This is a genomic window from Paracoccus sp. MC1854, assembly GCF_014164635.1.
GTDB lineage: Bacteria > Pseudomonadota > Alphaproteobacteria > Rhodobacterales > Rhodobacteraceae > Paracoccus.
The window spans coordinates 1-56,377 of sequence record NZ_JACJFU010000008.1; the positions used below are offsets into that span (position 1 = coordinate 1).

General features: G+C 67.6%; 49 protein-coding genes, 1 tRNA gene and 2 pseudogenes (1 of these 52 cut by a window edge). 17 read left to right on the forward strand and 35 right to left on the reverse strand.

What is annotated here, in order from left to right; all coding sequences use genetic code 11:
• Positions 1–1,095: 1,095 nt before the first annotated feature.
• The 4 genes and pseudogenes from H5395_RS08555 to H5395_RS08570 form a co-directional block, all read right to left on the reverse strand.
• Positions 1,096–1,347: a universal stress protein gene (locus H5395_RS08555; RefSeq protein ID WP_255440572.1), complete on the reverse strand. Its 252-nt coding sequence runs from the start codon at positions 1,345–1,347 to the stop codon at positions 1,096–1,098.
• Between the two features lie 67 nt (positions 1,348–1,414).
• A complete protein-coding gene (locus H5395_RS08560; protein ID WP_182792162.1) occupies positions 1,415–2,650 on the reverse strand; it encodes a serine hydrolase in 1,236 nt (411 codons plus the stop codon).
• 293 nt (positions 2,651–2,943) lie between these two features.
• Positions 2,944–4,018, reverse strand: a pseudogene (locus H5395_RS08565) (ABC transporter substrate-binding protein).
• 129 nt (positions 4,019–4,147) lie between these two features.
• A complete protein-coding gene (locus tag H5395_RS08570) occupies positions 4,148–5,416 on the reverse strand; it encodes an aminopeptidase P family protein (RefSeq protein WP_182792163.1) in 1,269 nt (422 codons plus the stop codon).
• Between the two features lie 105 nt (positions 5,417–5,521).
• On the opposite strand from H5395_RS08570, the gene H5395_RS08575 reads away from it, so the two are divergent.
• Positions 5,522–6,442, forward strand: a complete 921-nt coding sequence (locus tag H5395_RS08575; RefSeq protein WP_182792164.1) for a LysR family transcriptional regulator — start codon at positions 5,522–5,524, stop codon at positions 6,440–6,442.
• A gap of 71 nt (positions 6,443–6,513) precedes the next feature.
• Here the strand turns inward: H5395_RS08575 and H5395_RS08580 are convergent, their stop codons facing one another.
• The 3 genes from H5395_RS08580 to H5395_RS08590 are packed head-to-tail and all read right to left on the reverse strand — an operon-like array spanning position 6,514 to position 9,581.
• Entirely contained in the window at positions 6,514–8,064 is a 1,551-nt protein-coding gene (locus H5395_RS08580; RefSeq protein WP_255440574.1) for an ABC transporter permease, read from the reverse strand.
• Complete coding sequence (locus tag H5395_RS08585; protein WP_182792165.1) at positions 8,045–8,704, reverse strand: ATP-binding cassette domain-containing protein; 660 nt, start codon at positions 8,702–8,704, stop codon at positions 8,045–8,047. Before H5395_RS08585 ends, H5395_RS08580 begins: the two co-directional genes overlap by 20 nt.
• A gap of 7 nt (positions 8,705–8,711) precedes the next feature.
• Positions 8,712–9,581, reverse strand: coding sequence for a putative selenate ABC transporter substrate-binding protein (locus H5395_RS08590; RefSeq protein WP_182792166.1), 870 nt, complete (start codon positions 9,579–9,581; stop codon positions 8,712–8,714).
• Positions 9,582–9,923: 342 nt separating this feature from the next.
• Here H5395_RS08590 and H5395_RS08595 point away from each other — a divergent pair, with 342 nt between their 5' ends.
• Entirely contained in the window at positions 9,924–10,391 is a 468-nt protein-coding gene (locus H5395_RS08595; protein ID WP_182792167.1) for a GIY-YIG nuclease family protein, read from the forward strand.
• A gap of 98 nt (positions 10,392–10,489) precedes the next feature.
• Here H5395_RS08595 and H5395_RS08600 read toward each other — a convergent pair whose 3' ends face one another.
• From H5395_RS08600 to H5395_RS08625, 6 genes are all read right to left on the reverse strand, one after another.
• The gene (locus H5395_RS08600) at positions 10,490–11,245 is read right to left on the reverse strand and encodes an ABC transporter ATP-binding protein (RefSeq protein WP_182792168.1); all 756 of its coding nucleotides are present in this window, start codon (positions 11,243–11,245) and stop codon (positions 10,490–10,492) included.
• Positions 11,242–12,126 (reverse strand): ABC transporter ATP-binding protein, encoded by an 885-nt coding sequence (locus tag H5395_RS08605; protein ID WP_182792169.1) that lies wholly within the window; start codon positions 12,124–12,126, stop codon positions 11,242–11,244. The genes H5395_RS08600 and H5395_RS08605 overlap by 4 nt, the downstream gene beginning before the upstream one ends.
• On the reverse strand, positions 12,123–13,031 hold the full coding sequence (gene nikC / locus H5395_RS08610; RefSeq protein WP_182792170.1) for a nickel transporter permease: 909 nt from the start codon (positions 13,029–13,031) through the stop codon (positions 12,123–12,125). The genes H5395_RS08605 and nikC overlap by 4 nt, the downstream gene beginning before the upstream one ends.
• The gene (locus H5395_RS08615) at positions 13,028–14,020 is read right to left on the reverse strand and encodes an ABC transporter permease (RefSeq protein WP_182792286.1); all 993 of its coding nucleotides are present in this window, start codon (positions 14,018–14,020) and stop codon (positions 13,028–13,030) included. Before H5395_RS08615 ends, nikC begins: the two co-directional genes overlap by 4 nt.
• 100 nt (positions 14,021–14,120) lie before the next feature.
• Positions 14,121–15,710, reverse strand: a complete 1,590-nt coding sequence (locus H5395_RS08620) for an ABC transporter substrate-binding protein (protein ID WP_234450799.1) — start codon at positions 15,708–15,710, stop codon at positions 14,121–14,123.
• A 228-nt stretch (positions 15,711–15,938) separates the two neighbouring features.
• Positions 15,939–16,940 (reverse strand): D-glycerate dehydrogenase, encoded by a 1,002-nt coding sequence (locus H5395_RS08625; RefSeq protein WP_182792171.1) that lies wholly within the window; start codon positions 16,938–16,940, stop codon positions 15,939–15,941.
• Between the two features lie 131 nt (positions 16,941–17,071).
• On the opposite strand from H5395_RS08625, the gene H5395_RS08630 reads away from it, so the two are divergent.
• Positions 17,072–17,725, forward strand: a complete 654-nt coding sequence (locus H5395_RS08630; protein WP_234450798.1) for an SH3 domain-containing protein — start codon at positions 17,072–17,074, stop codon at positions 17,723–17,725.
• A 48-nt stretch (positions 17,726–17,773) separates the two neighbouring features.
• On the opposite strand, the gene H5395_RS08635 is transcribed toward H5395_RS08630, so the two are convergent.
• From H5395_RS08635 to dut, 3 genes are all read right to left on the reverse strand, one after another.
• A complete protein-coding gene (locus tag H5395_RS08635; protein ID WP_182792172.1) occupies positions 17,774–18,211 on the reverse strand; it encodes a hypothetical protein in 438 nt (145 codons plus the stop codon).
• A gap of 191 nt (positions 18,212–18,402) precedes the next feature.
• Positions 18,403–19,554: a HesA/MoeB/ThiF family protein gene (locus H5395_RS08640; RefSeq protein WP_182792173.1), complete on the reverse strand. Its 1,152-nt coding sequence runs from the start codon at positions 19,552–19,554 to the stop codon at positions 18,403–18,405.
• Between the two features lie 4 nt (positions 19,555–19,558).
• Positions 19,559–20,032, reverse strand: a complete 474-nt coding sequence (gene dut / locus H5395_RS08645) for a dUTP diphosphatase (protein ID WP_182792174.1) — start codon at positions 20,030–20,032, stop codon at positions 19,559–19,561.
• Positions 20,033–20,182: 150 nt separating this feature from the next.
• On the opposite strand from dut, the gene gpmI reads away from it, so the two are divergent.
• From gpmI to H5395_RS08675, 7 genes and pseudogenes are all read left to right on the forward strand, one after another.
• Positions 20,183–21,709: a 2,3-bisphosphoglycerate-independent phosphoglycerate mutase gene (gene gpmI / locus H5395_RS08650; protein WP_182792175.1), complete on the forward strand. Its 1,527-nt coding sequence runs from the start codon at positions 20,183–20,185 to the stop codon at positions 21,707–21,709.
• A complete protein-coding gene (locus tag H5395_RS08655) occupies positions 21,706–23,037 on the forward strand; it encodes a murein hydrolase activator EnvC (RefSeq protein WP_234450797.1) in 1,332 nt (443 codons plus the stop codon). The genes gpmI and H5395_RS08655 overlap by 4 nt, the downstream gene beginning before the upstream one ends.
• Positions 23,034–24,533: a S41 family peptidase gene (locus H5395_RS08660; RefSeq protein ID WP_182792176.1), complete on the forward strand. Its 1,500-nt coding sequence runs from the start codon at positions 23,034–23,036 to the stop codon at positions 24,531–24,533. The genes H5395_RS08655 and H5395_RS08660 overlap by 4 nt, the downstream gene beginning before the upstream one ends.
• An 8-nt stretch (positions 24,534–24,541) precedes the next feature.
• Positions 24,542–25,066, forward strand: coding sequence for an RNA pyrophosphohydrolase (locus H5395_RS08665; protein ID WP_182792177.1), 525 nt, complete (start codon positions 24,542–24,544; stop codon positions 25,064–25,066).
• Between the two features lie 277 nt (positions 25,067–25,343).
• A pseudogene (locus H5395_RS18865) lies at positions 25,344–25,598 on the forward strand (YetF domain-containing protein); the annotation flags it as partial.
• A gap of 289 nt (positions 25,599–25,887) precedes the next feature.
• Complete coding sequence (locus tag H5395_RS08670) at positions 25,888–26,211, forward strand: hypothetical protein (RefSeq protein ID WP_182792178.1); 324 nt, start codon at positions 25,888–25,890, stop codon at positions 26,209–26,211.
• 114 nt (positions 26,212–26,325) lie between these two features.
• Positions 26,326–27,594, forward strand: coding sequence for a lytic murein transglycosylase (locus H5395_RS08675; protein ID WP_182792179.1), 1,269 nt, complete (start codon positions 26,326–26,328; stop codon positions 27,592–27,594).
• Between the two features lie 172 nt (positions 27,595–27,766).
• Here the strand turns inward: H5395_RS08675 and H5395_RS08680 are convergent.
• Both H5395_RS08680 and H5395_RS08685 read right to left on the reverse strand, forming a co-directional pair.
• Positions 27,767–27,840: transfer RNA gene (locus tag H5395_RS08680), tRNA-Cys, on the reverse strand.
• Positions 27,841–28,064: 224 nt separating this feature from the next.
• Positions 28,065–29,291 (reverse strand): argininosuccinate synthase, encoded by a 1,227-nt coding sequence (locus tag H5395_RS08685; protein ID WP_182792180.1) that lies wholly within the window; start codon positions 29,289–29,291, stop codon positions 28,065–28,067.
• 118 nt (positions 29,292–29,409) lie between these two features.
• Between H5395_RS08685 and ilvA the strand changes: the two genes are divergently transcribed.
• Both ilvA and H5395_RS08695 read left to right on the forward strand, forming a co-directional pair.
• Positions 29,410–30,657, forward strand: coding sequence for a threonine ammonia-lyase IlvA (gene ilvA, locus H5395_RS08690; protein WP_182792181.1), 1,248 nt, complete (start codon positions 29,410–29,412; stop codon positions 30,655–30,657).
• A gap of 120 nt (positions 30,658–30,777) precedes the next feature.
• A complete protein-coding gene (locus H5395_RS08695) occupies positions 30,778–32,067 on the forward strand; it encodes a PP2C family protein-serine/threonine phosphatase (RefSeq protein WP_182792182.1) in 1,290 nt (429 codons plus the stop codon).
• On the opposite strand, the gene H5395_RS08700 is transcribed toward H5395_RS08695, so the two are convergent.
• The 6 genes from H5395_RS08700 to H5395_RS08725 all read right to left on the reverse strand — a co-directional run bounded on the left by H5395_RS08700 (position 32,060) and on the right by H5395_RS08725 (position 39,975).
• Complete coding sequence (locus tag H5395_RS08700) at positions 32,060–32,719, reverse strand: L,D-transpeptidase (RefSeq protein WP_182792183.1); 660 nt, start codon at positions 32,717–32,719, stop codon at positions 32,060–32,062. The genes H5395_RS08695 and H5395_RS08700 overlap by 8 nt on opposite strands.
• Before the next feature lie 583 nt (positions 32,720–33,302).
• Positions 33,303–33,821: a histidine phosphatase family protein gene (locus H5395_RS08705; RefSeq protein ID WP_182792184.1), complete on the reverse strand. Its 519-nt coding sequence runs from the start codon at positions 33,819–33,821 to the stop codon at positions 33,303–33,305.
• A gap of 92 nt (positions 33,822–33,913) precedes the next feature.
• Positions 33,914–34,813: an acetylglutamate kinase gene (gene argB / locus H5395_RS08710; RefSeq protein ID WP_182792289.1), complete on the reverse strand. Its 900-nt coding sequence runs from the start codon at positions 34,811–34,813 to the stop codon at positions 33,914–33,916.
• A gap of 74 nt (positions 34,814–34,887) precedes the next feature.
• A complete protein-coding gene (locus tag H5395_RS08715; RefSeq protein WP_255440576.1) occupies positions 34,888–37,863 on the reverse strand; it encodes a calcium-binding protein in 2,976 nt (991 codons plus the stop codon).
• Positions 37,864–37,955: 92 nt separating this feature from the next.
• Positions 37,956–39,104, reverse strand: a complete 1,149-nt coding sequence (locus tag H5395_RS08720) for a GNAT family N-acetyltransferase (RefSeq protein WP_182792185.1) — start codon at positions 39,102–39,104, stop codon at positions 37,956–37,958.
• Positions 39,105–39,135: 31 nt separating this feature from the next.
• The gene (locus H5395_RS08725) at positions 39,136–39,975 is read right to left on the reverse strand and encodes a MoxR family ATPase (RefSeq protein ID WP_182792186.1); all 840 of its coding nucleotides are present in this window, start codon (positions 39,973–39,975) and stop codon (positions 39,136–39,138) included.
• Between the two features lie 166 nt (positions 39,976–40,141).
• Between H5395_RS08725 and dksA the strand changes: the two genes are divergently transcribed.
• Together dksA and H5395_RS08735 are read left to right on the forward strand one after the other, a co-directional pair.
• A complete protein-coding gene (gene dksA / locus H5395_RS08730) occupies positions 40,142–40,564 on the forward strand; it encodes an RNA polymerase-binding protein DksA (RefSeq protein ID WP_182792187.1) in 423 nt (140 codons plus the stop codon).
• A gap of 61 nt (positions 40,565–40,625) precedes the next feature.
• Entirely contained in the window at positions 40,626–41,759 is a 1,134-nt protein-coding gene (locus H5395_RS08735) for an FAD-dependent monooxygenase (protein WP_182792188.1), read from the forward strand.
• A gap of 173 nt (positions 41,760–41,932) precedes the next feature.
• Here the strand turns inward: H5395_RS08735 and glmM are convergent, their stop codons facing one another.
• The 6 genes from glmM to xth all read right to left on the reverse strand — a co-directional run bounded on the left by glmM (position 41,933) and on the right by xth (position 49,350).
• On the reverse strand, positions 41,933–43,282 hold the full coding sequence (gene glmM / locus H5395_RS08740) for a phosphoglucosamine mutase (protein ID WP_182792189.1): 1,350 nt from the start codon (positions 43,280–43,282) through the stop codon (positions 41,933–41,935).
• A complete protein-coding gene (gene folP, locus H5395_RS08745) occupies positions 43,279–44,268 on the reverse strand; it encodes a dihydropteroate synthase (protein WP_182792190.1) in 990 nt (329 codons plus the stop codon). Before folP ends, glmM begins: the two co-directional genes overlap by 4 nt.
• Before the next feature lie 56 nt (positions 44,269–44,324).
• Positions 44,325–45,110: a dihydroneopterin aldolase gene (locus H5395_RS08750; protein ID WP_182792191.1), complete on the reverse strand. Its 786-nt coding sequence runs from the start codon at positions 45,108–45,110 to the stop codon at positions 44,325–44,327.
• Between the two features lie 67 nt (positions 45,111–45,177).
• Entirely contained in the window at positions 45,178–45,717 is a 540-nt protein-coding gene (locus tag H5395_RS08755) for a cell wall hydrolase (RefSeq protein WP_182792192.1), read from the reverse strand.
• Positions 45,718–45,908: 191 nt separating this feature from the next.
• On the reverse strand, positions 45,909–48,506 hold the full coding sequence (locus H5395_RS08760; RefSeq protein WP_182792193.1) for a putative PEP-binding protein: 2,598 nt from the start codon (positions 48,504–48,506) through the stop codon (positions 45,909–45,911).
• A 55-nt stretch (positions 48,507–48,561) separates the two neighbouring features.
• Entirely contained in the window at positions 48,562–49,350 is a 789-nt protein-coding gene (gene xth / locus H5395_RS08765; protein ID WP_182792194.1) for an exodeoxyribonuclease III, read from the reverse strand.
• A 103-nt stretch (positions 49,351–49,453) separates the two neighbouring features.
• Here xth and H5395_RS08770 point away from each other — a divergent pair, with 103 nt between their 5' ends.
• Entirely contained in the window at positions 49,454–49,957 is a 504-nt protein-coding gene (locus tag H5395_RS08770; RefSeq protein ID WP_182792195.1) for a DUF421 domain-containing protein, read from the forward strand.
• 15 nt (positions 49,958–49,972) lie between these two features.
• On the opposite strand, the gene H5395_RS08775 is transcribed toward H5395_RS08770, so the two are convergent.
• A complete protein-coding gene (locus tag H5395_RS08775; RefSeq protein WP_182792196.1) occupies positions 49,973–51,244 on the reverse strand; it encodes a hemolysin family protein in 1,272 nt (423 codons plus the stop codon).
• A gap of 6 nt (positions 51,245–51,250) precedes the next feature.
• The gene (locus tag H5395_RS08780; protein ID WP_182792197.1) at positions 51,251–51,574 is read right to left on the reverse strand and encodes an iron-sulfur cluster assembly accessory protein; all 324 of its coding nucleotides are present in this window, start codon (positions 51,572–51,574) and stop codon (positions 51,251–51,253) included.
• Between the two features lie 81 nt (positions 51,575–51,655).
• On the opposite strand from H5395_RS08780, the gene H5395_RS08785 reads away from it, so the two are divergent.
• Positions 51,656–52,816: a deoxyguanosinetriphosphate triphosphohydrolase gene (locus tag H5395_RS08785; protein ID WP_182792291.1), complete on the forward strand. Its 1,161-nt coding sequence runs from the start codon at positions 51,656–51,658 to the stop codon at positions 52,814–52,816.
• A gap of 3 nt (positions 52,817–52,819) precedes the next feature.
• Here H5395_RS08785 and H5395_RS19455 read toward each other — a convergent pair whose 3' ends face one another.
• Positions 52,820–53,704, reverse strand: a complete 885-nt coding sequence (locus H5395_RS19455) for a DMT family transporter (RefSeq protein WP_182792198.1) — start codon at positions 53,702–53,704, stop codon at positions 52,820–52,822.
• A gap of 107 nt (positions 53,705–53,811) precedes the next feature.
• On the opposite strand from H5395_RS19455, the gene H5395_RS08795 reads away from it, so the two are divergent.
• Positions 53,812–54,231 carry an OsmC family peroxiredoxin gene (locus H5395_RS08795; protein WP_305798480.1) on the forward strand — a complete coding sequence of 140 codons (420 nt, stop codon included), beginning with the start codon at positions 53,812–53,814 and terminating at the stop codon, positions 54,229–54,231.
• A 3-nt stretch (positions 54,232–54,234) separates the two neighbouring features.
• Here the strand turns inward: H5395_RS08795 and H5395_RS08800 are convergent, their stop codons facing one another.
• Positions 54,235–54,951: a hypothetical protein gene (locus H5395_RS08800; RefSeq protein ID WP_182792200.1), complete on the reverse strand. Its 717-nt coding sequence runs from the start codon at positions 54,949–54,951 to the stop codon at positions 54,235–54,237.
• Positions 54,951–56,377, reverse strand: partial view of a peptide chain release factor 3 gene (locus H5395_RS08805; protein ID WP_182792201.1) — the 3' portion only. Its footprint extends 172 nt past the window's final position; the window shows 1,427 of its 1,599 coding nt (coding positions 173–1,599); its start codon lies off the right edge, out of view; it ends in the stop codon at positions 54,951–54,953. Before H5395_RS08805 ends, H5395_RS08800 begins: the two co-directional genes overlap by 1 nt.

The following is a 56,377-nucleotide window of genomic DNA, read 5'->3' on the forward strand; positions in this document are numbered from 1 at the left end:
AGGGCCGTCCGGGAATGGGTTGCCGCCCGCAATCAGCTGGCCATAATGTTCGCCGGGCGCTTCGACGCCTGACCGTATCTGAAAACCGCATGGGCCGGATCAGATACACGGAGTTCAGGACACTCCCGGCGGAAACGGCGCCCAGAAGCAGGCTGCGCGACAAGTCCTCCAGTGTTTCGATTGCAATGTCCCTCTTCAGTTCTCCAGAGAAGTAGATCAATCTACTAATATTCGGCCGTCGCTCGAGGATGCTCTGCTCCCCCCTCTCCGCTTCATTCGCTGCGGTGTGCAGCAGGACTGCCACCATCTGTAGACAGACGATCAGTCTGCCGGAAGGTGGAGACCATCAGCTTTCACCGTGGCTGCATAAATGTCGCTGGTGAACGAGTGCTGGAACCCGACCCCGAAATCGAAACCGGGGCTGGACATCGCTGGCGTTGCTCTACCCGGACGATTGCTGCTTAGGGATTTCAATTTCCTCGCACACGGCAACACAAGCCCCGTCCTTGTGAAATAAACGCCAGAGTGTAGCGTTCATGTCGGTTCCTGACGGATCAGGACCGAAATCGCTGGAGATTCGTCTTGTTTTCGCATCCGGCAATGGCTTCCATTGTCGCATTTCTACGCTCATCTCGGACCTGCACAGCCGAAAACACGACATGAGAGCCGACATCTGACGTCAGAACACGACCTGATGACGCTCATAACTGACATCCCTGTCGCTTCGGATCCGTCCGGGAGCTGGCACGGGCTGTATGGGCACTGGAGATGTCCAGCTACATCGGCTGCAAGGGACGGAACTGGGCGGTCTGCAGTCAAGCTCTGGTGCCTGATCCGAGCCGCGTCGCTCGCTAGAACGTCGCGAAGAAGGGCAGCTTCCGCATCTCGGCCTCGTCGTCTTCGTCGTCTTCGCTCTCGTCCTTGGACAAGCTCACTGCTGCGGCTCGGCCATCCGGTTCGCCGGCCTCGCACCGGGGAGACAGCACTCGGTGTTGGATAGAATTGACCTACCTCATCATCCACACGATCTTGCGAACGTCGCCACGGGCGATACGCGCGATACCCAAAAAACGTAGGTAGCGCCGCTTCTGCCAATCATCGAACCAGCAGAACCGGCATCTGGGCCATTTGCAGGATCGCCGTGGTGGTGGAGCCCACCACCAGACTGCGGATGCGCGAGTGCCCGTATGCGCCCATGATCAGGAAGTTCGAGCCCCTGTCCTGCAGATGGGTCAGGATCGCCCGCAGGGGGGTGTAGTCCCGCGGAGCGGAGCGGCGTGAGGCCCTGCGGGTGCAGATCGCGCAACTGCCGCCCCAGCCGCGCACGCTGGCCGCCTGAGGGCCCAACCGGCAGGCATGCGTCCGGATCAGAAGATCCTCCCCGACCTAAAGGCGGGCGAGGATGCAGCCGAAGCTAGTTCGTCGAAGCGCCTGCTACGTTGTAATAGGCGGATTCGAAGTCAGTGAAGGCTTGCAGCGTCTTTTCGTCGACGAAGGGCAGGAGCTGGCTCATCCAGACGCCGCCGATATCATTCTCCCGGTCGATCCAGAAGAAGGTGTTGCGAAGTCCCGCCCAAGCCAAGCTTCCGGCGGGCCGCCCCGTCGGCGCCACCTCTTCGTTGATCATGAAGCTGAGGCCCCATGTCTTTTCGAGCCCCGGGAAGAACTCGGCATCGGCAGAGCGCGATGGATCATAGGTGGTCAGCATGGAGACCCTGTTCTCGCCCATCTGGTTCTGCGCCATCTGTTCGACGGTGTCCGCCTTCAGGATCTGGGTGCCATCCAACGTGCCATCATTCAGGATCATCCTGATGAACTTCATGTAATCGGGCACAGTGCTATACATGCCACCGCCGCCATAGTCCCTGGCGGGATTCTGGTCAGTGACATAGTCCGTGCCGATCAGGCTTCCATCTTCCTGCCGCTCGTGGCTCGTCACCCTCCGGCTCTCCATCTCGGGCGTCAGCGTCCACCCGGTGTCGGCCATGCCCAGGGGACCGGTGATGTGCTCCTTGACGTATTCCTCAAGGGGCTGACCGCTGACCTCTCTGACCAGGAAGCCGATCCAGTCGATCGCTTCGCCATAGGCCCATCCTTCGCCCGGGTCGAAGACGAGCGGACGCAGCCAACTCTCCTCGTTCTCATAGTCCAGAGGCGGCAAGGCACTGGTCGCTTCGGCATAGCGGTGCAGTTTCTCGTTCCAGGTCGTGTAGCCATGTCCTGAAGTATGGGTCATCAGCTGGCGAAGGGTGACCTGCGACTTGGGTTCCCTGAGCACCGGCTTGCCATCAGCGTCGAAGCTGTCCAGGACCATCAGGCGTTCGGCAACCGGAAGCCATTTCGAGATGGGCGAATCGAGATCAAGCTTACCTTGCTCCACCAGTTGCATGGCCGCAGTCGCGGTAATGGCCTTCGTCATGGAGGCGATATTGAAGACCGAGTCTTCTGAGACGGCTTCTTGCCCGCCGATCTCCCTGACCCCAAAGGCGCCGGTATAGATCGCCTCGTCGGCCGTGGTGATCCCGCCTGACGCCATTGGGATGTCGCCCCTTTCGACAGGCGCGGACAATGCTGCATCAAGCCTTTCCTTCAGGGCTGCATCCCCTGCAGCCGCGATATCCTGAGCCATGGCCGACCCGATCATGACCATGCCCATGCACCCCGCAACCGAAATGCGTCTCAGGTTCTGATATGTCACTTGTATTGCTTTCCCAGAGTTGCATAACTGCATTTTTTTAATGGACTGGCAACTTGCACAGTAAATCCCCCTTTCGATTCGCGGCAAGCAATATCAATCTGCAGCCCGGGCGCTTGATCCATCAGCGCCAGGCAGCATAACCTCAATCCACAGAGCGAGAGCCCTCCAGACCAAAATCACGCAGCCTGTTCCAAAACATTCGACGACGGACAATCGCCGCCCGCCGCCATGCTGCAGATGAGCGGTCAACTGGCGCTCAGCCAGGCATTGAACCGCTCGGTCAGTTCGGCTTCATGGTCGACCCAGAAGTCATAGGACGACGCCAGCGCATTCTTCATGTTGTCGGGATTGGTCGGCATGTTCGGGGCCATTTCGGTCTTGCCGTCGTGATACAGGCCCACCAGCCCCGCCGAGGACCTGCGCGCCGGGCCATAGCTGATCCATTGCGCCTGGTCGGCGAGGCGCTGGGTGCCGGTGGCGAACCTGATGAATTCCAGCGCCGCTTCCTTGTTCGGCGCGCCTCGGGGGATGGCGAACAGGTTGTATTCATAAACCTGACCATCCCAGACGATCTCGAAAGGCTTGCCCTCGGTCACGGCGGCGTTGAAGATGCGCCCGTTGTAGGCCGCGGTCATCGCCACCTCGCCATCGGCGAGCAGTTGCGGCGGCTGGGCGCCCGTGTCCCACCAGACCACGTCGCCCTTGATCGTGTCCAGCTTGGAAGGCGCGGTTGATCCCCTCGTCGGTTGACAGCACCTCATAGACCTCGGCCGCCGGCACGCCGTCCCCCATCAGCGCCATTTCCAGCAGCGCCTTGGGCGCGCGCTTCAACCCGCGCTTGCCGGGGAACTTCGCGGTGTCGAAGAAATCCGCAATCGTCTGCGGAGGATTCTCGGGATACCGGGTCCGGTCATAGGCGAAGATCGTCGAGAACACGATCGAGCCGACCGCGCAGTCGTTCAGCCCCTGCGGCAGGAAATCCCCGGTCGCAGGAGTGCCGTCGGGCGCGGGCGGCAGGACGGCCGGGTCGATCTCTTCCAGCAGCCCCTCGTCGCACAGGCGGATCGCGTCGGCATATTCGATGTCGACGACATCGGTGGTGACGTTGTTGGCCTCGACCTGCGCCTTGATGGGGATCGCCGGGTTGTCGCTGTCCACCGAGACGACGACGATGCCGGTCTCTTTGGTGAAGGGCTTGTGATAGGCCTCGACCTGACTGCGGGCATAGGTGCCGCCCCAGGACAGCACGGTGATCTGTTCGGCATGGCCGGTTGCCGCAAGCAGCGCCAGCATTGCTGCAAGCCCGAGAGTGGTTTTCATCAGTCCGATCCCTGTTGGCTGTTGTCTTTCCTCGGCTTGGCGCCAGATTCTCTGGCGGGATGCCCTTTCTGCGGGGGCGTTCTCGGGCCATGCGGCGATGCGGGCAGGACCCGGCACGCCGCATGGGTGTCAGACCGTCTGCCCGGCGCCAGCGAGTGCCGTCTGGGCGGCGGGTGCTGGCTTGCTCGCCCCGACGATCAGATGTTCGGGGCCGTAAGGGAAGCCGGTGATGTTGCGGTTGCCGGTCTCGGTTATGACAAGGATGTCGTGTTCCCGGTAGCCGCCGGCACCCGGCAGCTGGTCGGGAATGGCGATCATCGGCTCCATGCTGACCACCATTCCGGCTTCCAGCACCGTGTCGCAATCCTCGCGCAGCTCCAGCCCGGCCTCACGGCCATAGTAATGGCAAAGGACGCCGAAGCTGTGGCCGTAGCCGAAGCTGCGGTATTGCAGCAGGTCCTCGGCGGCATAAAGCTCGTTCAACTCCCGGGCGATCTCGGCGCAGCTGTTGCCGGGGACCAGAAGCTCCTTGCCCCGGTCATGGACGCGGCAGTTGAAGGCCCACAGCCGCAGATGTTCGTCCGTCGCGGTTTCGGCGAAAAGCGTCCGTTCCAGCGCGACGTAATAGCCCGCCACCATCGGGAAGCAGTTGAGCGACAGGATGTCGCCGCGCTCGATCCGCCGCGAGGTGACGGGGTTGTGGGCGCCGTCGGTGTTGATGCCCGACTGGAACCAGGTCCAGGTATCCATCAGTTCCGCCTGGGGCCAGACGCGGGCGATTTCTCGCACCATCGTGGCGGTCGAATGCAGCGCGACCTCGTGTTCCGGGACGCCGACCTGCGCCGCCTCGAACACGGCCGCACCGCCGAGATCGGCGATCCGGGCCATCTTTTCGATATGGGCGATCTCTTCGGCCGACTTGATCATCCGCAACTGCATGGCGGGCTGGGCGATGTCGACGAACTCGATTCCGGGGAATTCCGACTTGAGCAGATGCAGCAGGTCGATGTTCACATGGTCGAATTCGATCCCCAGCCTGCGGACCCCGGCGGTCAACCGGCGGATGGCGCGGAAGTAGTTGTCCTTCTGCCAGTCCGTATAGGTGAGGTTCCGGCCGCCGAAGGTGCGGCGCCACGGCTGGCCGCCGTCGATTCCCGCGCTGATCGAGGTCATGATGTCATGGTCGACCAGCAGGCCATAGCGGCGGCCGAACTGACAATACAGGAAGTCCGAGTAATAGTTGATGTTGTGATAGCTGGTGAACAGCGCCGCGTCGATCTCGCGCGCCGCCATCGCCTTGCGGATGGCATCCAGGCGCCGCTGCATTTCCCCGGCGGTGAAGGTGGGCTGCGCCGGGGTGCCGTTGCCGGCATAGTTCTGAAGCCGTTCGCGTTCCATCCGCCATGATCCCTCGAAGGTCGCCCCGACAGTCGAACGGAAATCCCGCGCTTGTCAAAAGAGGGTTTCTCATCCGAAGGTGAGAAAATCTCATGCGGCCTGCGAATGGCGACCCCTGCACCGCTCAACGCCCTGCGTGTCTTCGAGGCTGTCGTCCGGCTCGGATCGTTCCGCGCCGCGGCTGACGAGTTGTTCGTCACGCAGAGCGCGATAAGCCACCAGATCAGGTCGCTTGAGGATTGGTTCGGCGGCCCGCTGTTCATCCGGGATGGCAACCGCCTGCGGCCGCTGCCCCATGCCAGGGAGCTCGCGCGCAGTCTTTCGCTGTCATTCGATACAATCTACACGGCCTGCCGTCAGGCAAGAGGCTCCGGAACCCATCGCGCCCTGGTTGTCGCAGCGATCCCGTCCGTGGCCGTGTGCTGGCTGATCCCTCGACTTGGCAGGTTCCGAGACGAGCATCCGGACATCGACATACGCATCGTATATGCACTGCATGGTCAGGGAATCGACTTCGGGGATGTCCACTTCGCCTTCGTCTTCGCCCGCACCGCCCCGACCCCCAGCAGCGCCGGGGTCCACCGCTTTCTGCCCGGAGCCTCCGTTCCCGTTTGCAGTCCCGGACTTGCCGCCAGCATCGCCGGAGGCGACCCGGCCCGCGCAATCCCCCGAATGGACCTGCTGCACGACACCGATCACGCAGGCTGGCAGACATGGTTCGCCCGTGCAGGGCTGCATGACCCGCCAGCCGAGGGCGGCCCGGTCTTCGAGGATTTCAACCTGCTGCGTGCCGCGGCGCTGTCGGGACAAGGCGTGGCCTTGTGCCCCGAAGCCATGATCCGCCCGGACCTGGAAGCGGGACATCTGGTGCGCCTGTCAGGGATAACAGTCCTTGAGGACTACGGCTATTACCTGCTTCAAGGACCCTTGGCTGCCGCCAGTCATTCGCATGCCGACGCATTCCGGACATGGGTGCTCGACGAGCGTGACCGGGATCAGGAAGAGCCGGACCCGACTGCAGCATAGCGGCGGCTCAGTCCGCAATGGCTTGGGGCACGAACGCCCGAAGCCCGCAGGATCCCGACACCCCGCCTCCTTCAGCCCGCCGAGGCCGCGGCCTTCCGCTCCTGCCGTGCCTTGACCGGGTCGATGCCGATGGCGGCCCTCGTGCGTCGCGACACATGGTCGATGGCCACAGTCGCCAGCATCGTCACGATCAGCAACACGACGGCGCGGTCGATGCGGATTTCCTGGATTGCGCGATCGACAAAGAAGCCCAGCGTCGGGATGCCCAGCAAGCCGAGGATCGCGGATTCCCGCACGATGATTTCCCATCTGTAAAGGCAGAGCGCCATGAACGAGCCGTAGATCCGCGGCAGCAGCTCATAGGCGTAAAGCACGATTCCGCGGGGGGCGTCGGGGCGCAGGCTTTCGTTGACATGGGCGGACTGGCGGCCCAGCAGGTGCGCGATGATCGCCCCGTTGTGCAGCCCCAGCGCGATCACCGCAGGCAGCATCGAGGGGCCGAAGACCTGAAGGGCGATATAGGCCAGCATGTATTCGGGCGTTGAACGCGCGATGACCAGAAAGGCATGGCCCAGCGCCGCGCCGAACCGCCCCGAGACCGGGCGGACGATCAGCGGAAAGCCCAGCAGCGCGACGAACCCCGCTGCCACCAGCGCCAGTTGCGCGACGATCATCGTGGCCGCCAGCCCCGGCAGCGCCTGCCCCGCAAGCAGCGTCCAGAGCCAGTCGCCAAGGCGCGCCCATGTCTCGGGATCGCTTGCATCGCCGTTCCGCAGGGGCGCGGGCACGATGTCCTCGGTCAGGAAACGGCCAAGCGCACCGGCGGCCATCGGCGGGCTTGGCATGGCGGCCATGACGCCCACCGCGGCCAGAAAATAGACGGGCACCAGCAGCGGCCGCATCCACAGCCGCATCGTCCCGATCAGCAGGTAATAGACGATGAGAACGGCTGCGACTGCGCCATACATCCCCTGCCGGAAGAACGTGTCGAGCGCGAACCCCAGCGTCGGCAGGCCGATGAAGCCCAGCACCGCGCTGGATCGCAGCCCGCATTCCAGCCGGTAAAGCAGGTAGGCCCGGAACTCGGGCAGGGCCAGCGGCAGGCGGGCATACAAATGGACCGAGATCAGATCGGCGCGCGGCGGCATGGCGGCGGCGGGCCGGGGATCGGCCTCGTCCAGGTATTCGGCAAAGACCTTGGCGAAGATGCCGGCATAAGGGATGGCGATCGCCAGCACCCCCGTCGTGGCGGAAAGGCCCGTGACCTGCATCAGCAGGATCGCCCAGAACAGCTCGTGGATCGCGCGGATCGCGATGCAGAAGTTGCGGACCAGCGCATTCCTGTAGAACGGCGCCAGGACGAAGCCCGCCGATGCGCCCGCCGCGACCCCGCAGATGGCGAAGGCGATGGTCAGGACCGCTGCCCGGCCCAGCGCCTCGACCGACGAGAAGTCGGGTGACAGAAGCCCCGCCCACATCCGTCGCAACTCGGCCCACGGGTCGTGCCCGCCCAGGCGGAAGTCTGCGAAAGGCAGCAGGAACAGCGCCAGCGCGACAAAGGCAAGCGCCGTGCCCACCCGCCCGAGGCGCAAGTGCCGGCCTTCAGGCCCGATAGAGGTCATGGATATCCCCGTCCGAAACCTCGCCCGCGTCCCGGTCGAAGAAGATGCGGCCGTTGCGGATGCCGACAAGCCGCGTGGCGATGCGCCGCGCCAGCGCCACGTCATGCAGCGCCAGCAGCATCGTTCCGAAGCGGCGGCCGAGCTCCTCGACCAGCGCCACGGCCTGCCGCTCGTCCACCGCCGACACAGGCTCGTCGCCGATCAGCACGCGGCCGCCACGGAAGATCGCGCGGGCCAGCGCCGTCCGCTGCTTCTGCCCGCCCGACAGGCTTTCGACCCTCTTGCAGCCAAGGCCCTCCAGCCCGACGGTCGCCAGCACGGGGGCGACGGCCCGGCGCTCGGCGTGGAAGGGCCAGACCAGGTTGGCAAGGTTGTAGGCCGCGCCATGCGCGTCCAGCCGGCCCATGTAGACGTTGTGAAAAACGGAAAGCTGCGGGACCAGCCCATGTTCCTGCGGGACCAGCGCGATGTCCGGGAAGGTCCCGGCCAGCCGGGCGTAGGCTGCGTTCAGCAGCGTGCTCTTGCCCGTGCCGCTGCGGCCGAGCAGCACCACGCGTTCCCGCGGACGCAGCGTGAAGTCCACGCCCGAAAGGACCGTGTGGCGCCCGTAGGACAGCGTCTCGCCCCGGAAGGCCAGCATGGGTCGGTCAGTCAAGGATGCCCAGCGCCCGTCCCGTTTCCTCGATCGGCGCATAGTCGTCGTTCGTGGCCTCGATGAAGCCCTCGCGCGGGAACGAAGCGAGAAGCGCGGGGTCGTCCATGCCGATCAGCGCCTGCTTCACCTTCTCGGTGAAGCCCTCGCCGAAGCGTTCGTCGACATCTCCCCGGATGGTCCAGTTGTAATCGGGATAGGGCGGCGTCTTCCAGACGACGCGGGTGGTCGCGACCTCGGGCGCACCTTCGGCCACCGCCGTGTCATAGACGGTATAGTTCAGCGCCCCGACCTGATAGGCGCCGGTCGAGACGAGCCGCAGCGTCTGCCCGTGATCGCCCGAAAAGCCGACCTGCGAGAAGAACTCGTCCGGCGCCTTGCCGGTCTCGTCGCGGATATGGAACTCGGGCATCAGCCGCCCCGAGGTCGAGGTCTGGGCGCCGAAGGTGAAGCTCATCCCCTCGGCTGCCAGCGGGAAGTCCCCGGAAGGCTCAAGGCCGGTGCTTTCATGGGCGATGAAATAGGACACGAAGGCCCCGTCCTCGGTTCCCTGCGCCAGCGCCTGCGAGCCGGGGACGGCCAGCCGCGCCTGCACGCCCGACAGCCCGCCGAACCAGGCAAGCTGGATCTGGTCGTTGCGGAAGGCCGTGACCGAGGCTGCGTAGCTTTTCACCGGCACATACTGCACCTGGACGCCGAGCTGCTCGGACAGGTAGTCGGCGACATTGCCGAAGCGTTCCATCAGGCGGGTCTCGTCGTCGTCGGGAATGGCCGAGAAATAGAGCGTGGGGGTCTGGGCGCTTGCCGCGATGCCGCCGAGCACAAGGCCGATGGCTGCGACCGCGCCGCCGATCAGGCGATGCATGTCGTTTCTCCGTGATGAGGGTGGGCCTGCGCCTGAACGGCGCGGACAGCCGGTCGGCCATCCGCAGGTTCGACCATCATACGCCACCGAAGGCGTGAGCGCCGACGGCGCATCGAGGGTCTATTCCAGAAGCTCGGAGGAAGGGTAATCGCGGGCGCCGGTGCTGGCAAGGCGATCGGCCGCCGGATGGCGCCGCGTCCGAACGGCTTTCCGAAGCCTTCACCGCCGAGCCGATCCGCCGGCAAAAGCGGGTGACGCATCGGGGATCGGCCAGGGATCTTGCGCGCGGGCCGCGGCGCGGATAGCCAGCAGGCAAGAATGAAAAAACAAAGCAAGAACGCCGTGGCCCGTTCAAGCAGGATCGGCTGGTTCCGCTTCAGGGCGGCGACGGGCACGGTCTACCTGATGCAGCCGGACAATGATCCCACGCTTTTCAAGCTGGGCTTCACCAGCCGGCGCACGCTTGAACGCCGGCGTGAATTGCAGCGGCCGGGCGACGGCAAGCTCAGGATCGTCTGTTCGGTGACCATGCCGCACGCCTATGTGCTGGAACAGCGGCTGCTGCGCCGGATGCGGCGCGGCTGGCGCTTCTTCCGCCGCCGCAGTTCGCCCCGCGGCACCGAATGGTTCCATCTTCGGCGCGGCGAGAAGATTTCCGACATCCAGGCGGTGATGGAACAAGAGGCGCGGCGCGTCCGGCTTGCGGCCGCTGTCCGCTTTTCCTGGCCACTGCGTGGAAAGATCATTCTTTTCGAGGCAAGCCGCATCCGGGTGGCCCGGATTCTCAGGCCGGCCTTCTGGCGTGCATGACCGCAGCGTGAGGATTTGAAGGCGGCGTCTTTGCCGCAATCGTGGCTCGAACACCGCCGGGATCATAGGGGAACGAGTATCTCCTGTCGCGGCCGGAGTCACCGCTGCCAGGTCGAGGCGGCGATCAGGTCACGGGAATAGGTCTCGCGCGGGTCGCCGGCGCGCAGGGTGGCGGCGTCCATGATCTCGACGATGCGGCCCGCCTGCATCACCGCCAGCCGGTCGCACATATGAGCCACCACGGCCAGATCGTGGCTGACCATCACGTAGGTCAGGCGATGCTCGGCCCGCAGGTCCTTCAGCAGGTTCAGGATCTCGGCCTGCACGCTGACGTCCAGCGCGCTGGTGGGTTCGTCCAGCAGCAGCAGGCGCGGCTCGGCGGCCAGGGCGCGGGCGATGGCGACGCGCTGGCGCTGCCCGCCCGACAACTGGTGCGGATAGCGGAAGCGGAAGCCGCGGCCCAAGCCCACGTCCTCAAGCAGACGAGTGATGCGCTGGTCCACGTCGCCGAGGCCCTGCAGCGCCAGCGTTTCCGACAGCACCCGGTCCACCGAATGGCGCGGGTGCAGGCTGGCATAGGGGTCCTGAAACACCATCTGCACGGTCTTCTTGAAGGCTTGGTCGCGGCGCATCCCCGACACCGGCTTGCCGTCCACCGCGATGCGGCCCGACCAGCCGGGGATCAGCCCGGCCACGGCCCGCAGGATCGTCGATTTCCCCGATCCGCTTTCGCCCACGAGGCCGAAGCTTTCCCCCGCCGCCACGGCGAAGCTCGCCCCCCGAACCGCCAGCGTGCGGTCATGGGCAGGTCCGAACCACACGTCGAGATCCTGCACCTCAAGCATCGGGGTCATCGCAGGCCCCCCGGCTGCGCGTCCAGCATGGATGCGTCCAGCGCCTCGGTCCGCCATTCCTCCTGCCGTTCCAGCACGGCCAGCCGGTCCACCGGCGCATCCAGCCGGGGCAGGCTGTTCAGCAGCCCGCGGGTATAGGGGTGACGGGCGGCGTGCAGATCGCGGGCGGGAAGTTCCTCGACCACGCGACCGGCATACATGATGAGAACGCGGTCGCAGAACTGCGCGACAAGATTCAGATCGTGGCTGATGAAGATCAGGCTCATGCCGCGGTCCCGCACCAGCGCGTCCATGATGTTCAGGACCTCGGCCCGGACGGACACGTCCAGCGCGCTGGTGGGCTCGTCTGCAATCAGGATCTCGGGGTCAGGGGCCAGCATCATGGCGATCATGATGCGCTGGCCCATGCCGCCCGAGACCTCGTGCGGGTAGAGGTCGAAGACCCGCTCGGGGTCGCGGATCCGGACGGCGGCCAGCATCTCCAGCGCCTTGGCGCGGGCTGCCGTGCGTCCGCCGCCGGCATGCAGGCGGTAAGCCTCCATGATCTGGGGGCCGACGCGCATGACGGGGTTCAGGCTGAACTTGGGGTCCTGCATGACCATGCTGATCCGCCCGCCGCGGATGGCGCGCATCCGCCGTTCGGAGAGGTTCAGGATCGGCTGGCCGTCAAGCTCCATCCGTTCGGCGGTGACGCGCCCCGGCGGGCGCACCAGCCCGAGGATCGCGCGGCCGGTCATCGACTTGCCCGAGCCGCTTTCGCCGACGACGCCCAGCCGCTCGCGACCGAGGTCGAAGCTGACGCCGCGCACCGCCTGGAACTCGCTCTGACGAGTGGGGAAACTCACGCGCAAGTCGCGGATGGACAGAAGCGGCGCACTCATTGCTTGGCGCTCTTGGGATCGAGCACGTCGCGCAGACCGTCGCCCAGCAGGTTGAAGGCGAGGCTGACGATGAAGATCGCCATGCCCGGCATCGCCGCGACCCACCAGTGGTCGAGGATATAGGTCCGCCCGTCCGAGATCATCGCGCCCCATTCCGGCAGCGGCGGCTGTGCGCCCAGGCCGAGGAAGCCGAGGCCCGCCGCCGACAGGATGATCCCCGCCATGTCCAGCGCCACCCGCACGATCAGCGAACTCACGCACATCGGCCAGATGTGCCCGATCAGCAGCCGCCCCGGTCCCGCGCCCTGCAGCCGCGCCGCCGCGATATAGTCGGCGTTGCGGACGGCCAGCGTCTCGGCCCGCGCGAGCCGCGCATAGGGCGGCCAGCCGGTGATCGCCAGCGCCAGCACCGCGTTGACGATGCCCGGCCCCAGCGCCGCGACCAGCGCGAGCGCGAGGATCAGCTTGGGGAAGGCTAGGAAGATGTCGGTGATCCGCATCAGCACCTGATCCACCCAGCCCCCGGCAAAGCCCGCGACCGTCCCGATCAGCAGCCCGAGGATGGGCGAGATCAGCGCCACCGTTCCCACGATGAACAGCGTCACCCGGCTGCCCCAGATGATCCGCGACAGGATGTCGCGGCCCAGCGCGTCAGTCCCAAGCCAGTGCGCAGCCGAGGGTGGCTGAAGCCGGTCGCCTAGGTTCTGCGCCACCGGATCGTAGGGCGAGAGCCATGGCGCGAAGATCGCCATCAGCACCAGCGCGATCAGGATGACCAGCCCCAGCATCGCCAGCCGGTTGGCGCGGAACGTGAGCCAGCCTTGGTAGAACGCTCCCAACCGGGCCTGTCTTCGGGTGGAGGGCGCGTCGGACAGCAGCCAGTCGCGGGTAGAAAGGTCGCTCATGCCGCCCTCGGGTCAAGGAAGCGATACAGCAGGTCGGACAGCACGTTCAGCCCGATGAAGCAGACACCGACGACGATGGTGCCGCCGAGGACCGCATTCATGTCGCCCGCGAGCAGGGTCTTGGTGATGTAGCTGCCGATGCCGGGCCAACTGAAGATGATCTCGGTCAGCACAGACCCTTCCAGCAGCGACCCGAAGGACAGCGCGATCACCGTGACCAGCGGCACGGCGATGTTGCGGAAGGCGTGGCCCCAGATCACGCGGCGCTCGGACAGGCCCTTCACCCGCGCGGTGGTGATGTATTCGGCCGACAACTGTTCCAGCATGAAGCTGCGCGTCATGCGGCTGATATAGGCGAGGCTGAAATAGCCCAGCAGGCTGGCTGGAAGGATGATGTGGCTGAAGGCGTCGCGGAAGGCGTCCCAGTCGCGGGCGATCAGCGTGTCGATCAGCAGAAGCCGCGTCACCTCGGGGACCATGCCGTCATAGATGATGCCCTGCCGTCCCGGCCCTCCGACCCAGCCGAGGATGCCGTAGAAGACCAGCAGTCCCATCAGTCCCAGCCAGAAGATCGGCATCGAATAGCCGACCAGCGCCAGCACGCGGGCGATCTGGTCCACCCAGCCGCCGCGCCGCGCCGCCGCGATAACGCCCAAGGGAACGCCCACCAGCACGCCGATCAGCGTGCCCAGCGCCGCGAGTTCCAGCGTGGCGGGGAACACTCGCCGCAGGTCCTGCGCGACAGGGTGGCCGGTGGAAATCGAGCGGCCGAAATCGCCCCGCAGCACGTCGCCGATATAGCCCACGAACTGCACGACCAGCGGCTGGTCCAGCCCCATGGCCTGACGGGCGGCTTCGTATTGCTCGGGCGTGGCGCGCTCGCCCACGACCTTCAGCACGGGGTCGATGGGCATGACCCGGCCGATGATGAAGGTCACCAGCAGCAGGCCCAACAGCGTCAGCGCAAGGGACAGAAGGATGCCGCCCAGCGTCCGCGCCCGGCGACCGAAGGCCGCAAGCCTGGGCTGGCCGGGCGCGGATGCGGGGGGCAGCGGCTGCCCCCCGTTTTGCGTGGCGTTGGTCAACGGCTCATTCGCCCTTGCCGACCTGGTGATACATGACCGAGGTCACGGCGCCGCCTGCCGACCAGTCCTTGACGCTGTCGCGCATGGCGGTCTGCTCGACGCGCTGGAACAGCGGCAGGATCGGCGCGGTGGTGCGGTATTCGGCCTGGATATCCAGATACATCTGCTTGCGCTTCTCGCTGTCGCCTTCCAGCGTGGCGGCCTTGACCATCTCCTGCATCTCGGCGGGCACGGCATAGCTGTTGCGCCACGCCAGCGTCGAGCCCTTGCCCTCGTTGTCGGGATTCCAGGCGAAGGTGCCGGCGTTGGTCTGCGGGTCGGAATAGTCAGGCCCCCATTCGCCGATGAAGATCGGCACCTCGCGGGCGCGATAGGCGTCCAGCACCTGCGCGCCGGTCATCTGCTCGATGTTCAGCACCAGCCCGGCCTGCGCCATCGAGGCCTGGATGGTCTGCGCCACGTCCAGATATTCGCGCAGATCGCGGACCTTGGTGGTGATGGTGGCGCCGGACAGCCCGGCCTCGTCCACGATCTTCTTCGCGGCCTCAATGTCATAGGCCCACGAATTCTCGTCCGTGGCGCCAAGGTAGCCCTCGGGGATGAAGTTCTGGTGGATCTTCCACTGCCCCTTGAGGAAGCTGTTCGCCATGCCCTCGAAGTCGATCAGGTGGCGCATCGCCTGCTGCAGCTCGGCGCGGGCGACGACCGGGTCGCGCTGGCTCATCCCCATGTAGAGGATGCGGCCGCGCGGCTCGTCCTTGATGGCGATGCCGTCCTTGCCGGTGACGCCCTGCACGTCGCTGGGCGTCAGGTTGCGGGCCACGTCGATGTCGCCCGCCTCAAGCTGCAGGCGCTGGGCGCTGGATTCCTGGACGTTGCGGACGATCACCCGCTTCATCTTCGGCGCGCCGCCGAAATAATCGTCGAAGGCGACCAGTTGCACGACCTCGTTCGGGCGCCAGGTCGCCAGCGAATAGGCCCCCGACCCCGCCGAGTTCGTGGACAGCCAGGTGTTGCCGAGGTCGTCGCCCTCGACATGCTGCATGACCGTTTCCTTGTCGATCACGCTGGCGACGCTGGCGGTCAGGCAGTTCAGCACGAAGGACACGGCATAGGGCTGGTCCATGGTGATGGAGACGGTGTTGCCCTCGGCCCTGATCATCTCCTCGACGTTGTCGGCGGTCAGGCCGAACTGGTTGAGGATGAAGGCGGGCGACTTGTCCAGCTTGACCGCCCGCTGCAGCGACCAGGCGGCGTCCTCGGCCCGGACGGGATTGCCGGACTGGAAGGTGACGCCTTCCTTCATCGTCAGGGTGATGGTCCTGCCGTCCTCGCTGACCTGCCAGCTTTCGGCGAGGCTGGGCTGGAAGCCCGCCTCAAGGTTCAGCGGGTCGAAGTCCACCAGCCGGCTGTAGAGGTTCTGGGTGACGTCGTTGCCCGAGAACTCGAAGCTCTGCGCGGGGTCGAGGCTGATGATGTCGTCGATGGTCGCGGCGACCACCAGCATGTCGGCAGGCGTTTCGGCCCATGCCGCGAGGGGCGCCACGGCAAGGGCGGATGCAAGCAGGATCGCGCGGGGGGAAAGGCGGGTCATTCAAGTCTCCCTGTTTGTCCCCGTCGTTCAGCGGGGTTGGCCACTTTTTTTCTGCGCTGTTCCTTGGCGCGGGGCAAGAAGATGCTGGAAGCCCCGGCGATCTGCCCGTTCCATCCGGCAGAGTAACGGAATCGCGGGGCTGCGGATTCCAGAAAGCCGCGCGGCGGGTCGCCCCCCGCGCGGCTTTCGGCGTCGCAATGCGCTGACCTCGCCGGGGCCGGCGGCATCCTACAGCATCGACGGCAGCACCAGATCCGGCGGCCGGTGGCCGTCGGCGAAGGTCTTGATGTTGATGATGACCTTCTCGCCCATCTCGTTGCGCCCCTCGACGGTGGCGGAACCCATGTGCGGCAGCATCACCACGTTCGGGGACTCGCGCAGGCGCGGGTTGATCTCGTGCCCGTGCTCGAAGACATCGAGGCCCGCGCCCGCAAGCTCTCCGGCGCGCAGCATCCGGGTCAGGGCGTTCTCGTCGATGACCTCGCCGCGCGAGGTGTTCACGATCACGGCCGTGGGCTTCATCAGCTTCAGCCGCCGGGCGTTCAGCAGGTGGAAGGTCGAGGGCGTATGCGGCGCGTTGATCGACAGGATGTCCACGCGGGCAAGCAACTGGTCGAGGCTTTCCCACCAGGTCGCGTGCAGATCGGCCTCGACCTCGGGGCGCAGGCGGCGGCGGTTGTGGTAATGGACCTGCATGCCGAAGACATTGGCCCGCCGCGCCACCGCCTGACCGATCCGGCCCATCCCCAGGATGCCCAGCCGCTTGCCGCCGATGCGGCCGCCCAGGTGCGAGGTGGGCGCCCAGCCTTCCCAGCGGCCGGCCTGCATCTCGGCCAGCCCTTCCGGGATGCGGCGGGTCACGGCCAGCATCAGGGCGATCGCCATGTCGGCGGTGTCCTCGGTCGCGACGCCGGGAGTGTTCGAGACCTGGATGCCGCGCTGCCGGGCGCTTTCCACGTCGATGTGATCGACGCCCGCGCCATAGTTGGCGATAAGTTTCAGCCGCTCGCCCGCCTGCCCCAGAAGTCGGGCGTCGATCTGGTCGGTGACGGTGGGGACCAGCACGTCGCTGTCCCTCATCGCCTGCACCAGCTCATCGCGGGTCATGCGGACATCGACCTCGCGCAGCGAGACGTCGAACAGTTCAGACAGCCGCGATTCGACGGGCTGCGGCAAGCGGCGGGTCACTGTGACCTTCAACCGATCACGCGGGGGTGCGGTGCCAGCCATATGACCTCTCTTCCAATGCCGCTTTACGTTTGGCAAACTTACCGAGAGGCGGGGCAGGCACAAGGCCCCAGGGCCCATGGCGGCCGACAGGCAGAAACGCCGCGACAAGCGCGGCCGGCAAGGACGACGACATGAGCAAGCGATCCGTGGCCCGAACGGTGGCGGAGGTGTGCGCGGCCGCCTTGCGCCGCCCCCTGCTTCTGGTTGCGGTCGTGGCATTCACGATGCCGGGGCAGGCGCCGGCGCAGACGGCCGACGGGACGGCCGAGGCCGAGGCGCCGGCGCTGCAGATCGATCCGGGCGAGGTTTCCGCGGATTCGCTGATCAGCCGCCATCAGGATCAGCCGCGCGACCCGAACCGGGGGCCGGTCACGAACCTGCCCGTGCCCCGCTATGTCAGCCTGAAGGGGGGCGAGGGGAACGCCCGGCGCGGACCGTCGCTGTCGCATCGCATCGACTGGGTGTTCCGCCATCCGGGAATGCCCCTGCGGGTGGTGGCCGAGTTCGGCCACTGGCGCCGGGTCGAGGACCAGGACGGCGCAGGGGGCTGGGTGCATTACTCGCTGCTGTCCGGGGTCAGGACCGCCATCGTTACCACCGACATGGCCGAACTGCGCAGCCGCGCCGACGCCAACGCCACCGTGCTGGCCCGCGCCGAGGCGGGCGCCATCGTTCGTCTGCACGAATGCAATCGCGACTGGTGCCGCGTCTCGGGCGGAGGCGAGAAGGGCTGGGTGCCCAAACCCGCGCTGTGGGGCGTGGACCCCGACGAGATCCGCGAGTGACGGCGCAGGCAGCCGCCCCGGCGGAACCGGGGCGGCTGCGCTGGTCCGTCAGGTGCAGCGGTAATAGGTCAGCGTGGTCTCGCCTTCGGTCATCCGCATCACGCCGGGGCGCAGCGACAGTTCCAACTGGCGGTTGGAAGCCCCGGTGCAGCCCAGCGCGACCGAGGTCGAGGACGCCCGCGCCTCGGACCGGGTGGCGATGCATTCGGCAGTGGGGAAGTTGAAACGGTAGCCCTCGATCGTCAGGCGGCCCTGGCTGGCGGGGTCGCCGCATTGCGAGGCGACGAGGTTCCAGCTTCCATTCAGCGAGTTGGACCCCTGGGTCGCCGAACTGACGGTGTCGATGGCCGGGCCGACCGCGGGAGCATCGACGATCACGACCGGCTCGGCGCCGGGAACGGATACGGTGGTGGTGGTCGGGGTGGGCTGGCAGGCCGACAGCGACATGGCCGCGGCAAGCGCCAAGGCGGGCTTGAGGTAGGTCATTTTCCGGTTACTCCCACTTGATCAACGATCGGCGTCGGGCCGCGTCATCGCCCAACGTTTCGTGACCGGGTTTTTGTTCCGCATGGCTGGATTAGAAGCGCCTTGTTCTCACGCTTGTTCCGCGTGCAGCCTGATCTGGCGCATGAGCGGAGCCAGAGCAGGGCCTCGGGACTGAACAACCTCACAAACTATCACAACTTCGTGATACCGCCGCAGATGCTGCAATCAGGCCGCCGGTGAACGGCGATGGTCCGCGTCTCGCCCCACAATCCGTCGAAGATCAGCATCCGTCCGCGCAGGCTGCTGCCTTGGCCGCTGTCGGCCATCCCGCTCAGGTGCTTGATCGCCTCAAGCGCCATGAGGCTGCCGATCACCCCCGGCAGGGCGCCGACGACCCCGGCCTCGGCGCAGGACAGGGCCAGGCCGGGCGCAGGCGGCTCGGGGAACAGGCAGAACAGGCAGGGCGCGCCTCGGGCGGGATCGTAAAGCGTGACCTGCCCTTCCCATTGGGCGATGGAGCCTGCGACCAGCGGCACCCCCGCCGCGACGCAGGCCGCGTTGATGGCCCGGCGCGAGGCGAAGCTGTCGGTGCCGTCCAGCACCAGGTCGTGGGCTGCGACCAGTTCAGCATCCTCTGCCGTCACCCGGCGGGCAAGGGGGGTGACGCCGACATGGGGGTTCAGCCGGACCAGCGCCTCGGCCGCCGCCTCGACCTTGGGGCGGCCTACGTCAGCGCTCGCGAAGATCACCTGCCGCTGCAGGTTCGACAGCCCCACGCTGTCATCATCCGCGACCGTGATCCGCCCCACCCCCGCAGCGGCGAGATACATCAGCACCGGCGAGCCGAGCGCGCCCGCACCGACCACCAGCACGCGCGACGCCCGCAGCCGCCGCTGCCCCGCCCCGCCGAGTTCCCGCAGGACGATATGGCGGGCGTAACGGTCAAGCTCGGCGTCACCCAGGGGCTGGGTCGGGTCGGCGGGGATCGCCCGGGCAGCAGCGTCGGACTCCGGGATATTTGACGCCAGGAGACCGCTGGCGAGCGGCTCGGCCGGCGCTTGTCCCCGGCGACCGGGCAGAGCGATCCCCGCGCCCGGACCGGCCCTGCCCCGCGCCCTGGCTCTGAGCCGGCCGATCAGCGCCGCATAACCCGCGCCCAGAGCGGCAAGCCCGGTGGCCGGAACCCAAAGGTCCGAGGGCAGAAGCGCCTGCCCCGCCGCATGGCGCTGCCAGAGGCCGGCGACTCCGGCCAGCCAGATCGCGCCCAGCACGGCGGCCAGCACCCCGGCCCCGAAGCGCCAGGCGATGGCGAGGCCGGCAAGGATCAGCAGCAGCGTCCACATCGTTTCAGACCCCCGTCGAGCCGAAGCCGCCCCTGCGGTCGCTGTCGCGGGTGAACTCGGCCACCTCGACCAGCATCGGCCGCACCACGGGCACGAACAGCATCTGCGCGATGCGCTCACCGGGCTGGATGAGGATGGGCTCGGTCCCCGGAGGGTTGCGGTTCCAGGCGCTGATGAAGATCTGCTCGGTGTAATCCGCGTCGATCAGCCCGACGGCATTGCCCATCACCAGCCCCCTGCGATGCCCCAGCCCCGACCGCGGCAGGATCAGCGCCGCCAGGTGCGGATCGGCCATGTGCAGCGCGATCCCCGAGGGCACCAGTTCCGCCGGGGCCTGCGGATGCAGTATCAGCGGCGCGTCAAGGCAGGCGTGAAGGTCCAGCGCCGCCGCCATCGGCGTCTGATAGCTGGGCATTCCCCAGTCGCGCAGGCGCGGGTCCAGCAGCTTCAATTCGACGGCGGGCGACAGGGGGTGCATGGGTGGGCCTTCATCCTTTGGCGCAGGCTTACGCTATCCCCCGCGCAAGGTCACGGCCCGGGCGCGCGGGCCTCACGGGCTCGCGCCTTGCCCATGGGCGGCCGGGGCCGTAGAAACCGGCCACTCCCGAGCAAGCCGCAAGAGGCCCCGATGTCCGCAGCCCGTCCCGTCGTCCTCTGCATCCTCGATGGCTGGGGGATCGCGGACCGCCCCGAGTTCAGCGCCCCCGACCAGGCGACGACGCCGAACATGGACCGGCTGCGGCGGGAATGCCCGAACTCGACCCTGATCACCTATGGCCCGGACGTGGGGCTGCCGCGTGGACAGATGGGGAACTCGGAGGTCGGGCACACCAATATCGGCGCAGGGCGCGTGGTAGCGATGGACCTGGGCCAGATCGACCTTGCCATCGAGGACGGCAGCTTCTTCGAGAACCCCGGCATCCGCGGCTTCGTGGACCGGATGAAGGCCGCGGGCGGGACCGCACATCTGATGGGCGTCATCTCGGACGGCGGCGTCCACGGCCATATCGCCCATGTGGTCGCGGCCTGCCGGGCGGTGGCGCATCAGGGCGTGCCGGTCGTGCTGCACGCGATCACCGACGGCCGCGACGTGCCGCCCCAGTCGGCGCTGGGCTTCATCACTGAGCTTGCGGGCAACCTGCCCGACCATGTCACCATCGGCACCGTCACCGGCCGCTATTACGCCATGGACCGCGACAACCGCTGGGACCGGGTGGCCCGCGCCTATGACGCCATCGTGCGCGGACAGGGCATGCACGCCGCAGATGCGCCCACCGCCGTGTCCGACGCCTATGCCCGCGGCGAGACCGACGAGTTCGTCGCGCCCACGGTCCTGCCCGGCTATACGGGCGCCCGGGACGGCGACGGCTTCTTCTGCCTCAACTTCCGTGCCGACCGCGCGCGCGAGATCATGGCCGCCATCGGCCAGCCCGATTTCGCCGAGTTCGACGTGATCGGCCGCCCGCTGTGGACGGGCGTGCTGGGGATGGTCGATTACTCGATCCGCCACGACGCCTACATGTCCGCCGCATACCCCAAGCGGCAGGTCGCCAACACGCTGGGCGCCTGGGTCGCGGCCCACGGATTGCGTCAGTTCCGGCTGGCCGAGACCGAGAAATACCCCCATGTCACCTTCTTCCTGAACGGCGGAAAGGAAGCGCCCGAACCGGGCGAGGACCGCCACATGCCCGCCAGCCCCAAGGTTGCCACCTACGACCTCGCCCCTGAAATGGCGGCGGGCGAAGTGTCCGAGCGGCTGGTGCAGGCCATCAGCGAAGGCTATGACCTGATCGTGGTCAACTTCGCCAACCCCGACATGGTGGGTCATACCGGCAGCCTGTCCGCCGCCATCCGCGCCTGCGAGGCGGTGGACCGGGGCATCGGCATGATGCTGGATGCGCTGGACCGCGCGGGCGGGGCGGCGGTCATCATCTCCGACCACGGCAACTGCGAGATGATGGTGGACCCCGCGACCGGAGGACCCCACACGGCCCATACGACGAACCCGGTGCCGGTGATCGTCTATCGCGGACCTGCGGGCGCCTCGCTGCGGACGGGCGGGCGGCTTGCCGATGTCGCGCCGACGGTGCTGGACCTGATGGGGCTCGACAAGCCGGCCGAGATGACCGGGCAGAGCCTGATCCTTCGGCCATGACCCGCGCCCCTGCCCTTCTGCGGACAACGGCGCTGGCCCTGGGCGCGCTGCTGGCAGCCGGCGCGGGACTAGCGCAGACGGTCGCATCGGAAGGCGGCCGCGGCGCCGTCACCATCGCGACCGGTGATCCTGCGACCATCGGTGCCGACGAAACCCCGGCCGAGGCGACCGCGCGCGAGGCCGCCGCCGCCGCCGGGTCCCTGCGCGATGCCATCGGGCGGCTGGACGAGGCGCTGACCGCCGACGACCAGGTGATGGCGCTGTCCGAGGTGATCCGCGCCTATGAGCAGGGCCAGGCCGCCCTGCGCGACAGCCTGCGCCGCGCCGCGCTGCGCGAAGCCGAGGTGCGGGCCGAGTTCGAGGCCCAGCGCGACCAGTTGTCCCGCGTCCTGGGCGTGATGACGGCGATGCAGCAATCGCCCGAAACCCTGATGCTGCTGCACCCGGCGGGCGCGGCCAGCACCGCGCAATCCGGCATGATCCTGTCCGCCGTCGCCCCCGCCCTGCAGGCCGAGGCCGACCGGCTCAAGGCCGGGCTGGACGAAATCGCTACTGTGCGCCGGATCGAGCAATCCGCCGCCGACATGCTGGCGCAGGGCCTTGGCCATGTGCAGGAGGCGCGGCGGTTGCTGGCCTCGGCGGTCACCGACCGCTCCTCCATGCCCACACGCTTTGGCGAGGACCCGGCCGAACTGACAGCGCTGCTGGCTTCGGCCGACACGTTGGAAGGGTTCGCGGATGGGATCGTGGCGATGGAAAAGGACATCGGCGCGCCGATGGCCGATTTCGAGGCCGCGCAGGGCAGCCTGCCCCTGCCGGCGGTGGGCGCGATCCTGCGCGGCCCTGACGAGCCCGATGCCGACGGCCTCCGCCGGCCCGGCCTGACCATCGGCACCGCTCCTGCGGCGCTGGTCGCCTCGCCCTGGCCCGCGACGATCCGCTATCGCGGCCCGCTGCTGAATTACGGCAACGTGATGATCGTGGAGCCCGCCGGCGGCTACCTTCTGATCGTCGCGGGCCTATCTGAAGTGTTCGGAGAAACCGGAGACGTCCTGCTGGCAGGCGAGCCGATGGGACTGATGGGCGACCAGGAAGGCTCGGCGGCGGAATTCGGCGCCGCCTTCGTGGAAGCCGCGACTGTCGGCAGCACCCCGCCTGCGATGCAGCCGCTGTATGTGGAACTGCGCCAGGGCAAGGAAACGCTGGACCCGACCGAGTGGTTCGTGATGAATCCGGTCATAACCCCCGCGACCGGCAGCGATGCCGCCAGCGACAACGGCGACACGGCGGGCGGTGATGCCCCCCAGCAGGTCAGGACGACGGAATGAAGAACTATCTGATGGCGGGCATCGGCGGCACGCTGGCGGGCATCCTCGTGACCACGCAACTGGCCGGCCCGCTGATCGCCCAGGAAACCGAACGCAACACCTCGGTCTACGAACAACTGGACCTGTTCGGCAATGTCTTCGAGCGGGTGCGGCAGGATTACGTCCAGGACGTCGATTCGAAGAAGCTGATCGAGGCCGCGATCAACGGGATGCTGACCTCGCTTGACCCGCATTCGTCCTTCCTGTCCGCCAACGACTACGAGGACATGCAGACCCAGACCCGCGGCAGTTTCGGGGGCCTCGGAATCGAGGTCGGGCAGGAGGACGGACTGGTCAAGGTGATCTCGCCCATGGACGACACCCCCGCCGCCAATGCAGGGATCAAGCCCGGCGACTTCATCACCCATGTGAACGGCGAATCGCTGATGGGCCTGACGCTGGACGAATCAGTCGAGAAGATGCGCGGTCCCATCGGTTCGGAAGTCACGGTCACCATCCTGCGCGAAGGTGAGACCGAGCCTTTCGACGTGACCATGACGCGCGAAACGATCCGCCTGACCGTTGTCCGCACCCGCAACGAGGGCGATGCCGTGGTGCTGCGCGTCGCCACCTTCAACGACGAGACCTATGACACGCTGCAGACCGAACTGGCGAAGGCCGTCGAGGAAGCGGGCGGCATCGACGAGGTCACGGGCTTCGTGCTGGACCTGCGCAACAACCCCGGCGGGCTTCTGGAACAGGCGGTGATGGTCAGCGACGCCTTTCTCGACAAGGGCGAGATCGTGTCCACCCGCGGCCGCAAGCCCGAGGAAAGCGGCCGCTGGAACGCCGAAGCTGGCGATCTGGCGCAGGGCAAGCCGATGGTGGTGCTGATCAACGGCGGCTCGGCCTCGGCGTCGGAAATCGTGACCGGCGCGCTGCAGGACCACCGCCGTGCCATCGTCGTGGGCACCAAGAGCTTCGGCAAGGGCTCGGTCCAGACCGTCATGCCGGTGACCTCGGACAGCGCCATCCGGCTGACGACGGCGCTGTATTACACGCCCTCGGGCCGTTCGATCCAGGCCTTGGGCATCAACCCCGACATCATCGTGGAACAGCCCCCCGCCCGCCCGGCGGAGGGTGAGGAGGACGCCCCGCGCAGCGCCTCGAACTTCGGCACCTCGGAACGCGACCTGCGGGGCGCGCTGAACAACGACTCGATCAGCGACGAGGAACGCCGACAGATCGAGGAAGAGGCTGCTCAGGTGGAGGCCACCGCCAAGCTGCGCGACGAGGATTACCAGCTTGCCTATGCGGTCGACATTCTCAAGGGACTGGCTGCGGTCGATTTCTCGGCCCGGCAGGTGGCGGATGCGGCCAAGCCCGCCGTGACCGGCGAGGACCCCACCAGCGAGGACGCGCGCGAGAGCGAAACGAACGCCGCCCCCACGGGCACCTCGGCCCCGGCGGCCCGCGCCCCGGTCGGCCGCCCCGCCGACCGTCCCAGCCAGGATTGAGCGTGCCGATGAACGAGACGACCAAGGCCCGGGCCATCAAGCCCGAGGACAGTGGCCCCGGTGGCCTGCCCTATCGCCCCTGCGCCGGGGTGGTGCTGATCAACGACGAGGGCAAGGTCTTCGCCGGCCACCGCATCGACAACCCTTCCGACGCCTGGCAGATGCCCCAAGGCGGCATCGACGAGGGCGAGGACCCCCGCGCCGCCGCCCTGCGCGAATTGCGTGAGGAAACCGGCATTCCGGCCGAGTTGTGCGAGATCCTGGCCGAGTCGCCCGACTGGGTGCGCTATGACCTGCCGCCGGAACTTGTCGGCAGGATCTGGAAGGGCCGCTATGGCGGACAGCGGCAGAAATGGTATCTGGTCCGCTTCAAGGGCCGTGACGACCAGATCGACATCGCCACCGACCATCCCGAGTTCGACGAATGGCGCTGGATGACCCCGCGCGAGGTGGCCGAGAAGATCGTCCCCTTCAAGCGCGAGGTTTACGACCGCGTCTTTGCAGATTTCGCCGACCGGTTGAGCAAGTCGTAAGCCGCAGATCGTCTTCGGCTGCCGCAGAGAGGACATGGAAGATCCCGTCATCCCCTTTGACCTGACCCGGATGTTCCTGGGCCAGGAACCATTTTTGTTCTACGCCGAGATCGCGTTCAGGACGTTCCTCATCTACGGCTACACGCTGGCGTTGATCCGCTGGATCGGCGGGCGCTCGGTCACGCGACTGTCGATGGTGGACCTGATCCTGGTGATCGCGCTCGGCTCGGCGGTGGGGGACGCGACTTTCTACCCCGACGTGCCGCTGCTGCAGGCCATGCTGGTCATCACCGTGATCGTCTGCCTGAACAAGCTGATCGACAACCTGATCGAGCGATACGACCACGCCAAGCGGATCATCGACGGCCGCACCGTGGCCGTCGTCCGCGACGGCCGCATCGACCGCGAGGGACTGGTCCTGCGCGACATCAGCGCGCTGGAGCTGAAGTCGCTGCTGCGGCTCAGGGGCATTTCCAACCTCGGGCAGGTCGAATCCGCCTTCCATGAATCCGGCGGCGGCCTGTCGGTCTTCCACCGCGAGACGCCGGTTCCGGGCCTGCCCATTGTCCCGCCCGACGATGTGTCGCCCCCCGCGCCCCTTGCTACCGCCGCCCCGAAGGCGCCGGTCTGCTGCGTGAACTGCGGCACGCTGCGGGTCGCCGCAGATGTGTCTGAAACGACAGGCTGCCCCGACTGCGGGCGCCGGGACGGCTGGACCCCTGCGGTGACGCCCGGGGTGGCCCGCGCCTCGGACTGGTGCCATCGCGCTTGCCAACCGGGCCCGCATCCGCCATCCCGCCGAACAGTGAGCGGAGGAAGCCATGGCGCAACAGGTCTATACGCTGCTGGTCCAGGTCGGCCGCAAGCAGGGGGACGGGCTGCCCGATGGGGCGACTGGCGCGGCACTGGTCTGCTACGCCTCGGGCGTGGATCAGGACGAGGCGGTGCGCGAGACAGTGGCGATCCTCAAGCAGGCCGACCTGGCCCCGCTTGAGGTGCAGGGCTACGGCACGCCCGAGGAACGGCAGGCCGAAGGCCACGAGATCCCCGAGGAGGAACGCGCCCTGATGACCCGCGCGCTTGAGGAAAACAGTGTGATCGTGGCCCAGTTCGAGCCGTTCTTCGACGAGCCGGGCAACCGCTGATCCTGCCGCCCTGCATCCTGAAGCTGTGCGGAACACCTGCGGCGGGTTGCAAGCTTCCGGGGGCCGCGGCTAAGCTTTGCGGCAATAAAAACGATATCCCGACGAGGCAGTGACATGAAATTGACGACAAGGCTCGCCCTTGCCACGGCCATGGTGGCCGTGCTGGGGTCCTGCGGCACGACCATCGGCGTGGGCCCCGGCATCGGCTCGACCGGCGGCGGGTCGTCCGTAACCCCGGCTCCGATCCCCGCTGCCGATCCCGCGACCGAGGCGAGCTTCCAGCAATGGGTGCGGAATTTCCGCCCGCGTGCCGTTTCGGCCGGCATCAGCCCCGCGACCTATGACCGGGCCATGTCGATCGCCCGTTACAACTCCGAGGTGATCCGCCTCGACCGACGGCAGGCCGAGTTCTCGCGTCCCGTCTGGCTTTACCTCGACAGCGCGGTGTCTCCGGAACGGGTCACCACCGGCCGCCAGATGGCCGCCCAGCACGCCCGGACGCTGGCGGCGATCGAGGCCACCTACGGCGTCCCGCGCGAGATCGTGCTGGCGGTCTGGGGGATGGAATCGAATTTCGGCGCGAACCGGGGCCGGATGCAGATCATTCCATCGCTGGCGACGCTGGCCTATGACGGGCGCCGCTCGCAGATGTTCCAGGAACAACTGATCGCAGCGCTGCGGATCATCCAGGCGGGCGACACCGCGCCGGAACATATGCTTGGGTCCTGGGCGGGGGCGATGGGGCACACGCAGTTCATGCCGAACTCGTATCTCAGCTATGCGGTCGATTTCACCGGCGACGGGCGGCGCGACATCTGGTCGGACGACCCGACCGATTCGCTGGCCTCGACCGCAGCCTATCTGGCCCGCAACGGCTGGCAGCGCGGCCAGCCCTGGGTGGTCGAGGTCGTGGTGCCCGAGGGCTTCACCGCCGTCGGCAAGGGCACGCGGACCAGCACCAGCCAGCTTGCGGCGATGGGCGTGCGGGCGGCGAGCGGCCGCGGGCTGCCGGCCGGCACCGGCTCGATCATCCGGCCTGCGGGGGCTCGGGGGCCTGCGTTCCTGATCCTCGACAACTTCCGCTCGATCCTGCGCTACAACAACTCGGACAGCTATGCGCTGGGCGTGAGCTACCTGGCCGAGGCGATCGCCGGCCGCCCTGGCATCCAGGCTGCATGGCCCCGGTCCGACCGCCCGCTGACGCAAGGAGAGCGGACCGAGATCCAGCGCCTGCTGACCGCCCGCGGCTTTTACCGCGACGAGATCGACGGCAAGATCGGCACCGGCACGATGGAGGCGATCTCGGCCTTCCAGCGATCCATCGGCGTCCCGCCCGACGGCTACGCGACCTCGATCCTGCTGGGGCAGTTGCGGGGGCGCTGAGGCTGCGAGGGAAAAGGGAAAGACCCGGCATGCGAAGGGCGGCCGGGCCTTTTCATGCCGCAATGCCAGATGTACGGCAGGCATCCGGCGAGGTTTGCCGGAAACCCGTGGTTCCAGAGCCTTGAGCGGAAAATGGCGAAGGAAGGACGCCGGCCTGACTGGGGTCTCACCCTGGAGGCGGGTACCGGAATCGAACCGGTCTTCACGGATTTGCAATCCGCTGCGTAACCTCTCCGCCAACCCGCCTCGGTGAGGTGCAGGACAGATAGGCGAAACCGCCCTGCCCTGCAAGCCACTGCATGACCCTTGAAACCGGGCAAGCAGAGGAAGGTCCACCAGGCGCCCCCAAAAGAAAGGGGATCGCGGAACAGCCGTCATGACTGAACTCTCGCAAGACGGGCAGGCCGATATTAACGGAAAGGGCCGCAAAGGCGGCCCTTTCCAGTGCAGTGGGGACAAAGCCCCCCTTCTTACTTCACCCGCGCGTTGCGGTTGCCGATCAGCTTCAGCCGCAACGCGTTCAGCTTGATGAAGCCGGCCGCGTCCTTCTGGTCATAGGCACCGGCGTCCTCCTCGAAGGTGACGTGCGCCTCAGAGTAGAGGCTCAGGTCCGACCAGCGGCCCACGCAGTTGACCGAACCCTTGTAAAGCTTCAGCCGCACAATGCCCGAGACATATTCCTGCGACTTGTCGATCAACGCCTGCAGCATCTCGCGTTCAGGGCTGAACCAGAAGCCGTTGTAGATCAGTTCCGCATAACGCGGCATCAGGCTGTCCTTGAGATGCCCCGAGCCCGAATCGAGCGTGATCTGCTCGATGCCGCGATGCGCTTCCAGCAGGATGGTGCCACCGGGGGTTTCGTAGATGCCGCGCGACTTCATGCCGACAAAGCGGTTTTCCACGAAGTCAAGCCGCCCGATGCCGTGCCTGCGGCCATATTCGTTCAGCGCCGTCAGCAGCACCGCGGGCGACATCGCCTCGCCGTTGATCGCCACCGCATCGCCGCGCTCGAAGGTGACTTCGATATGTTCGGGCTGGTCCGGCGCGTCCTCGGGGTTCACCGTGCGCTGATAGACGTAGTCGGGCGCTTCCTCGGCCGGATTCTCCAGCGCCTTCCCCTCGGACGAGGTGTGCAACAGGTTCGCATCGACGCTGAACGGCGCCTCGCCGCGCTTGTCCTTGGCGATCGGGATCTGGTTCGCTTCCGCGAATTCGATCAGCTTCGTGCGGCTGGTCAGGTCCCAGATCCGCCAGGGGGCGATCACCTTGATCGAGGGGTCCAGCGCATAGGCCGACAGTTCGAACCGCACCTGGTCGTTGCCCTTGCCGGTCGCGCCATGGGCCACGGCATCGGCGCCATGCTCATGCGCGATCTCGACCAGCCGTTTCGAGATCAGGGGCCGCGCGATCGAGGTCCCCAGCAGATACTGCCCCTCGTAGACCGCGTTCGCCCGGAACATCGGGAAGACATAGTCATGCACGAATTCCTCGCGCAGGTCCTCGATGTGGATGTTTTCCGGCCGGATGCCCAGCAGTTCGGCCTTCTGGCGCGCAGGCTCAAGCTCCTCGCCTTGGCCGAGGTCGGCGGTGAAGGTGATGACCTCGCAGCCATATTCCGTCTGCAGCCACTTCAGGATGATCGAGGTGTCGAGCCCCCCGGAATAGGCGAGAACGACTTTCTTCGGCGCGTCAGACATCAGGGGGCCCTCTTGATCCGCGATTTTCCAGCGGATTATGGCGTTTCGATGGGTCTCACAAGGGCAAGGGGCTCAGGCCACGCTGGCAATCCATTGCGACCGCGCTTATCCCTGCACCATGAGCGATCCCGACTCCTCCGTCCGCCAGGCCGAAGCGGCGCTGCGCGCGCTGTTCGACCCCACGCCGCTGCTGCGCAACGACCATCTTTCGGCCCGCTACGGCGCCGAGATCTGGCTCAAGCGTGAGGATCTGACCCCGGTGCGCAGCTACAAGCTGCGTGGGGCCTTCAACGCGATGCGTCATGCCAAGGCCGGGCCGGGGGCGCATTTCGTCTGCGCCAGCGCCGGCAACCACGCGCAGGGCGTGGCCTTCGCCTGCCGCCATTTCGGGGCCGAGGGGACGATCTTCATGCCCGTGACAACGCCCAGGCAGAAGATCGACAAGACCCGCATCTTCGGCAATGGCGCGGTCGAGATCGTGCTGACCGGCGACTATTTCGACCAGACCCTGCGGGCAGCGCAGGAGTTCACCAAGGCCCAGAACGCCACCTTTCTGTCGCCTTTCGACGACGCCTGCGTGATCGAGGGCCAGGCGACGGTTGCAACCGAAATCCTCGCCCAGATGGAGGCCGCGCCCGATCTCGTGGTCCTTCCTGTCGGCGGTGGCGGCCTTGCGGCCGGCGTCACCGGCGTCATGTCCGCCCAGTCACCCCGGACCCGCTTTGCCTTTGTCGAACCGGGCGGCGGCGCCAGCCTGCGGGCGGCACTGGAAGCCGGCCACCCCGTCGCCCTGCCCGCCATCGACAACTTCGTGGACGGCGCCGCCGTCGCGCGGATCGGCGAACTGCCCTTCCGGCACCTGTCCCGCTTTGCGCCCTCGAACGTGGTGATCGCGCCCGAGGACCGCATCTGCGCCACCATGATCGAAATGCTGAACGTCGAGGGGATCGTGCTGGAACCCGCCGGCGCGCTGGCCGTGGACGCCCTGCGCGACCTCGGCGCGGATGGCGCGCTGGAGGGCAAGAGCGTGGTCTGCATCTGCTCGGGCGGGAACTTCGACTTCGAGCGGCTGCCCGAGGTGCGCGAGCGGGCGCAGCGCTGGGCGGGGCTGAAGAAATACTTCATCCTGCGCCTGCCGCAGCGGCCCGGTGCATTGCGCGAGTTCCTGAACCTGCTCGGCCCCGAGGACGACATCGCGCGCTTTGAATACTTGAAGAAATCGGCACGCAACTTCGGCTCGGTCCTGATCGGGATCGAAACCACCAGCCCCGCCAATCTGGACGCACTGTCCCGGCGGCTGGCCGAGGCGGGCCTTGACTGGCGCGACATCACCGGGGACGCGGTGCTGTCCGAGTTCCTGATCTGACACCAACCCGCCGGCCTCCTTCCCGCCGGTCGGGACGCCGGATTCCGCCGCGATGTCAACGCGGCTTTCGCAGGTCCTTCGCTTAACCGCACGTTCACTGGGCCGCTGTAGCCTGCCCCCATGAAACAGCCGAATCGTTTAGCCGCGTCCGTGCCGGCAGGCGCGCCGGGCCATGTTCCTCGCCGCCGGCTGGTGCTGCTGGCCGATGCCAGCCGGGCGCACCGGCGCATGCTGTCGATCCAGTTGCAGCGCGCCGGCTATCGGGTCGTCGAGGCGGCGGAAGGCGAATCCGCCCTGCAGGTCTGCCGGGATCTCGAACCTGACCTGATCCTGTCCGACTCACATCTGGGAGCGCTGTCGGGGCTGGAACTCTGCCGCGCCCACCGGACCATGCCACGCCAAGGCTACGGCTATTTCATCCTTCTGACCTCCAGCACCCAGCGTGAAGACATCGCGGTGGCACTGGGCGCCGGCGCCGACGATTTCCTGATGAAGCCCATCTCCGGCGCCGAACTGCTGGCCCGCATCCGCGCCGCCGAACGCGTGCTGGACATGCACGACAACCTGGCCGCCGCGAACCGCGAACTGCAAGGCGCGCTTGAACGGCTGCACCACGCCCAGGAACAGATGACTGCCGACCTGCGCGAGGCACGCAAGCTGCAGCAGGCGATGATCCGAGAACGCCAGCGCAGCTTCGGGCCGTTCCGGGTGTCGCTGCTGATGCGCCCGGCCGGCATGATCGGCGGCGATTTCGTGGGTTTCCAACAGCTCGACGATAGGGCCATCGGCCTGCACGCGGTGGACGTGTCCGGGCACGGTGTCGCCTCGGCCCTGCTGACGGCGCGGGTTGCGGCGCAGATCGAGGCGCTGTCGCAGGATCATCAGGTCGAGCCGGCGCGGCTCGTGTCCACCTTGAACGACCTGATGCTGGATGGCCCGATCGCCGAAGCCTACCTGACCATGGTCTATGCCCGGCTGGATCTTTCGACGCACCGGCTGCGGCTGGTGCAGGCAGGTCACCCCCACCCCTTTCTTCAGCGGGCCAGCGGCGCGATCGAGCGCGTGGGCCATGGCGGACTGCCGGTCGGCGTGCTGGAAGGCGCGCGTTTTGACGAGATCGAGGTCGTGCTGAACCCGGGCGACAGGATGCTGATCGTTTCGGACGGGATCACCGACGCGGCCAGCAGTCGGGGCGAACCCTTGGGCGAGGACGGGCTGCGGGCGATCCTGCAACTGAACGCGCCTGTTTCAGGCCATGCGCTGCTGGAATCCATGTGCTGGTCGGTCGCCGCCTTTGCCAGCGGGGAACGGGCGGACGACCTGTCCGCCGTGCTGATCGAGCATCTCGCGCCTGCCCCGGTGCTGGCGGGTCCGGGGCAGCGCGTGGACCCTGCCGAGGGGATCAGATGACCAGAACCTGCGTGCCGACCTTGGTCAGCGCGAAAAGTTGCTGGATATGCTCGTTGTAAAGCCCGATGCAGCCGTTCGAGGACTTGCGCCCGATCTTGCGGGTATCGTGGGTGCCGTGGATGCGGTAATAGGTCCAGCTCAGCCACAGCGCATGGGTGCCCATCGGGTTGTCCGGCCCCGGCGGGACGAAATCCGGCCATTCCGGGTTGCGCTTCTTCATCTCGGGCGTGGGCGACCACGAAGGGCCGTCCACCTTCTTGATGATCTCGGTGCGGCCGCGGCGGGTCAGGTCCTCGCTGACCGGGATCGAGGTCGGGAACAGGCGAAAGTCGGTGCCGTCCTCGGACCAGTAGCTCAGTGCACGCGAGGTCAGGTCCACCAGGACCGCGCCGTTGTTGAGATTGCTGAAATAAGGCTGCCAGTCGTGCATGCGGAAGCTGGACACGTTGCGGCGGTTGTCTGCCGCGGCGTCATGCTGCACCAGACCTGCATCGGGGGTCGCACCTGCGCCGGGCGTGCCCTGCAACGGCTGGCCGGTATAGGGATCGACCGCCTGCGCGGCGGCGGAACCCGCGAAGCCTGCGGCGCCCAGCGCAAGCGAGGTAGCAAGAAAGGACCGCCGGTCGAGGGCGGATCGGTGGGTGACGGACATCTCAATCTCCTGTCGGCCTGGGCCCCTGCGGGCACTTGCGGCAATCGCCTCGTGATATGAAGCCAGCACATAGCTGGGGCGGGGTCGAGATCAACTCACAGCGGCGTCAGTGGTTCAACTTTCCCCCGCCCTGCGGTTCCCGGGCCACATGATAGCAGGAAAGACGCCGCGGCCGACCTGCGCGAGAAGCCGGCCATGTGCTTTTCCTCTACGAACACAGTCGGAAAAGATCCGGAAGGATGGGGCGCCGGGCCGGAGCCTTCCGTCACCAGACCGCAGTGTGCCCAAGGCAGGCGAGCCCGGGATTGCCCCTCAAGCGCAGCCGAGGAGTTTCATGCGTTGCACGAAGCCGCCCGTTTGCAGGCATTGCCAAAAGGTCCGCCAATCCCTTGCGGCTCCTGCAAGAAAGAATCCTGCGTCAGATACGGCAGCCGCGCCTCAGGCGCAGCATGGGGCCTGAGGCGAACGGCCTTGCCACTTGCAGGCGCCGCTGACAGGTCCGCCATCTTCCTGTCGCGCAGGTTTTCCCGCTGCAGCACAAGCCCAAGCGAAGCGGAACGCCCTCCGCCAGCGCCCCGGACGCTCAGTCCCGCCCGTCGAGCCGGACGAAATCGCGGACGCTGCCCTGCCCCGGCTCGATTTCGGCCCAGTTGTCGGACTGGAAATCGACCACCAGCGTGGCTGCCGTCGGATAGCGGCGGAACTGCGGGTCCAACGGCGGACGGGCGGGCAGCATCGCGGCAAAGGCGGCGATGCCGGGGTTGTGGCCGATCATCATCACCGTAGGCGCCGTCGCGGTCTTCAGAACCCGCAGCATCAACTCGGGGGCGGCGTGGTAGAGGGCCGGCTCGATCCGCAGGTCGGGCCGGGTCTCGAACACGGCCTGGGCCACGCAGTCCCAGGTCTCGCGCGTTCGCCGGGACGAGGAGCACAGCACTTCCTCGGGCTCGTAGCCGCGGCTTGCCAGCCAGTCGCCCAGCGCGCGGGCCGAGCGGAGGCCGCGCGCGTTCAGCGGGCGGTCGTGGTCGGGCAGCGTCGGGTCGTCCCAGTCGGACTTGGCATGGCGTGTCAGAATCAGGCGGCAATGTCCCAGCGGTGTCATCCTGATCCTTTCCCTCGGGTCCGATCACGAATCAGAGTGCCACCCGCGCCCGCAAGCCGCAAGCCGCTCTCCGGCCCATGGGCGATGCGAGGTCACAGGCCGCTGCCGCCCTGCCGCAGCCCATGAGGCTTGACCCGGGGCTCGCTGGACCGGATCAGGCTGCCCGCGCCCTGCTCGGTGAACAGTTCCAGCAGCGCCGCATGGGGCACCCGCCCGTCCAGAATCACGACGGCGCGCACGCCCTCGTCCAGCGCCGCAAGCGCCGTTTCGGTCTTGGGGATCATGCCGCCGGCGATGGTGCCATCAGCGATCATCGCCCGCACCTGGTCGGGGTGGATCTGGGTCAGGACCTGCCCCGAGCCGTCCTTGACCCCCGCCACGTCGGTCAGCAGCAGCAGACGGTCGGCCTTGAGCGCGCCGGCGATGGCGCCTGCGGCGGTGTCGCCGTTCACGTTGAAGGTCTCGTTGTCGGCCATGCCGGTCGCCACCGGCGCGATCACCGGGATCAGCCCGGCAAGGTAAAGGTCGCGGATGATCTGCACGTTCATCTCGATGGGGCGCCCGACGAAGCCCAGTTCGGGGTCGTCAGCCTCGCAGACCATCAGGTCGTCGTCCTTGCCGGAAATCCCTATGGCCCGCCCGCCCGCGTCGTTGATGGCCTGCACGATGCGCTTGTTGACGAGGCCCGACAGCACCATTTCCACCACCTGCACGGCCTCGACGGTGGTGACGCGCTTGCCGCGGACAAAGCGGCTTTCGATGCCCAGCCGGTTCAGCAGGTCGTTGATCATCGGCCCGCCGCCGTGAACGACGACCGGGTGGATGCCCACCTGCTTCATCAGCACGATGTCCTTGGCGAACTCGGCCATGGCGGCGTCGTCGCCCATTGCGTTGCCGCCGAACTTCACGACGACTACGGCGCCCGCGTAGCGCTGCATGTAGGGCAGCGCCTCGGACAGGGTGCGGGCGGTGGTGACGAAGTCTCGATCCATGCTCTGCAGTCTCATGCGCTGTCCTCGTGGGTGCGGGCGAGGCTAGGCAAAGCCGTGTCCGAGGTCCAGAGCGCCTACAGGATGAAGTCCGTATCGCCGATGGCAAGCGCCCCCTGCAGGACAAGCGCGAAATCGGCGCTGCCGTCACTGTCTGTATCGGCCTCGATGCGGACGGTGTCGGCATGGATGAACCAGCGCAGTTCCTTGTCGCCGCGGCTGAAGGGCGCGCCGCCGACCGGCGCGACCCTGAGGGCCGAAAGGTCGATGCGGTCCACGCCCGGCGAGAAATCAGCGATCACGTCCTCGGTCCCCGGCGGCGAATCCACGGGATCGAAGATGAACACGTCGGCACCCGCCCCTCCGGTCATGAGGTCAAGCCCGTCGTCTCCCTGCAGGACATCCGCGCCATTCCCGCCGGTCAGGACATCGTTGCCGGCGCCGCCCTTCAGCGTGTCGCTGCCCTGCCCCCCCGCCAGCCGGTCGGCGCCGTGCCCGCCCAGCAGCAGATCGTCGCCGCCGTCGCCGAAAAGCTGGTCGTCGTCCCAACTGCCGTCGATGGTGTCGTTCCCCTCGCCCCCCATCATGAGATCGGCGCCGGCTTCGCCCAGCATCAGGTCATTGCCCGCCTCGCCGTAAAGGCTGTCGTTGCCCATCCCTCCGATCAGGCGGTCGGCGCCATCACCGCCATGCATGCTGTCGTGGCCGACATTCCCGCGCAGGGTGTCGTTGCCCCGACCGCCGGTCATGCTGTCGTTGCCGCCTTCGCCGATCAGGAAATCATTGCCGTCGTCCCCGAACAGCCGGTCGTCATGGTCGCCCCCGAAGATCGTGTCGTTGCCGTTGCCGCCATGGATCACGTCGCGCCCCGCCGCGCCCAGCAGCAGGTCGTCGCCATCCTCGCCCAGAACGGTATCGTCCCCCGGACCGGCATTGACGTTGTCGCGCCCAGCCCCTGCGGTCACGGAATCATTGCCGGCGCCGGGCCGCAGGGTGTCGTTCCCCGGCCCGGCCTGCATCCGGTCGTTGCCCCCGCCGGCGAACATCATGTTGTTGCCCAGCAGGTCGACCAGCAGGTTGTCGCCGCTCACGTCCAGCATCAGGTCGTCGCCCGCATCCCCCAGCAGGGTGTCATTGCCGGCCATGCCGAAGATGCGGTCGTTGCCCGCGCCGCCGGACAGGTGATCGTTGCCCGCGCCGCCGTTCAGCCGGTCGTTCCCGGCGCCGCCCTGAATCCGGTCGTTGCCGGTTTCCCCACCGATCAGGTCGTCTCCGTCCTGTCCGGTCACGCTGTCGTCCCCGTCCCCGGCAAGCACGAGATCGTTGCCACCCCCCCCACGGATCGAATCATTGCCCGCGCCTCCCCATACGGTGTCCTCGCCGTCCTGGCCGACAATGCTGTCATTGCCCATGCCGCCCTGCAGGAAATCCTCGAGATCGCTGCCGAGGATCGTGTCGTTGCCGCCATAGCCGTAAACCAGCGAGCCGCCGCGTCCTGCCCTGAGCAGATCCCCCTTGGCCGTGCCCAGAACGGTCGAGCGCACGTCGGGCGGCTGGTAATGGGCGACGGGAAACATCCCGTTGTCGAAATCGCCCGCGCTCAGCGGGCGGCCGTTCTGGGTGCGGACCTCGATCGTGGTGTCGCCGAAGCGGATCCTGACCCCCCAGCTCTGCGGGATGAACTTGAGCTGCGAGACCGAGCGGATCATGCCCAGCATCGACATGTCGATCCGGTCGAGGCCCGGCTGGAAGTCGCGGATGGTGATGCGTCCCGCGACCCGCATCGGGATGAACAGGTCGGCCCCCGCCCCGCCGTAAAGGTCGATGGTGCGGGACCCGGCGATCAGGATGTCGTCGCCAGCGCCGCCCTCGATCCGGGTGGTGTTCATCCCAGCCTGGAGCAGATCGTTCGCGTCCGTGCCCCTGTGGGCGCCGTTCCCGACCTGGCGGGTCTGGCCGATCCGGCCGGGATCAATGACGAACTGGCTGACGCCCCTTTCCACCTCGGACCCCGCGAAGACGACGATCCTGCCGCCCATCACCCGCACCGCCAGCGCCGAGACATCACTCAGCGCCCACCGCGCATCGTCGGCGATGGTGTCGAGGTGGATCAGCCGCCCGTCGGGGGTCAGGGTGAACAGGCTCAGGCCATCATCCGCGCCGCCCACCACGACAAAGGCGCGGCCGTCGATCGTCACCCCCTCCATCACCGTGGCTTTCTGAAAACGGGTGGTGCGTTCGTCGATGACGTGATCGACCGGGACCAGCCCGCCCCCGGCGACGATCCGCACGGTGGTCAGCGAGGAACTGTAGGCGGAACTGACGACCAGATAATGCCGCCCGTCGACCTCAAGCGCCACGATGTCGCGCGGGCCGTTGAAGCCGGTGCCGCGAGTGGCGCCCAAGAACTCGCCCGGCGCCAGCCTGCCGTCGGGCAGAACGACATGGGACGAGACGAAGTTGCCGCGCGTCGAAACGGCGACAAGCAGGTCTACCCCCCCGAGCCTCAGCGGCACCAGGGCGTCGATCTGGGCGTCGGGGGGCAGCTTGGGCGGGACGGCCGAGGTGCCCGCCTGCTCGATCCGCCCGTCGGGGCGCTGGCGCCACAGGCCGAAGACCGGCTGGTCGTGGCGGGCGGCGTAGATCACCGCCTGCCCGCCGGCCAGCGTGAAGCTGCCCGCGTGCAGCAGGTCCGAGGGCAGCGCCGCCCCCTCGATCCCGCTGTCGCGGGCGCCGCGCCTGCCATCCGCCCCGATCCGGCTGACCGCGTCCGCTCCGCCGCGCAGCCCTCCCATCAGCAGCGACACGCCGCCGGGGCGGTCGAGCAGGATCGCCTGCGGCTCGGCCAGATGGGAAAGCCGGCGCTGGTAGTCATACGAGGCGATGACGCGGGCCAGCTTGTCCGCCGCCGCCACGTCCCAGATCGAGACGCCCCCGCCCGCATGGGTCGTGCCGACCAGAACCGTGCGCTCGCCCACCCGACCCAGGGTCAGGTCGGTCAGGCTTCGCACAAAGCCCTGGGTTACCGTGGTGACATACCGAAATCTGGCCATCCGCCCTGCCGCCGCTTGCGATGATCGCAGGCGTCAGGGTGGGTTCCAGCCCTTAACAATCGGTAAGAATCCGGCCCTTCCGGCCCGAGGCTTTAGGTGGCATTTGAACCATCGCCCCGCCGATAGGGGCCGAAGGCGGCGGTTTCGGCCATGTCATCGCCGACCGCCTCGGTCTCTTGCGCGAGGTATCCGGCAAGCGCCCGGCGGAAGCCCGCGTCGGCGACCCAGTGGATGGAATGCGTCTCGGCCGGCATGTAGCCGCGGGCGAGCTTGTGTTCACCCTGCGCGCCCGCCTCGACGCGGGAAAGCCCGTGTTCGATCGCCCAGTCGATGGCGCGGTGGTAGCACAGTTCGAAATGCAGGAAGGGATGCTCCTCGGTGCAGCCCCAGTAGCGGCCGAACAGCGTCTCGCGCCCGATCAGGTTCAGCGCCCCCGCGACGGGGCGGCCGTCCCGTTCGGCCAGAAACAGCAGGCAGTCGTCGCGCATGGTCTGGTGCAGCAGGTCGAAGAAGGCCCGCGTCAGGTAGGGCCGGCCCCACTTCCGCCCGCCGGTGTCCTGGTAGAAGGTCCACATCGCGTCCCAATGTTCCGGCCGCAACTCGTCGCCGGTCAGCGCGAGGATGCGGCCGCCGAAGGCATTGGCGCGCTCGCGTTCCTTCCGCAGCGCCTTGCGCTTGCGGCTGGACAGGGCGGCAAGGAAGTCCTCGTAGCTGCCGTAGCCGTCATTGAGCCAGTGATACTGCGTCGTGGTGCGGCCCAGCCAGCCCTGCGCCTCGCCCAAGGCCCGCTCGGCCTCGGTGCAGAAGGTGACATGGGCCGAGGACAGGTCGGCCCGCGTCGCCACCTGCGTCATCGCCGCCAGCAAGCCCGCCTGCACCTGCGGGTCATCCGCAATCAGACGCGGCCCCGTGGCGGGAGTGAAGGGCACGGCGCATTGCAGCTTGGGGTAATACTGCCCGCCTGCCCGCCGCCAGGCATCCGCCCAGGCATGGTCGAAGATGTATTCGCCCTGGCTGTGGGTCTTGAGGTAAAGCGGCGCAACGCCCACCACCTTGTTCCCGATCCGGGCCACCAGATGCGAGGGGTGCCAGCCCGTCCCCTTGCCCACCGACTTCGACTGCTCCAGCGCCAGCAGGAAGCGGTGGCTGGTGAAGGGATCGCCGCCCGCACCGCAGGTGTCCCACGCGGCGGCGTCCAGCGCATCCACGCCATGCAGGATGGAAATGGTCAGTTCGGCCATGTCCGGGAAGATAAGCCGGAGCCAGACGGTTTCAACGCTGCCGGCGCGCCATGAAGGCCAGCCGCTCGAACAGCGCCACGTCCTGCTCGTTCTTCAGCAGCGCGCCATGCAGCCTGGGCAGCATCTCGTTCGGAGGACGCTTGAGATCCTCGGGCGACAGGTCCTCGGCGAGGATCAGCTTGAGCCAGTCAAGGAACTCGCTGGTCGAGGGCTTCTTCTTCAGCCCCGGCGCCTCGCGCAATTCGAAGAACTGGTGCAGCGCCTCGTCCAGCAGGCGCTGTTTCAGCCCTGGATAATGGACCCCCACGATCTGCTTCAGGGTCTCGGCATCGGGGAAGCGGATGTAATGGAAGAAGCAGCGGCGCAGGAAGGCGTCGGGCAGCTCCTTCTCGTTGTTCGAGGTGATGATGACAACCGGCCGGTGCCGCGCTACCACCGTCTCGCCGGTCTCGTAGACGTGGAACTCCATCCGGTCGAGTTCCTGCAGAAGGTCGTTCGGGAACTCGATGTCGGCCTTGTCGATCTCGTCGATCAGCAGGACGACCTTGCCCGGCGCGTCGAAGGCCTGCCACAGCTTGCCGCGGCGGATGTAGTTGGAAACATCGTGGACGCGTTCCTCGCCCAACTGGCTGTCGCGCAAGCGGCTGACGGCGTCGTATTCGTAGAGCCCCTGCTGGGCCTTGGTGGTGGACTTCACGTTCCATTCGATGATTGGCAGGCCGAGGCTTGCAGCGACCTGCCGCGCGAGTTCGGTCTTGCCGGTCCCCGGCTCTCCCTTGACCAGCAGCGGGCGTTCCAGCGTCACGGCGGCATTCACCGCCAGTGCGAGGTCGGGGGGCGCCACATAGCTTTCGGTGGAACGGAACTGCATGGATCGGTCCTTCTGGCAGGCGGGCGAACCAGCGGACACTAGGCCGCGGGCCGCTCACGGGCAAGTTCGGCCCCGGCGTCACGCGACTATTTCCTTCCTGCGCCTCATCCTTTAAGGGGGCGCCAAAGGAACGGGCACCGCCCTCGGTCCCGCCTTCGGAGGAGCCATGAAGCGCCAGACTTTCCTTCCCGAAGAATATCGTCCCGCCGAGGACGAGCCCTTCATGAATGAACGCCAGCTTGAATATTTCCGCCGCAAGCTGCTGGCCTGGAAGCAGGAGCTTCTGGACCAGTCCGCCGAAACGCTGGAAGGGATGAAGGACAGCGGCCGCAATGTCCCCGACATCGCCGACCGCGCATCCGAGGAAACCGACCGCGCGATCGAGCTGCGCACCCGCGACCGCCAGCGCAAGCTGGTCAGCAAGATCGACGCCGCCCTGCGCCGGATCGAGACGGGCGAGTTCGGCTATTGCGAGATGACCGGCGAGCCGATCAGCCTGCGCCGCCTGGACGCTCGCCCCATCGCCACCATGACGCTGGAAGCGCAGGAAAAGCACGAACGGCGCGAGCGCGTCCACCGGGACGACTGACCGCATCGCCTGTCCGCGGCCCCTTGCTTACGGCTGCGGCCCGGAACAGAAGGGCGGGAAAATGGCAGGCATCGGGGCGCTGCAAGGACGTGCGGCCATCATCATCGGCGGTGGCATCGGCGGGCTGACCGCCGCGCTGGCCTTGGCGCAGAGAGGTGCCCGCGTCACCGTCCATGAACGCGCCGGGGCTTATCGCGAGGTCGGCGCGGGCATCCAGGTCAGCCCCAATGCCGGCCGCGTGCTGGACGCGCTGGGGCTGAGAAAGGCTTTTCACGCTGCCTCGGCCCCCTCTCACGGGGTCGAGTTGCGCGACGATACTGGCGCTCTGGTCCTTGCCATGGACTTTATCCGCCTCCGTCCGCAGACGAGCTTCCGCACCGTCCACCGCGCCCGTCTGCTGCAGGTCCTTGAGGACGCGGCTCGCACGGCGGGCGTCGAGATCCGTCTCGGCTCGCCCGTCGAGACATTGCCCGAGGCGCCCCTCGTGATCGGCGCGGACGGCTTGCACAGCCGCGTCCGGGTGGCGCTGAACGGGTCCGAGACGCCCTTTTTCACCGGCCAGACCGCTTGGCGGGCGATCATCCCCGCGGAAGATGACGCCCGCCCGGTGTCGCAGGTCTTCATGGGGTCGGGACGGCATCTGGTCAGTTATCCGCTGGGCTTCGGCCTGCGCAACATCGTGGCCGTGATCGAGCGCCCCGACTGGACCGGCGAAGGCTGGTCGCAGACGGATGATCCCCGGAACCTGCGCCTTGCCTATGCGGGCTTCGGCGGCCCGGTTCCGGGCTGGCTGGCGCAGGTCACGGAAACCGGCCTCTGGGGACTGTTCCGGCACGAGGTCGCGCCCCGCTGGCACGACGACAGCCGCGCGATCCTGGGGGACGCGGCGCATCCCACCCTGCCCTTTCTCGCCCAAGGGGCCTGCATGGCGATCGAGGATGCCTGGGTGCTGGCCGCTTGCCTCGACGCCGATCCCGACCAGCCTCGCGCCTTGGCCCGCTATCAGGCGCGGCGGCGCGACCGCTGCGCCCGGATCGTCGCGGCGGCCACGGCGAATGCCCGGAACTATCACCTGTCCGGGCCAAAGCGCCTTGCGGGTCACACGGCGCTGCGGCTCGCCAATCGCCTCGCGCCAAGAGCGGTGTTCGAGCGCTTCGCTTGGGTCTATGACCACGACCCTACCGCGACAGGCTGACCGGCGGGCTTCTTCTTTGCCCGGCATCCCGGGCATCGAGCCGCCCGAACAGGGGATGGATCAGAAAACCGCCGTCATGGCCGCTTTTCCGCCGGATGAGTCCAGTGGCCCGTTTTCCGGCGAAAAGGGGCCGGCAGGCCGGACCGGGCAGCGCCCCGGTCCGGCGTCTCCGCTCAGGCCGCCGCCTTCTCGACTGCCGCGACGATGCCCTCCACGACCTCGCGCAGCACGGCCTCGTCCTCGGCCTCGGCCATGACGCGGATGAGGGGCTCGGTGCCGGACTTGCGGATCAGGACGCGGCCCGACTGCGCCAGCCGCGCCTCGGCGCTGGCGATCTCGGCGCGGACCGCCTCGGCCGACAGGGGATCGGCCCCGGCCTTGTAGCGCACGTTCTTCAGCATCTGCGGCACGGGGTCGAACTGGCGCACCAGATCGCTGGCCGGCCTGCCGCTGTCGGACAGCGCCGCGAGGAACTGCAGCCCGGCGATCAGGCCGTCCCCGGTCGTGGCATAGTCGGTCATCACGATATGGCCCGACTGCTCGCCGCCGAGGTTGAAGCCCGCGCCGCGCATCCGTTCCACCACATAGCGGTCGCCGACAGCCGTGCGCTCCAGCCGCAACCCGCGGCCCGTCAGAAAACGCTCCAACCCGAGGTTCGACATTACCGTGGCGACCAGCGCCCCCCCGCGCAGCCTGCCCGCGTCAGCCCAGCGGCTGGCCAGCAGCGCCATGATCTGGTCGCCGTCGGCCACCGCGCCGGTTTCGTCGATGATCATCACCCGGTCCGCGTCACCGTCGAGGCTGATGCCCAGATGCCCGCCATGCTCCAGCACCGCCGCCGCCGCGGCCTGCGGGTGGGTGGAGCCCACGCCATCGTTGATGTTGAAGCCGTCCGGGTCCACCCCCAGCGGAATCACCTCGGCGCCAAGTTCCCACAGCACCTCTGGGGCAGCGCGATAGGCCGCGCCGTTCGCGCAGTCGATCACCACCTTCAGCCCGTCCAGCCGCTGGCCCTGCGGGAAGGTGGTCTTGGCGTATTCGACATAGCGCCCGCGACCGTCGTCAATCCGCCTGGCCCGCCCGATCTTGGCGGGCGCGGCCAGCGGGATCTCAGCGGCGAGGATCGCCTCGATCTCAAGCTCGGCCTCGTCGGACAGCTTGAAGCCGTCGGGGCCGAAGAACTTGATGCCGTTGTCATCGGCCGGATTGTGGCTGGCCGAGATCATGATGCCCAGATCGGCCCGCATCGACCGCGTGAGATAGCCCACCGCGGGCGTCGGCACCGGCCCCAGCAGCAGCACGTTCATGCCCGTGCTGGTCAGACCCGCCGTCAGCGCGTTTTCCAGCATGTAGCCCGACAGCCGGGTATCCTTGCCGATCACGACCCGGTGCCCGTTGCTGCCGTTCTCGCTGCGGAAGTAGCGCCCCGCCGCCGCGCCGAGGCGCAACGCCATCTCGGCGGTCATCGGATGGCTGTTCGCGCGCCCGCGCACCCCGTCGGTGCCGAAAAGCTTTCTGCTCATGCCTCTGCCCTCGTTATCGCCTGCCACAGGGCAAGCCCTTGTCTGGTCCCGGCCACGTCATGGACCCGGTGGATCTGGATGCCCTGCTGCACCGCCGCCAGCGTCACGGCAAGGGATCCGGGGTCGCGGGCCGCAGCCTCTCCGGCACCGCCGAGCGCGCCGACGAACCGCTTGCGCGAGGCCCCCAGCAGCACCGGCACCCCGAGCCCATGGTAAAGCGATATCCGGCGCAGGATGGCAAGGTTATGTTCCTGCGTCTTGCCGAAGCCGATGCCGGGGTCGATCACGATCCGGTCGCGCGGAATGCCCGCCGCCTCGGCCCGCGCGATCCGCAGCGCCAGCGCGTCATGGACATCCAGCAGCACGTCGTCATAGCGCGGATCGTCCTGCATCGTCTCGGGAACGCCCTGCGCGTGCATCAGGCAGAGAGCCGCGCCGGTTTCCGCCACGACCGCTGCCATGCCGGGGTCGAAGTCAAGACCCGAGACGTCGTTCACCACCCCCGCGCCCGCCCCGACGCCCTCGCGCGCCACTGCGGCCTTGCGGGTGTCCAACGAAACCGGAACCTCGCCCGACAGCGCCCGGACCGCAGGGTGGATGCGGGCGATCTCGTCGGACACAGACACCGCCTGTGATCCGGGCCGGGTCGATTCGCCGCCGATGTCGAGGATATGCGCCCCCTCGGCCGCCAGTCCGCGACCATGGGCGATGCCGCCATCCGCATTCCAGCGACCGCCGTCCGAAAAGCTGTCGGGGGTCACGTTGACGATGCCCATGATGCGCGGCGCGTCCATCGCAAGGCCCAGCACGGGCGGGCGCGGGGCGGTCAAGGCCGCGATGACCTCGGGCGGTGCTTGCGTGACGATCCGGGGCACGCCGCCGCGGGTCAGAAGCTCAAAGGACGAGAAATGCACCCATCCCCCCGCGAGCCGCCAGCGGCCGGGTCCGAGATCGGGGATGGGACGGAAATATTCGGTCGCAGCCATGGTCTGACGGGGGCTCCTCTCTGCTAGATGCCGCGGGTGCAGGCGTCCTGCAAGGCTCAGCTGCCTAGCCGGGTCGAGGGGATGGGGAAGCCCGCCGCAGCGGCCGGCAGTGCCGCGCCCTCGGGCAGCGCCCAGTCGATGCGCACCGCCTGCAGCCGGGCGGCGAGCCACAGGGTCAGCGCTTCGGGCTCGGCACTGACCGCTTCATCGGCGGCCATCCGCGTCGGCGCCCAGACCACCGCAATCCCGTTCGCCGCCGCCCAGTCGATCTCGGTCCGGCTGTCGGCGACGTTGATCCCCAATTCCCCGGCCAGCGCCCATGCGGCCTGATCCAGCGCCAGCAGGGCGATGCGCCGGGAGTCGCCACCCTGCGGCAGCGGCAGGCGGGGGGCGGCGGGCACGACCACCAAGGGGCCTGCGGCCAGCGCGACGGGGCGGCCCATGAACAGCAGGGCCGGGCGCGCGGCCTCGGTCCGCACCTCGACCTGCCCCTTGCGCCGGCTCAGCGTCACGCCCAGCGCGCCGGGCACGCGGTCCAGCTTTTCGACCCTGACCGTCACCTCGGCAGCCCGGGGGTGCGTCAGCACCTGCGCGGCGATGCGTTCGGCCAGGGTTTCCAGCAGGTCATAGCGGCGGTCGGCCAGCCCATCGGCCACTGCCGCCACCAGCACGTCATAGCTGAGGATCGCGTCCACCTGATCCCCTGCGCCCGTTACCGGCTGCGCCAGGGCGACCTCGATGCCGAAGCGCAGGCGCTGGGTCTGGCCGCGTTCGCTCTGGAAGGCGCCGATCTCGGCGGCAACGACGTGGTCGCGCAGGTGGATGCGGTCGGGGATGCTCATGGCCCCTGTTGGAACGAACAAGGCCCCGCCGCAAGGGCGAGGCCAGCCATCCGCAGCGAAAATCCCGTCAGTTCGAGGCGACCCGCTGCCCGTCGGCGCGGCGATAGAAGATATGGGCGCCGATCCTGGTCGTCCGGGTAAAGCGCTTGGCCCAGGACGGCTTGACATAGGTGGTGTGGAAATAGGTGGCACCCCCGGTCAGGCTGCGGGGGGCGCCGGCCAGGGCCTCGCCCGCGATCTTCTGGGCGCGCTGGGCTGCCGCGCGGTCGCGCATCCGGCCGACCTTGCCCTTGTAGCTGAACTGCTTGGGCTGGTTGATGACCCCGCAGACCGAGCCGGGGAAGGCCGGGTGATCGACACGGTTCAGGATGACCTCGGCCACCGCCCGCTGGCCCTTCACCGACTCGCCCCGCGCCTCGTGGTAAAGCGCCTCGGTCAGGCATTGCAGCGACGCGTTCGAGGCGCCGCCTGCCTTGGCCTGGATCACCCGCTCTGGTCCGCCGGTGGAACTACGCGGGTTCTGGGCAAAGGCCTCGTCAGAAAGGGTCGGCAGGGCGAGCGCAAAACACACTGCAACTTGCGCCAGCCTTTTTAACAGCTTGCTCATCAAGGTCGTCCTGTCGTTTCCGTGCCGCGAAGGGCCTTGGCCAGTCGTCGCGGTTGCTGGAAGGGGACATGCGCGGCTTGCGACAGACTGCGCCAGTCAAAGAAACCGTGAGGTAGGGAACCGCAGCCAGAACAGACAATTCGGGCAAGAACCCGCCGAGCGAGTTGGCGCGCTTCGGCGAAAATCGGCGTTCAGCGGAACCTTGTCCGACCTTCGAAGGAACCGGCGATCAGTTCCAGGTCCGAATCATCGCGCGCTGTTTCGGCCAATCGGCAGAGAACGGCCTCTTGCGCTGCGGCCAGCCGCGCGACCGGCACCCTGAAGGGCGAGCAACTGACGTAATCCAGCCCCGCGCGCTGGCAGAAGGCGATGGATTCGGGATTTCCGGCGTGCTCGCCGCACATGGCGACGGTGATGCCCGCCTTGTGCGCCCGCGCCCGCTGGGCGCCGATCAGGACAAGTTCGCCCACGCCGTCCTGGTCGAGGATATGAAAGGGGTCCTCGGCATAGACCCCTTGCGCGACATAGCTGCCCATGAAGCGGGCAGCGTCGTCGCGCGACAGGCCATAGGTCATCTGGGTCAGGTCGTTCGTGCCGAAGGACAGAAAGGCGCAATGTTCGGCTATGTCGCCCGCCCGCAAGGCGGCGCGCGGCGTTTCCACCATAACGCCAAGGCGATAGGTGAACTCGGCGCGGCTTTCGGCGCGGACGGCGGCGGCGATGCCCTCGATCCGGTGGCGGACCATCTCGACCTCGCGCATGGCACTGACCAGCGGGATCATGATCTCGGGCACGACGCTGTGGCCGTCGCGGCCGACCTCGACCGCGGCCTCGAAGATGGCCCGGGCCTGCATCTCGTAGATCTCGGGGACGGTGATGCCCAGCCGCACCCCGCGCATCCCCAGCATGGGGTTGTATTCGGTCAGCGCCTCGACCCGGCGGACCACGTCCGACAGCGGCAGGTCCAGCGATTCGGCCAGTTCGCGCATCCCCTCCCGGTCATGGGGCAGGAACTCGTGCAGGGGCGGGTCGAACAGGCGGATGGTGACGGGATAGCCGTCCATGATGCGGAACAGGGTGGTGAAATCGCCCCGCTGCATCGGCAGCAGGCGGTCAAGCGCGAGGCGGCGGTCCTCGGCCCGGTCGGCGAAGATCATCTCGCGCATTGCGGGCAGGCGGGCGTCGTCGAAGAACATGTGTTCGGTGCGGCAAAGGCCGATGCCCTGGGCGCCGAAGCGGCGGGCGCAGGTCGCGTCCTGCGGCGTGTCGGCATTGGCACGCACGCCCATCGTGCGGGCGGCGTCGGCCCATTCCAGCAACTGGTTGAAGCTGTCGTCCAGCGCCGGTTCCAGCATGGCGGCGGCGCCTGCGAGGATCTCGCCCGAGGTGCCGTCCACGGTGATCTGCTCGCCTTCGCGGAAGCTGCGCTCGCCCACGCGCATCACCCGCCCGCGCACGTCGATATGGATGCCGGATGCGCCGACGATGCAGGGCAGCCCCAGCCCCCGCGCGATGACGGCGGCGTGGCTGGACATGCCGCCGCGTTCCGTCAGCACCGCGACCGAGGCGTGCATCCCCCGGATATCCTCGGGCAGCGTCTCGCGGCGGACCAGCACGCAGGATTCACCCCGCGCCGCTGCGGCCTGGGCGGCGGCGGCAGTGAATACGATGCGGCCGGTCGCGGCGCCGGGGCTGGCGGCCATGCCGCCGGTGATGACGTCGCGGGGCGCGCGGGGATCGACCTGGTGGTGCAGCAGGTCGGTCAGCGCCCGGGGCTGAACCCGCATCAACGCCTGTTCCGGCGGGATGATGCCGTCAAGGGCAAGCCCCACCGCGATCCGCACCGCCGCGCGCGAGGACCGCTGCACCCGCACCGCGTCGATCAGCGACAAGCGGCTGTCGGCCACGACGAACTCGATCTGCATTTCTTCGCGCAGCCGCTCACGGGCGGCGACGCCGAAGCGGACGAGGTCGGCGAAGACCTCGGGCGCGGCCTCCTCCAGCGAGGGGCCGCGCGGGTCGCGGGTCAGGTAGATCGACTCGGCGTCGTGGCGTTGCGCCCGGCCCTGCGTCTGGCCGCGGAAGCGCCCGGTGATCCGCGGCGTGCCGGTCACGCTGTCGATGAACTGGATGGTGCCCGAGCCGGTGACGCCCGGCCCCATGGCCAGCGCCATGTCCTGCACGACCAGGCCCAGTGGCGCATCCGCAGGGGCGCCCTTGGCCTGCCGCAGCAGCCGCGCTGTCGGGCCTTCCCATGCGCGCGCCATGGACCGCAGCACCTCGACCAGTTGCCGCTCGGGGTCCTGCGGGAACTCCTCGTCGGTCTCGTCCTGGTAGTTGTCCAGCGCCTCGGCCAGGGTCGCGGTCGAATCGCTGAACATGTCGGGGTCGAGCCGGGCGACATGGATCGCATAGGCCTGCACGAAGCCGCGATACAGCGCGTCCGCCGCCTCGACACCAAGCCTCCGGGTCAGCTCGGCATGGCGGGCAGCGTTCATGCCGACGTTCAGGACCGATCGTGGCCCGCCCCATTCCGGGTCCAGCGCCGAGGGCCGCACCCCCAGCAACCCCCCGGTGCAACCGATCAGCCGCCCGAGATCGGCGCCGGGCAGCGGACGGCCCGCGGCGATGGCGCGGACGGCGGCGACGGGAATGGCGAAGCTGCGCGGCACCGGCAGGTCCATGCGGATCAGCCGTTGCAGGCACTTGGCGCGCCAGCCGTGCAGGGCGGTCTCGACCCGCGCAGAGGAGGTGATTTCGGTGATGGTCGTGTCGCTGGGCTGGTCCATGGCCCGGCACCCTAAGCCCGGCCCGGTTCCGCGGGCAAGAGAGAACGCGGCGGCTTCAGGCGGAAAGCTCGACCCAGACGGGAACGTGGTCGCTGGGCTTGTCGCCCGCGCGCTGGTCGCGATCGATGCCTGCCCCCCGCATTAGGTCGGCCGCCTGCGGCGACAGCAGCAGGTGGTCGATGCGGATGCCGTTGTCGCGTTCCCAAGACTGGCGCTGGTAATCCCAGAAGGTAAAGGGGCCGCGGGTGGCATGGGGGTCCGTGATGCGGATCGCGTCGGTCCAGCCCTGGTTGACGATCCGGCGGTAGGCCGCGCGGGTTTCGGGCAGGAACAGCGCGTCGTCCACCCAAGCCTCGGGCCTGGCGGCGTCGCGGGGTTCCGGGATGACGTTGTAGTCGCCCAGCATCACCACCGGGGTTTCACCCGCCAGCAGCTCGGCCGCGCGCAGGCGCAGCCGTTCCATCCATGCCAGCTTGTAGTCGTATTTCGGCCCCGGCACGGGGTTGCCATTCGGCAGATACAGCCCCGCCACGGTGACGGCGTGATGATCGCCCATCACCACGGCCTCGATCCAGCGGGCCTGTTCGTCCGTCTCGTCGCCGGGCAGGCCGCGCCGGACCTCTTCGACGGGCAGGCGCGACAGGACGGCAACGCCATTCCAGCTTTTCTGGCCGTGGGTCCAGACGCGCCAGCCCAGGTCCTCGATGATCTCGGCCGGGAAGCCCTCGTCCACCGACTTGATTTCCTGCAGCACCACGACATCGGGCTGCGCCTCGGGCAGCCAGGCCACAAGCTGGTGCAACCGCGCCTTGATCCCGTTGACGTTGAAACTGGCGATCTTCATGGGCGCGACCCTAGGGCGGGACCGCAGCCGGGGCAAGGCGAGGCGCAGGAACCGGCCGCGCCGGCGAGGATTGAACATGCTGAACTAGCAGAGGATCAAGGCCATGTTCCAGCTTGAAACCCCCATCCTTGAACTGATCGCGCGGGGTGCTTTCCTGTTCATCCTGTTCATGACCCTGTTCCGGCTGCTGCCCCGCCGCACGGGGGGCGAGCTTGCGCCCATGGATCTCGTGTTCCTGCTGCTGGTCACCGAGGCCGCGGCCCATTCGCTGGGGGACTACACCTCGCTGGCGGACGGCTCGGTGATGATCTTCACGCTGATCGCGCTGAACTACCTGACGAACCGGCTGTCCTTTCACTTCCCCTGGTTCGAGCGGGTCGCGGAACATTCGCCCCTGCAGATCATCAGGGACGGCAAGACGATCCCGCGCAACCTGCGCAAGGAACTGATCACGCCCGAAGAACTGATGGGCCACCTGCGCCTGAACGGCGTGGGCGACATCTCGCAGGTCATCAGCGCCCATGTCGAGGGCGACGGACGGCTCAGCGTGGTGACGAAAGGCGGCGAGGGCGGAGGAGAGGCCGAGGACAGTGAAAGCCGCGCCTGACAGGCGGCCTCGCGGCTACTCGACCGCGACCGGGGGCGTGACGATCAGCTTGTCGATCCGCATGGCGTCCATGTCCGCGACCTCGAAGGTCCAGCCCTCGTGCTGGAACACCTCGCCGGTGCGGGGGATGCGGTTGATGAGCGCCAGCACCATGCCCGCCACGGTGTTGAAATCGCCGTCGGGCGCGGGAAAGCCCGTCTCGCCCGCGAATTCGTCGGCGCTTTCGCCGCCCGACACCAGCCAGGACCCGTCCGCGCGGCGCACCATGTCGGGCTCGTCGCCCTCGGCGGCGGCGAAGTCGCCGGTGATCGCCTCCAGCAGGTCCATGGCGGTGATGATGCCCTGGAAATGCCCGTATTCGTCATAAACCAGCACCATGCGCGAAGGGGTGACGCGCATCACCTCGATCACCGACAGGGCGTCGGCGGCGTCCAGAACCGTCGGCGCCTCGCGCATCAGCGCCCGCAGGTCGGGGCTTTCGACCCCGAGCAGGTCGCGCAGCGCCACGACGCCCAGAATCTCGTCGTCCGAGCCTTCGGTTATCGGCAGGCGCGAGAAGCGGGCGGCGCGGGCCTTTTCCATCACAACCTCGGGCGGGTCGTTCACATCGATCATTTCGACATCCCGGCGGGGCGTCATCATGGCGGCGGCGGATCGATCGGCGACGCGCATGACGCCTGCGATCATGCCGCGTTCGCCTTCCATCAGGACGCCCGCCTGCGTCGCTTCGGCGATGGTCATGCGGACTTCCTCGTCGGTGATCGCCCGGTCCGAACTGCCGCCAATGCCGATCAGCCGCAGCACGAGCCGCGCCGCCGCATCCAGAAACCAGACCAGCGGCGTCCCGATCTTTGCCACCATCCGCATGGCCGGGGCAACGCGGGCGGCGATGCGTTCGGGGTTCGCCATGGCGATCTGCTTGGGCACAAGCTCGCCGATGATCACCGACAGCGCGGTGATGGCGGCGACGACCAAAAACACGCCCAGCGATTGCGCAACGCCGTAGGGCACGCCCGCCGACACCAGCGCCGCGCCTGCGCGGGCGCCCAGCGTGGCCCCGGACACGGCGCCCAGCAGGACGCCGACAAGAGTGATCCCGATCTGCACGGCCGACAGGAACTTGCCCGGCTGTTCCAGCAGGTCCAGCGCCGCCTGCGCGCCGCTGTCGCCCTTTTCGGCCATGCTGGTCAGCCGGGCGGGACGCGAGGACACCACCGCCAGTTCGGACATCGACAACAGGCCGTTCACGATGGTGAGGGCGACGATCAGCAGGATTTCAAAGAACATGGGGCGTCAGATCGAAAAGGACGTGCCGCAGCCGCAGGAGGAACTGGCGTTCGGGTTATCGATCGTGAAGTGTGCGCCGATCAGCTCGTCCGACCAGTCGATCCGGGCGCCGGCAAGGAAGGGCAGCGAGACCGGATCGACGACCACGCGCTGGCCCTCGGCTTCAAGGATAAGATCGTCCGAGGCCGGTTCATCCATGCGGATGTCGTACTGAAAGCCAGAGCAGCCGCCGCCCAGGACGGCGACCCGCAGCGCCGGCCCCGGTCCGCCTGCGTTGATCTCTGCCAGCCGCGCGAAGGCGCGGGGCGTGACCATCGGTGGCAGGTTCATGGGGCGTTCCCGTTTCGTTGAGGTTTTACAGACTATAGGGTCGCGGGTGCCTTGCTGCAAGGAAGCCCGATGGTCGCCGTCCTGCCTGCACCCTATGCCTGCCAGCCGGAAGAAAGCCGCGGCCGTCTTTACCCCGAGGAACTGTCCACCTTCCGCAGCCCGTGGCAGCGCGACCGCGACCGCATCATCCATTCCTCGGCCTTCCGGCGGCTCAAGCACAAGACCCAGGTTTTCGTGGAACATGACGGCGACGAATACCGCGGCGATTATTACCGCACCCGCCTGACCCACACGATCGAGGTGGCGCAGGTCGCCCGCACCATCGCCGCCGCGCTGGGCCTGAACACCGACCTCGCCGAGGCGGTGGCGCTGGCCCATGACCTGGGGCACCCTCCCTTCGGCCATACCGGAGAGGATGCGCTGGCCGCCCTGATGGCCCCCTATGGCGGCTTCGACCACAACGCGCAGGCGCTGCGGATCGTGACGCGGCTCGAACGCCATTACGCGGGCTTCGACGGGCTGAACCTGACATGGGAGACGCTGGAGGGCATCGCCAAGCACAACGGTCCCGTGGCCGCCCCCTACCCCTGGGCGCTGGCCGAGGTGAACGCGGCCTGGGACCTGCGCCTGTCCACCTTTGCCAGCGCCGAGGCGCAGGTTGCGGCCGTGGCCGATGACGTGGCCTACAACCACCACGACCTGCATGACGGGCTACGCTCGGGCCTATTCACCGAGGCCGACCTGATGGAACTGCCGCTGATCGGTCCCGCCTTCGCCGAGGTGGACCGCCGCCATCCCGGCCTTGAAACGATGCGCCGCCGGCACGAGGCCCTGCGCCGCGTCTTCGGCGTCATGGTTGAGGACGTGATCGCCGTGGCCCAGGGCCGGATCGAGGCCGCCCAGCCGCAAAGCGCCGAGGCGATCCGCGCCATGGACGGTCCGATCATCCGCTTTTCCAAGCCGCTGTATCAGAGCCTCAAGGCGATCAAGCAGTTCCTGTTCCAGCGGATGTATCGCGCGCCCTCGGTGATGGAGGAACGCGCCCGGGTCACCGTCATCCTGAACGCGATCTTCCCGATGATGCTGGACGACCCCCGCCTGATGCCCGGGGACTGGCAGGCCGAGGCGCTGGGCGCGGGCGACCGCACCGCCTGCGCCCGCGTGGTGCTGGACTACATCGCCGGGATGACCGACCGCTTCGCCATTGCGGAATGGCGGCGGCTCACGGGCGGACAGGGCTGAACCTCAGCGCAGGAAGATCAGCGCCATCCCCGTGACAGCGACCAGCGCCCCGGCCCAACTGGCGGCAGGCGGGCGCTCGCCGGTGACGATCCACAGCACCGGCAGGATCAGCACCGGCGACAGCGCCCACAGGGTGGACACGATCCCCACCTTGCCCCCTTGCAGCGCGAACAGCAGCAGCGTCATGCCCACCACCATCGCCAGCAGCCCCGAGGCCACGATCTGCGCCGCACCCCTGCCCGACAGCCGCCCCAGAGGCCGCGCCGCACCCAGCGGCAGCCGCGACAGCGTTCCCAAGCACAACGCACCCACCATCACCCGCACCAGCGAGGCCACCATCGGATCAAGCCCCGTCGCCATCGCCGGCCGCGCGATCAGCGACCCCGACGCCTGCCCCAGCGCCGCCAGCAGGCCCAGCGCCACGCCCTGCCAGATCGGGCCATGCACCCGTTCCAGATGATTTGTCGGCGCCCGCCCCAGCACGCAGATCGCGACGCCCGTGGCGCACAGCACCACCCCAGCCACACCCTGCGGCGCCAGCGTTTCCCCAAGAACCAGCCAGCCAAGCAGCGCCGCCATCGGCGCGTTCATTGCAAACAGCGCCCCCGTGCGGCGCGGCCCCAGCCTGCGCAGGGCGAAGAACAGCACCGTGTCGCCCATGAAGACGCCGACGAATCCCGACAGCGCCAGCACCGGCAGCAAGGCGGGATCGGTGCCCCGCCATGCGCCCGAGACAAGCACCAGCGCCGCCAGCACCAACGTGACAAAGCACTGCCGGTAGAGGTTGAAGGCGAATGGCCCGACCTCGGCCACCGGCCGCGCGGCCAGAAGCCCGGTCAGCGCCCAGCAGACCGCCGCGCCGAGTGCCGCAAGCTCGTGTATCGGCACCTGTCGCCCGTCCCCTGCCCGTTTGCGTCCCTGCTAGCGCCCGGATTGAACCTCGGCAACGTCCCCCGCGTTGGGGGGCGAACCAACTCAGGAGAGGCGACATGGCGATCACCAAAACCGGCTCGGCCCGCTGGCAAGGCGGCATCAAGGACGGCAAGGGCGAGGTCTCGACCGAATCCGGCGCGCTGTCGGGTCTGGCCTATGGCTTCAACACCCGCTTCGAGGGCCAGCCCGGCACCAACCCCGAGGAACTGATCGGCGCCGCCCACGCCGCCTGCTTCAGCATGGCGCTGTCGGGGCAACTGGAAAATGCGGGGGTGAAGGACGCGCGGATCGAAAGCTCGTCCGCCGTGACGATCGAGAAGCAGGGCGACGGCTTCGCCATCACCAAGGCGCACTTGACGGCCCATGTTTCGGGCCAAGGCGACGAGGCCGCGATCCGGCAGGCGGCCGAGGCGGCAAAGTCAGGCTGCCCGGTCAGCAAGGTGCTGAATGCGGAAGTGACGATGGACCTGACGGTGGGTTGAGGGTCAGGAGATGATTTCCAGTTTCGCCGGACCTTGGGCCGCGAAAGCATGAACAGCTTGGCTTAGCTGATCTTGTAGTGAGACTGGCGCGGAAAAAATGAACAGCACGTTGGGGCTGGTCCGCGCCCGGAGGACGGGAAGGCACTCGTCCTCCGGGAATGTCATGGCAAGCCGTGCTCTCACTGCCTGCGCCCGTTTTATCGGATCACACTGTCGAGCAAACTGGATCGTCACCGCGATCTTCCCGGCACTCCGATAAGCGGCAACCTCGCGGAAGAAAGCATATCTTTTTGACGTTGCAGCGGTCATGGACTGGACTTCCAATCCAACATCCGGGTCAAGAAACACCAGATTGGCCTCACGCAGCCGTTCGAGCGCCTGCGCGTTCCACTCAGGTCTGAGTTCAATCGACGGAACAGGATCGTCGAAAAGCATCGTTCCGGTAGGAAGTGCGCCACTGTCCGCTAGCGTTTCGAAGCTTCGGCATTCGGATGCCCCAAAAACCGCCAACCGGGCTTTGAGGTCGTCGTCCCACGACCAATCCTGCCCTGAGAGATGCTGGCGCTTCTCTCCATGCCCAGCCTCTGCGGCAATCGAGAGCGCATCCGGGCAAGTGAGATACCAATTGATCCCGATTCCCAAGCCCATTTGAGAACCAAGAAATCTGAGAAGCGAGTATTTGACGAAATCGTGACTATCGCCCAGATACCTCTCTTGCATTACACCATCATTTCCTTCGTCGCCGTCAGCTTCAATTCAGGATGATCCCGCACGACCCGGTCGATGTCCCACTGCAGCCGGGTCAGATACACCACATCGCCGTCGTTGTCCGTCGCCATGTGCTGCTTGTTCGTCTGCGCGAACTTCTCGACCGCCTCTTTCGGGCCGGACAGCCAGCGGGCCGAGGTGAACTGCGAGGCCTCGAACCGCACCGGCAGGCTGTATTCCTGCTCGATCCGGCTCGCCAGCACGTCGAACTGCAGCGCGCCGACCACGCCCACGATGAAGCCCGAGCCGATCATCGGCTTGAAGACCTTGGCAGCACCCTCCTCGGCGAACTGCATCAGCGCCTTTTCCAGATGCTTGGCCTTCATCGGATCTCCCGCGCGCACCGTCTGCAGCAGTTCCGGCGCGAAGGACGGGATGCCGGTGAAGCGCAGCGCCTCACCTTCCGTCAGCGCGTCGCCGATGCGAAGCTGGCCGTGGTTGGGGATGCCGATGATGTCGCCGGCCCAAGCCTCCTCGGCCAGTTCCCGATCGGCGGCGAGGAACAGGACCGGGTTCGACACCGCCATCGGCTTCTTCGACCGGACGTGCAGCAGCTTCATCCCGCGCTCGAAATGCCCCGAGGCGAGGCGCACGAAAGCCACCCGGTCCCGGTGCTTGGGGTCCATGTTGGCCTGCACCTTGAAGACGAAGCCGGTGACATCGCCTTCCTCGGGCGCGATCTCGCGCTCGGCGGCGTTCTGCGGCTGGGGCTGCGGCCCGAACTCGCCGATGCCCAGCATCAGTTCCTTGACACCGAAGCTGTTGATGGCGCTGCCGAACCAGATCGGGGTCATATGGCCTTCGAGGAAGGGCTTGCGGTCGAAGGTAGGCAGCAGTTCGCGCGCCATCTCGACCTCTTCCCGCAGCTTTTCCAGCAGGTCGGCGGGGATGTGCTCGGCCAGCCTCGGGTCGTCGAGACCAGTGAGGCGGATCGATTCCGCCACGCGGTTGCGGTCGGCGCGGTCCATCAGCTCCAGCCGGTCGTGCAGCAGGTCATAGGTGCCCAGAAAATCGCGGCCCGAGCCGATGGGCCAGTTTGCCGGGGCCACGTCGATGGCGAGGTTTTCCTGGATCTCGTCGATGATCTCGAAGGTGTCGCGGCTTTCCCGGTCCATCTTGTTGCAGAAGGTCAGGATCGGCAGGTCGCGCATCCGGCAGACCTCGAACAGCTTCCGGGTCTGGCTTTCGACGCCCTTGGCCCCGTCGATCACCATGATCGCGGCGTCCACTGCGGTCAGGGTGCGATAGGTGTCCTCGGAAAAGTCCGAGTGGCCGGGCGTGTCCACGAGGTTGAAGCGGTAAGGCCCGAAGTCGAAGGACATGGCGGATGCGCTGACGGAAATCCCCCGGTCCTGCTCCATCTTCATGAAGTCGGACC

Coding starts and splice junctions, on each gene's coding strand:
- H5395_RS08560 (WP_182792162.1), bottom strand. CDS start 2,650: ATGGTCATGATCGGGTCGGCCATGGCTCAGGATATCGCGGCTGCAGGG.
- H5395_RS08570 (WP_182792163.1), bottom strand. CDS start 5,416: ATGGAACGCGAACGGCTTCAGAACTATGCCGGCAACGGCACCCCGGCG.
- H5395_RS08575 (WP_182792164.1), top strand. CDS start 5,522: ATGGCGACCCCTGCACCGCTCAACGCCCTGCGTGTCTTCGAGGCTGTC.
- H5395_RS08580 (WP_255440574.1), bottom strand. CDS start 8,064: ATGACCTCTATCGGGCCTGAAGGCCGGCACTTGCGCCTCGGGCGGGTG.
- H5395_RS08585 (WP_182792165.1), bottom strand. CDS start 8,704: ATGCTGGCCTTCCGGGGCGAGACGCTGTCCTACGGGCGCCACACGGTC.
- H5395_RS08590 (WP_182792166.1), bottom strand. CDS start 9,581: ATGCATCGCCTGATCGGCGGCGCGGTCGCAGCCATCGGCCTTGTGCTC.
- H5395_RS08600 (WP_182792168.1), bottom strand. CDS start 11,245: ATGACCCCGATGCTTGAGGTGCAGGATCTCGACGTGTGGTTCGGACCT.
- H5395_RS08605 (WP_182792169.1), bottom strand. CDS start 12,126: ATGAGTGCGCCGCTTCTGTCCATCCGCGACTTGCGCGTGAGTTTCCCC.
- nikC (WP_182792170.1), bottom strand. CDS start 13,031: ATGAGCGACCTTTCTACCCGCGACTGGCTGCTGTCCGACGCGCCCTCC.
- H5395_RS08620 (WP_234450799.1), bottom strand. CDS start 15,710: ATGACCCGCCTTTCCCCCCGCGCGATCCTGCTTGCATCCGCCCTTGCC.
- H5395_RS08625 (WP_182792171.1), bottom strand. CDS start 16,940: ATGGCTGGCACCGCACCCCCGCGTGATCGGTTGAAGGTCACAGTGACC.
- H5395_RS08630 (WP_234450798.1), top strand. CDS start 17,072: ATGAGCAAGCGATCCGTGGCCCGAACGGTGGCGGAGGTGTGCGCGGCC.
- H5395_RS08635 (WP_182792172.1), bottom strand. CDS start 18,211: ATGACCTACCTCAAGCCCGCCTTGGCGCTTGCCGCGGCCATGTCGCTG.
- H5395_RS08640 (WP_182792173.1), bottom strand. CDS start 19,554: ATGTGGACGCTGCTGCTGATCCTTGCCGGCCTCGCCATCGCCTGGCGC.
- dut (WP_182792174.1), bottom strand. CDS start 20,032: ATGCACCCCCTGTCGCCCGCCGTCGAATTGAAGCTGCTGGACCCGCGC.
- gpmI (WP_182792175.1), top strand. CDS start 20,183: ATGTCCGCAGCCCGTCCCGTCGTCCTCTGCATCCTCGATGGCTGGGGG.
- H5395_RS08655 (WP_234450797.1), top strand. CDS start 21,706: ATGACCCGCGCCCCTGCCCTTCTGCGGACAACGGCGCTGGCCCTGGGC.
- H5395_RS08660 (WP_182792176.1), top strand. CDS start 23,034: ATGAAGAACTATCTGATGGCGGGCATCGGCGGCACGCTGGCGGGCATC.
- H5395_RS08665 (WP_182792177.1), top strand. CDS start 24,542: ATGAACGAGACGACCAAGGCCCGGGCCATCAAGCCCGAGGACAGTGGC.
- H5395_RS08670 (WP_182792178.1), top strand. CDS start 25,888: ATGGCGCAACAGGTCTATACGCTGCTGGTCCAGGTCGGCCGCAAGCAG.
- H5395_RS08675 (WP_182792179.1), top strand. CDS start 26,326: ATGAAATTGACGACAAGGCTCGCCCTTGCCACGGCCATGGTGGCCGTG.
- H5395_RS08685 (WP_182792180.1), bottom strand. CDS start 29,291: ATGTCTGACGCGCCGAAGAAAGTCGTTCTCGCCTATTCCGGGGGGCTC.
- ilvA (WP_182792181.1), top strand. CDS start 29,410: ATGAGCGATCCCGACTCCTCCGTCCGCCAGGCCGAAGCGGCGCTGCGC.
- H5395_RS08695 (WP_182792182.1), top strand. CDS start 30,778: ATGAAACAGCCGAATCGTTTAGCCGCGTCCGTGCCGGCAGGCGCGCCG.
- H5395_RS08700 (WP_182792183.1), bottom strand. CDS start 32,719: ATGTCCGTCACCCACCGATCCGCCCTCGACCGGCGGTCCTTTCTTGCT.
- H5395_RS08705 (WP_182792184.1), bottom strand. CDS start 33,821: ATGACACCGCTGGGACATTGCCGCCTGATTCTGACACGCCATGCCAAG.
- argB (WP_182792289.1), bottom strand. CDS start 34,813: ATGGATCGAGACTTCGTCACCACCGCCCGCACCCTGTCCGAGGCGCTG.
- H5395_RS08715 (WP_255440576.1), bottom strand. CDS start 37,863: ATGGCCAGATTTCGGTATGTCACCACGGTAACCCAGGGCTTTGTGCGA.
- H5395_RS08720 (WP_182792185.1), bottom strand. CDS start 39,104: ATGGCCGAACTGACCATTTCCATCCTGCATGGCGTGGATGCGCTGGAC.
- H5395_RS08725 (WP_182792186.1), bottom strand. CDS start 39,975: ATGCAGTTCCGTTCCACCGAAAGCTATGTGGCGCCCCCCGACCTCGCA.
- dksA (WP_182792187.1), top strand. CDS start 40,142: ATGAAGCGCCAGACTTTCCTTCCCGAAGAATATCGTCCCGCCGAGGAC.
- H5395_RS08735 (WP_182792188.1), top strand. CDS start 40,626: ATGGCAGGCATCGGGGCGCTGCAAGGACGTGCGGCCATCATCATCGGC.
- glmM (WP_182792189.1), bottom strand. CDS start 43,282: ATGAGCAGAAAGCTTTTCGGCACCGACGGGGTGCGCGGGCGCGCGAAC.
- folP (WP_182792190.1), bottom strand. CDS start 44,268: ATGGCTGCGACCGAATATTTCCGTCCCATCCCCGATCTCGGACCCGGC.
- H5395_RS08750 (WP_182792191.1), bottom strand. CDS start 45,110: ATGAGCATCCCCGACCGCATCCACCTGCGCGACCACGTCGTTGCCGCC.
- H5395_RS08755 (WP_182792192.1), bottom strand. CDS start 45,717: ATGAGCAAGCTGTTAAAAAGGCTGGCGCAAGTTGCAGTGTGTTTTGCG.
- H5395_RS08760 (WP_182792193.1), bottom strand. CDS start 48,506: ATGGACCAGCCCAGCGACACGACCATCACCGAAATCACCTCCTCTGCG.
- xth (WP_182792194.1), bottom strand. CDS start 49,350: ATGAAGATCGCCAGTTTCAACGTCAACGGGATCAAGGCGCGGTTGCAC.
- H5395_RS08770 (WP_182792195.1), top strand. CDS start 49,454: ATGTTCCAGCTTGAAACCCCCATCCTTGAACTGATCGCGCGGGGTGCT.
- H5395_RS08775 (WP_182792196.1), bottom strand. CDS start 51,244: ATGTTCTTTGAAATCCTGCTGATCGTCGCCCTCACCATCGTGAACGGC.
- H5395_RS08780 (WP_182792197.1), bottom strand. CDS start 51,574: ATGAACCTGCCACCGATGGTCACGCCCCGCGCCTTCGCGCGGCTGGCA.
- H5395_RS08800 (WP_182792200.1), bottom strand. CDS start 54,951: ATGCAAGAGAGGTATCTGGGCGATAGTCACGATTTCGTCAAATACTCG.